We start from the raw sequence: 57671 nt of genomic DNA, 5'->3' as shown, positions 1-57671 counted from the left end.
GCGCGCCCGGAACCCTGTCGTGGTGCTTGGGAGATCAGACCTCGACCAGCCTGCGGTTCGACGCGCCCGGCAGCGTGGCGAGACTCTTGCCCAGCGACGCCCGATAGTCGCGGGCATGCACCGTGTCGACGTACTGCCAGTCGGCGCGGATGCGTTCGGGCGTGACGGTCAGGACCATGTAGCCGCGCAGGCTGGTGTCGGCGTATTTCAGGCTGCCGGCCCACTTGTTGCCTGCGGCCAGGGTGGACAGGTTGGCCAGGCCGGTCAGCAGGGCCGCCAACTGGCCCGCAGGCACGCCGTCGCCCAGGTATTCCTCGAAGCCGGGAGAGGTCACCGACGACGCGGCGAACTCCACGCCCACGGCGTTCCCGTCCTTGTCGCGCAGGTCGCTGGCCCATGCGTTGTGGGTGTCCCCGGCCAGCACGACCAGGTTCTTGTCCAGTTGCCGCGCCATCCCCAGCACGGTCTCGCGCGCGGCCCAATAGCCGTCCCAGGAATCGAGGTTGTACGGGATGCAGGGCATGGCCAGGATGGCGCGTTCCTGCGGGGTCAGGGTCGGATCGCCGGCTTGCTGGCGAGCCACCAGCCGGGCGTAGGCGGCCGGGTCCATCGCGAACTGGGCGGGAATCTCGACGTCACCCAACTGGCCCGTCGAGGCCAGCAGGCCCAGCAGGACCGGCATGGGCAGGTGCACCGGCGCCATCAGCACCTGCTGGCCCAGGATTTGCCAGGTCGCCTTCGAGGCGGCCATGCGGTCGCGCAGCCAGGTGGTCTGCGCCTGCCCCATCAGTTGCCGGCCAGGCGCGGCGACGTCGGCGGTGAATGCGGCGGCGAACTGCGCGAGACCGGCGGCGGGGTCGGGATTGCCGAGCAGCGCGCCGAAGTAGCGGGTGTAGGACAGCTGCCTGGCGCGGGCCAGGACGCGCGTATCGAGCATGTGGAGCGACAGCAGGTCGCCGAAGTCGAAGCTGCGGTAGATGACGTTGGGCGCCGACTGCGGTCGCGTGGGCAGCCACTCGTGGTAGGCGCGCACGGCGGCCGCCTTGCGCAGCGCAAAATCGCCCTCGGTATCGGGCTGGTGGTTCTCGGCGCCGTTTTCCCAGGTGTCGTTGGCGATCTCGTGGTCGTCCCACACGGCGATGAAGGGCAGGGCGGCATGCACCGCCTGCAGGTCGGGGTCGCTGCGATACTGGGCATAGCGGCGTCGGTAGTCCGCCAGCGAGACGATCTCGTTGGCGGGTTCGGACGGCCGGCCCATGGCCTGCGCCTGTTCCGAGGCATAGCCGTCGCGGCCGTATTCGTAGATGTAGTCGCCCAGGTGGATGGCGGCGTCGAGGTCCCCGCGCCTGGCGGCCTCGGCGTAGACGTGGAAATAGCCGGCCGGGTAGTTGGAACAGGAGAAGACCACCAGCTTGGCCTGCTTGACCGGGCCGGTGGGCAGGGTACGGGTGCGGCCGATGGGCGAGACCTTGTCCTCGTGCTTGAAGCGGTACCAGTAGACCGTTCCCGCCGCGAGCCCGGCGACGTCGACCTTGACGGTGTGGTCCTGGTCGGCGCGGGCGCTGGCCGCTCCGCTCTTGGCGATGTTCTTGAAGGCCTCGTCGGTGGCCATTTCCCACTTGATGTCGACGTCGCCGCCGCCGGCCGGGACGGCGCGGGTCCAGATGACGACGCGGTCGGCCAGCGGATCGCCGCTGGCCACGCCATGGGTGAAGCCGACGTCGACGGGATGGTCATCGTCGCCGCCGCCGCAGGCGGCCAGGGCCAGGGAAGAGGCGGCGCCGGCGCCGCCCAGGGCGACGCCGCGCAGGAAGCGGCGGCGGGCAAGAGTATCGGTCATGTTCGTCGTGTTCGCGTGGGGAAGACGCCGGGCAGGCTACCCGCCGCGGGTGACAACGAAGTGAACGATCCGCGCCGCCGCGCGGCGGGTCAGACCACCGTGAGCGTGACGTCGATGTTGCCGCGGGTCGCGTTGGAGTAGGGGCACACGACGTGGGCCTTCTGCACCAGCGATTCGGCCGTGGCGCGCTCCAGGCCCGGCAGGGAGATCCTGAGTTCCACCTCGATCGCGAAACCGGTCGGAATGGGACCGATGCCCACCGCGCCTTCGATCTGCGTGTCCGCTGGCAGGCCGACCTTCTCCTTGGCGGCGACGAACTTCAGCGCACCCAGGAAGCATGCCGAGTAGCCGGCAGCGAACAGCTGTTCCGGATTCGTGCCGGGGCCGCCCGCGCCGCCCAGTTCCTTGGGCGTGGACAGGCGCACGTCCAGCGCGTTGTCGGAAGAGGCGGCCTTGCCGTCCCGGCCGCCGGTGGCCGTCGCGTGGGCAACATAGAGGACTTTTTCGATGGGCATGATGAAACTCCTGGAAGGGCTCGCAGAGCCATGGGTGGCGGTTGGGGATGCAGTCGGCCGCCACCCCGGCCGGCTACATGTGTATTTAGCGATTTAATCGTGTGCTATTTAAATGCCGTGACGCGCCATGCGGATCTCCGGTTGGGCCGCCATGTCTCAGCCGTTCTTCAACAGGCTGTCCCGCAGGGCCTCCAATTGCTGCTTGGTGGCGGCGAGCTGGGCAGGGGTGCATGCGCTGGCGCACAGGACGGCGGAAGGAACCGAAGCGGCCTTGGCCTTGAGCGCCCGGCCTTTCGGCGTCAGCGTGACGAGCACCTGGCGTTCGTCTTCCTTGCCGCGCGTGCGGGCGATCAATTCCATGGCCTGGAGCCGCTTGAGCAGGGGCGTCAACGTGGCGGAATCCAGGAACAGCCGCTGGCCCAGCTCGGAAACCGTCAGGCCGTCCCGTTCCCATAGCACCAGCATGGCCAGGTACTGGGGATAGGTGAGCTCCAGCTTGCCCAGCAACTGACGGTAGAGCTTGTTCATCGCCAGGTTGGTGGAGTACAGCGCGAAGCAGAGCTGGTTGTCCAGCGACAGCGGCGCGGACCTGGCGGCGGCTTGGGGTTTCGCATTCATGCCGGCAGTATAGATAGCGAAAAATTAAATCGCAAGCGATTTAATTGATGGAAACATGCCGCATGCCGGTGCCGTCACGGCATGGCCGGCGCCGGTTCTCCCAGGACGCCCTGGATGAGCGTGCGCAGCCAGATACTCTTGGGGTCGTCGTGGAAGCGCCGGTGCCAGTACTGCTTGAGGTCGTAGCGGCGGATGGGGAAGGGCGGTTCGACGATGCGCGCGTTGGCGCTGCGCACGTGCAGTTCGGCCACCGCGCGCGGCAGCACGACGATGAGGTCGCTGTCGTTGATCAGCGTGCCCAGGCTCATGTAGTGCGAGGTGCGCAGCGCGATCTTGCGCTCGATGCCGCGGGCGGCCAGTTCCTGCTCGAACATTTCCTGGCTGCGCCCGTCGTCGCGCACCAGCACGTGGTCCATGCCCAGGAATTCGTCCAGCGTCATGCGCGGGCCGGCCAGTGGATGGGCCTGGCGCACGAGGCAGGTCAGGTCGTGCGAATACAGCCGCTGCTGGAAGATGAAGTGGGATTGCAGGTCGGGGAAGTAGCCCAGCACCGAATCGACGCGGCCTTCGTACAGGGCGCCTTCCAGTTCGGCCGGCAGCAGGCCGATGGTGCGCAGGCGCGCGCCGGGTGCCTCGGCGCGGATGCGCCGGTAGAGGGCGGGCAGGAAGACCGCCTCGCCGATCTCGCTCATGCACAGCGTGAGTTCGCCGTCGAAGCGGGACGGCGAGAACTCGGGGTTGGGCAGGATCTCGTGGTCGATGACCTGGATGACCTCGCGCGTGCGGGCAATGATGTGCTGCGCGCGCGGCGTGGCTTCCATGCGGGATCCGCGCCGCACGAACAACTGGTCGCCCAGGGATGCGCGCAGGCGCGACAGCGCGGCGCTGGCGGCCGGCTGGCTCATGGCGAGGCGCTGCGCCGCGGCGCTGACGCTGCCGGTGTCGTAGATGGCGACCAGCACGCGCAGCAGGTTCAAGTCGGTCTTCATGTCGCGGATATTATCTGAATATCAAATAGTCGATATTAGAAATATTTGCTATTGGAATTCTGTTGGCGCCGTTAGATTGCTGGCTGGGCCCCCGACCGGGGGGCCAGCCAAGAACGAGGCGCCAGGCGCCGACAGGAGACGATGCATGCAAGCAAGATATCCGCTGGCCGCGGCGCTGGCCTGGGCGTGCCTGGCTTCGGGGGCGCAGGCCCAGGTCAGGATCGGTTTCATGGGAGAACTGTCCGGTCCGCAGGCCATGCTGGGCCAGGACATGTACGACGGCTTCATGCTGGCGGTGGAACAGGAAGGCGGGAGGCTGGGTGGCATTCCCGTGGCCATCGTGCGCCGGGACAGCCAGCTCAAGCCCGAGGTCGCGACGCAGATCGCCGACGAGTTGATCGAGCGCGAGAAAGTGGCGCTGGTGGCCGGCATGACGTTCTCGAACGTGGCGATGGCGGTGACCCGCAAATTCGCCGCGGCGCAGGTGTTCATGGTGTCCGGCAACGCCGGACCGTCGCCCACGGCCGGATCCGCCTGTTCGCCTTTCTTCTTTTCGGCGGCCAAGCAGAACGACCAGTTCGCCGAGGCCAGCGGCACCTATGCCAGGCAGCAGGGCTATGCGCGCGTGATCGCGCTCGCGCCCAACTACCAGGCCGGCAAGGATTTCGTGGCCGGTTTCAAGCGCAACTACGGCCAGCCGCTGGCCGACGAGATCTACACCCCGCTGGCCCAGCTGGATTTCTCGGCCGAGATCACCCGCATCGCGGCCGCGCGGCCGGACGCGGTCTATGCGTTCTACCCGGGCGCCAACGGCGTGGCCTTCGTGCGTGCCTATGGGCAGGCAGGCCTGCTGGGCAAGATCCCGCTGCTGACCAATGCGGCGGCCGACGGCACCAACCTGCCCGCCCTCAAGGAGGCCGCGCTGGGCGTGTTCAACAGCAGCAACTGGGGGCCCGACCTGCCCAATGCCGAGAACCGGCAGTTCGTCGCAGCCTTCGAGGCCAAGTACGGCCGCATTCCGTCCGAGTACGCGGCGCAGTCCTACGATTCCGCGCGGCTGATCGGCTCGGCGCTGAAGGCCACCGGCGGCAAGGTGGACGACAAGCAGGCCTTGGGCAAGGCCTTGCGGGCGGCGGATTTCAAGTCGGTGCGCGGCAATTTCCGCTTCAACACCAACAACTACCCGATCCAGGATTTCTACATGTTCGTGGCCGCGCGCGATGCTCAGGGGCGGGTCAGCCTGAAGACCGTGTCCAAGCCCTTGTCCGACGCCAAGGACAGTTTCCACGCGCAATGCCGCATGTCGTGAGGATGGCATGGAGTTCCTGAGAAATTGCTGGTACATGGCGGGCTGGAGCGAGGAGCTCCCCGCCGGGACGCTGCTGCCGCGCACCTTCCTGGAGCAGCCGGTGGTGCTGTTCCGCCGCGGGGACGGCGCGCCCGTCGCCCTGCTGGACCGCTGCCCGCATCGGGTGGCGCCGCTCAGCCGCGGCACGCTGGCCGGCGATACGCTGCGCTGCATCTATCACGGCCTGCGCTTCGATGCCGGCGGGCGCTGCGTGGAGAACCCGCACGGCGCCATCCCGGCCAAGGCCGGCGTACCGGCCTTTCCGATGGCCGAGCGCGACGGCGTGCTGTGGATCTGGATGGGAGTGCCTGAGGCCGCCGACGCCGCCCGCGTGCCCGACCTGGGCCACATGGCGCGCGTGCCTGCCACCGCGCAGTCGCGCGGCGCCATGCCCTCGGCCTGCCATTACCAATTGATCGTCGACAATGTCGCCGACCTCAGCCATGTCGAGTATCTGCATGCGACCACGCTGGGCGGCGGCGCCTTCGTCGAGAACCGTCCTGTCGTATCCGAGCAGGGCACCGAGGTGGTCATCGAACTGCGCAGCCAGGGACAGCCGGCGCCGCCGGTCTACGACCGTTTCCTGCCGCAGCCGGGCGTGCCCGTGGACTTCGTCAATCGCGTGACCTGGAGTCCCGCCGGACTGCTCAAGCTGGATATCAGCGTCACGCCCATGGGCGCGCCCGCCGAGCAGGGCCTGCGTACCTTCAATGCCCATATCGTCACGCCCGAGACGCGGACCTCGTCCCACTATTGGTACTGGTTGACGCGCGAGTACCGGCAGGACGACGAGGACATGACCCGGCTGCGGCATGCGCTGATGACGCGCGTCTTCGTCGAGGAGGACAAGCCGGTGATCGAGGCGCAGCAGCGGCTGCTGGGGGGCACCGACCTGTTCGACGCCCAGCCGGTGTTGCTGGCCACTGATACGGGCTCGATCCGCATACGCCGCGTCCTGAGGCAACTGCTCGAGCAGGAGCGCGGCCCGGCCTGAGCGGCGCGTGTCGCGGCGGCGGGACGGTCCGCCCGGCTTATTGCAACATCGCCCGGCCCGCGCCGCGCCTGGAGATTCCGTCCGCGGGGCCGCCGCGCGCACACGTTTGATTACGTATGTAGCAATGTATCAATATTGCCGCGGTGTACAGTCAGCTTGCCGAAAGCCAAGTGTGCTCGCCGCTGCGTACGCGGCGGCGCAGGCGGCGCCGGGTTAGAAGGAAACGACATCATGATCAAGAAGACGCTGGTGATTGCGATGGCCTGTGCCGGCCTCGCGCTGGGCGCTGCGGCCCAGGCCAAGGGAGACCGTTGGGATCGCGGCCACGGTCACGGCCATTACGACAAGCACGACCGGGGCGGCCATCGCCATTGGGACGACCGCCGCCGCGACCGCGACTACCGCCATGGCTACCGCGACGGTTATCGCGATGCGCCGCGCGTCGTCCATCGCGGCTGGGCGCCGCCTCCGCCGCACCGCTGGGCGCGCGGCGACCGCCTGCCCAACTACCATCGCGGCGGTTATTATGTCGTGAACGACTGGCATGCCCATCGGCTCTATCGGCCGCGTCCGGGCTACCAGTGGGTGCAGATGGGTTCCGAGTACCTGCTGGTCGCGATCGCTTCCGGCGTGATTGCCAGCATCATCCTCAACAACTGACGGCCCTTGTCCGCGAGGACATCGGAGCGGGAATCCATGTCCATGCGGCATACGCGCCTCGCGGCGCGCGTGGCGGTCCTGGCGCTGGCGGCGGCAACGCCGCTGTCGGCGCAGACCATTCTCCACAACGAAAAATCGGCCTTCGAGGACATCGTCGTCTACGAGTCCCGGGGCGAGCGCTGCATGAAGTTCGGCAGCGTGCATGCGCCCGGGCGCCAGACCTGCCAGTTGCCGGCGCGGCCCGAACAGCTGCTGTTCGACTACACCCGGATGATGATGGCCTCGCTGTACCTGCGCCCGGACCCGCAACGCATCCTGGTGATCGGCCTGGGCGGCGGCAGCCTGCCCATGGCGCTGGCCAGGGTCGTGCCCAAGGCCCGCATCGACGTGGTCGAGATCGATCCCGCCGTGGCCCGCGTGGCCGAACGCTTCTTCGGCTTCCGGACGGGGCCGTCCATGCGAGTGGAAGTGGCCGACGGACGTGCGTTCGTAGAGGCGGCGGCCCGTCGCGGCGACCGCTACGACATCGTCATGCTCGATGCCTTCGACGAGACCTACATTCCCCGGCACCTGTCGACCGTGGAGTTCATCCGCGAGGTGCGGTCCATCCTGCGGCCCGACGGCGTGCTGGCGGCCAACACGTTCGCGTCCAGCGGCTCGTACGCGAGCGAATCGGCGACGTATGCCGAGGTGTTCGGGCCGTTCTACAACCTGCGCGGCGCCAACCGGGTGGTCCTGGCCTCGGCCGGGGCGCTGCCCGGCCAGGAGGAGGTGGCGGCGCGCGCCCGTTCGTTGCAACCCGCCCTGGCCCCCATGGGCATCGATCCCGATCGCCTGCTGCCGATGTTCTCGACCCGCCCCGACTGGCCCCAGGACGCGCGGCCGCTGCGCGACTGAGGCGGCCTTACCGCTTGGTCAGCGCAGCAGCGATGCCGGATCCTCGCGATGCAGGCGCCGGACCGCGAACAGCCCGGAGATCAGCGCGATCGCCATGACGAGGATGGCGCACACCGTTGCCACCGCGGGCGTCATGCGCACCGGCACGTTCTGCCCGCGCGCGATCGTGAGCAGGACGACGCACAGGATGGCGGCCAGCGCGGTGCCGGTCACGCCCACGCCGAACGCCTGCTTGAGCACCACCGTGCGCAGCGACGAAGCGCTGACGCCCATGGCCTTGAGCGTGGCGTAGGCACGCATGGAGCCGGCGATGGCGGCGATCAGGGTCTGGCTGGTGATGGCTGCGCCCGCCAGGAACACCACGCCGGCCAGGAACAGCACGCCAGCGCCGGCGCCCGTCTGCAGCAGCCAGTACAGCTGCGTCTTCTTGGAAAACTCCTTGCTGCTCCAGACCTCGTAGGCGCCGAAGCTGCGCTGGTTCGCGATCCGTTCGCGCACCGCTTCGGCTTCCGACAGGTTGCGCACCTTGGCGACGAAGTAGGTGGGCAGGTCGCCTTCGTCCGGGGTGCTGATCAGCCGCGCCGTGTCGGACGAGGCCAGCACGTTGGCGCCGTCCAGGGCGCGCAGGCCGCTGATGACGCCGATGACACGCACCGGATGGCCGTTGAGCGTCGCCTGTCCGCCTTGCCGCGTACCCAGCTTGTGCAGGTCGGCGCGGTCCACGACGATGGTGCCGATCTCGGCCAGGCGTTCGCGCATCTCGGGCGACAGCAGGCGCGCGAAAAGCATGCTGCCCGGCCGGACGTCCACGCCCGAGACGGCCACGCTCATCCCGCCATGCACCTCGGGGCTGCGCCATTCGGCCGAGCGCAGGTAGAAGGGTTCCACGGCCGCGACGCCGCGGTCCATGCGCAGGGGCATCTCGATGTCGGGGTTCAGCGGCAGGCCCTGGTCGATGCTTTGCGTGCCGGGCGAGCCTATCCAGATGTCGGCGTCGGACGCGGTGATGTAGACCGCCGCGTTGCCGAAGATGCCCAGTACCAGGCTGGCCTGGGCCAGCAGCAGCAGGCCCGAGAAGGCCACCGCCACCACCGCCGGCAGGAAGCGCGGCCATTCGTGGATGAGAGTCTTGCGTGCGAGCATGTCAATGATCGTGGGGGGAAGCGGCGGCGGAGGATTGTTCCTCGCCGCGCCAGGCCGGGGCGCCGCCCACGGCCTTGTGCAGCGAGATGAACGCGAGGTCCCGCGCCAGCGTGGTGGCCGACAGCGCCAGCTGGGCCTGGATGCGGCGCGAGGCGAGGTCGGCGTTGTCGAATTCGCTCGACAGCTTCGAGGCCGTCAGCCGCCCGGCGTGGTCGGCGGCCCGGCCGATCGCTTGCAGCGCGCGTTCCTCGGCTTCGCGGCGTTGCCGGTAGTGGTCGAGTTCGATCAGCGCCGACTCGGCCTCGGACAATCCTTCTAGCACGGCCTGCCGGTAGGCCAGCAGGGCGGCATCGAGTTCGTCGCTGCGGGCGTGCGCGGCGGCCTGCCGCTGGCCCCAGTCGAACAGCGGGATGTCGATCAGCGGCCCCAGCGAGAAGATCGTCTGGGTATAGGTAGGCGTATTGCGCCGGTTGAAGTTGTTGGCGAAGTTGCTGGCCACCGTCAGCGAACCGCCTATGCCCAGCCGGGGGTAGAGGTCGGCCCGGGCGATGCCTAGCGCGCCCGCGGCATCCAGCACGCGCGCCTGGGCCATCTGGACGTCGGGACGGGTGCGCAGCATGTCGGCGGGCGTGCTGGCGATCGCGGCCAGCGTGGCAGGGGGCGTGGCGACGGCCGGCTCGCGGGTCCAGGCGGGGTCGGGCTCGTGGCGGCCCAGGAGCACGGCCAGCTTGAGCGCGCTTTGCCGCACGGCCATGCCGGGGTCGGCCAGCGAGGCCCGGGCCTGTTCCAGCGCGGCCTGGGTCCGCTCGACGTCCACGCGCGACGCGAGGCGCGTACGTTCCCGTAGCGAGACAAGTTCTACCTGGCGTTCCTGCAGAGTGACCGCTTCCTTCAGCAATCGCTGCCGGGCCTGGGCGCTGCGCAGCTCGCGCCAGGCGCGCACGACCTCGGCGGCGACGCTGACGCGCGCGCCCTGCAAGGTGGCGGCGGCCGCGTCCACGCTGGCGCGGGCCTGCCGTTCGGCGCTTTCGCCGCGCCCGAACAGGCCGAATTCCCAGGTGGCGTCGAATCCGGCCTGGAAGTACGAACTGCTGGCGTCGGCCGCGACCGCGTCGCGCGTGCGGAAATTCAGGTTGGGCAGGTAGGGCGCGTTGGCTGCGTCATGCAGTTTGCGCGCGGCCTGCAGGCGGGCATGGGCCTCGGCGATGGTCAGGTTGCCGGCCAGCGCCTGCTCCACCAGGCCGTCGAGCTGCGGGTCGCCGAACGCCTTCCACCATTCGGCGGGCGCGGGTGCGGCCGCGCCCGGTGCGGCATTGCTCCATTGCGCGGGGACGTCGGCATGCAGGTCCGGGGCCGGAACGCTCACGCAGCCGGCCAGGGCGGCGGCCGCCAGGACCAGCGCCCATCGGAGGCCGGGGCGAAAAGGAGGGCACTGCGGAATACGGGAAAAGGGCATGGCCAGGCGCGCAGAGGAGCTGTGGGGCGTGGAGGCGGTAAGCGGCCCCGGCGACGAGGGGCGAAATCGCGACAGGCGTGATCTTACTGTCTGTTGGGCATCGGGCGCGAGCGGCGCGATATATCGGGCGCCGGGCAGCTATAATTCCGCGGCAGGAGCGTCTTACTGAATGGTAATGGAAATGTCCACCATGGCCGTTTACCCTATGCGCCTCCTGCAACAGGCGCAGCCCACCGGCCGTGTCGACGATGGCAGTCCACGGCTTTTCTGCGATACTGCGCAACGGCGGAGGGTCGGGAAGGTCGCCGGGGACTTTCCCGTGTACTTCCCAGAACGATAAGCGGTGGGCGCCCAGCCCACAAGGCCCGCGGCCGCAACTGATCTCCCCCGAGGTTTCCCTTAATGAGCTCCGAATCCCAACTGCTTGCCGACGAAGCGCAATACTGCTCGTTCGGTGATACCGTCCATTACGTCAATCCGCCGAAGATCTTCGATCGCTGCGAAGGCAGCTACATGTACGATGCCCAGGGCACGCCGTACCTGGACCTGCAGATGTGGTATTCGGCCGTCAACTTCGGCTATGGCAACGAGCGCCTGAACAACGTGCTCAAGAAGCAGCTGGACGTGCTGCCCCAGGTCGCCAGCCAGTACCTGCATCCGACCAAGATCGAGCTGGCCAAGGTCATCGCGCAGGACGCCGAGCGCAAGTTCGGCTACAAGGGCCGCGTGCACTTCAACGTCGGCGGCTCGCAGTCCGTCGAGGACTCGCTCAAGCTGGTGCGCAACGCCACGGAAGGCAAGAGCCTGATGTTCGCCTTCGAGGGCGGCTACCACGGCCGTACCCTGGGCGCCTCGGCCATCACCTCCAGCTACCGCTACCGCCGCCGCTACGGCCACTTCGGCGAGCGCGCCCACTTCGTGCCGTTCCCGTATCCGTTCCGCCGCCCGCGCGGCATGACGCCCGAGGAATACAGCGAACATTGCGTGGCCGGTTTCGCCCGCCTGTTCGAGACCGAATACAACGGCGTCTGGGACCCGAAGGTGGGCCAGGCCGAATACGCCGCGTTCTACGTCGAGGCCATCCAGGGCACCGGCGGCTACGTCGTGCCCCCGCCCGATTTCTTCAAGGGCCTGAAGAAGGTGCTGGACCAATACGGCATCCTGCTGGTGGTCGATGAAATCCAGATGGGTTTCTACCGTACCGGCAAGCTCTGGGCCATCGAGCACTTCGGCGTCAAGCCCGACGTGCTGGTCTTCGGCAAGGCGCTCACGAACGGCCTGAACCCGCTGGCCGGCCTGTGGGCGCGCGAAGAGCTGATCAACCCCACGGTGTTCCCGCCGGGATCGACCCACTCCACCTTCGCTTCCAACCCGCTCGGCACCGCCGTCGGCCTGGAAACCATGAAGATGCTGGCCGAGGTCGACTACGAGGCCATGGTGATGGCCAGCGGCAAGCACTTCCTGGAGGGCCTGAAGGACCTGCAGAAGCGCCATCGCGAGATCGGCGACGTCGACGGCCTGGGCCTGGCCCTGCGCGCCGAGATCTGCACCGAGGACGGCTTCACGCCCAACAAGGCGCTGCTGGACCGGATGGTGGACATCGGCCTGTCCGGCGACCTGGACTACAAGGGCAAGAAGATGGGCCTGGTCCTGGACGTCGGCGGCTACTACAAGAACGTCATCACGTTCGCGCCTTCGCTGCACATCACGCCGGAAGAGATCGACCAGGGACTGGCGCTGCTCGACCAGTTGCTGACTCGTGCAAAGAACGGCGGTTGAGGTTGCCGGTCCGGGGGCGACCCCGGACTTCCTGCGGCCGTACCTGAACAGGTTGGAACCCGAGGGGCTGGTAGGCCATTTCCTGGCTTGCCCGCCCCAAGGCTTTTCTGCGTGGGTGACCGCCAGCGGCGGCCCGATGTTCCGCGCCCGCTTCGACCTGCTGACCACTGCCGACGACGGTGCCAAGCGCCTCGTGCGGCGCCTGCCGGGCTTCCGCTTCTGGAAGGGCCTGCTGCAGCCGCGCACCGCGTTCGTCGGCACGACCGTCTCGGAATACGCATTGCTGGCCGCGGGCACGGATCCCGTGCGCCTGGCCGCGCAACTGAAGGCCGAGCACGGCGGCCAGCAGCCGTTCCTGATCGTCAAGGACCTGCCGCAGGACTCGCCGCTGCTGAGCGCTGAGGAAAACGACTACGCGGCGGCGCTGGCCCAGGCCTGCCAGGCCGAGGGCTTCGTGCTGGTGGAAGGCCAGGCGCTGGCCTACGTACCCGTGGATTTCACCAGCCTGGACGCTTATCTGGAAAGGGTGTCCTATTCGCGGCGCAAGAACATCCGCCGCAAGCTGCGCTCGCGCGCGGGGCTGGACATCGAGCGGGTCATGGCGGGCGATGCCCGGTTCACGCGCCCCGAGGTGCTGCGCGAGTTCTATGCGCTGTACCGCAACGTCTACGACCAGAGCGAGATGCATTTCGACCTGCTGACGGAAGACTTCTTCCAGCGGGTCCTGCAGGATGGCGACAGCGGCGGGATCATTTTCGTGTACCGGCGCGAAGGCCGGATGATCGGCTACAACATCTGCTTCGAGTGCGACGGCAACCTGGTCGACAAGTACATCGGGTTCCGGTATCCCGAGGCGCGGGACAACAACCTGTATTTCGTCAGCTGGATGGTCAACCTCGAATACGCGCTGGAACGCGGCTTGCGCCATTACATCGCCGGCTGGACCGATCCCGAGGTGAAATCCTACCTGGGGGCGTCGTTCACCTTCACCCGGCACGCCGTCTACATCCGCAATCCCCTGCTGCGGGCCGTGCTCAAGCGCTTCGCCGGGCGTTTCGAGGGCGACCGTACGTGGAGCGAGGGCGACAAGTCATGAATGCGGCTCCGCTGGTGCTCGATTTCGACGATGCCTGCGGCCACGTGGCCGGCGCCACGGTGCTGCCGCTGCAGTCCTGGCAGGAGTCCGTGCGCTTCGGGTGCTCGCTGGCCACGTTCCGCGCCCTGCGGCGCGAGCTGGACGGCGCGATGCCCGCGCAGCATGGCACGGTGCTGATGGGCAGCGGCGATTTCCACCACCTGAGCTGGCCCCTGATCGAGCGCATGCGCGCGCGAGGGCCGTTCCGCGTGGTGGTGTTCGACAACCATCCGGACAACATGCGCTATCTGTTCGGCATCCACTGCGGGTCGTGGGTGCGCAGGGTGGCCGCGCTGCCCTTCGTGTCGCACGTCCATGTGATCGGCATCACGTCGGGCGACGTGGGCTGGTCGCACAGCTGGGAAAACTATCTGCGTCCGCTGGCGGGCGGCAAGCTCAGCTACTGGTGCATGAACGTGGATGCCGGCTGGGCCCGGCTGCTGGGCCTGGGCGGCGCCGTGCGCAGCTTCGACGGCCCGCAGGCGCTGATGGATGCGGTGCTGCCCGTCCTGGCGGCCTCGTCCGAGCCGACCTATGTCTCGATCGACAAGGACGTGTTCCACCCCGAGGTGGCGCGCACCAACTGGGACCAGGGCATCCTGCGCGAGGAGCACGTGGCCCGGGCGCTCGAGGCGCTGTCGGGCCGCGTGATCGGCAGCGACATCACGGGCGAGGTCTCGCACTACGAGTACCGCGCCTGGTGGAAGCGGTGGCTGAGCGCCGCCGACGGCCAGGAGGCGCCATCGGCGGAACTCCTGGCGCAATGGCAGGCCCAGCAGCACGCGCTCAATGCGCGATTGATTGGCCTGCTGGCTGCCGCATCGCCGCATTGATCGCGCAATCCGCGGCGATGCGCTGCTCGATGTGGGCCAGCGCTTCCTCCACCTGATCCACCAGGATCAGGCACAGATCGCCCGCCCCGAGTTCGTCCATGGCCGTGTCGATGGCCAGGAACTCCCCGCGGATCTCGCGTACGTCCTGCGCGCGGGTCGCGCCCGCCAGGCCCTCGCGCAGCAGGGCCAGCACTGCGCCATCCTCGCGGCCGCGCTGGCACTGGTCTTCGTACAGCACGACCTGGTCGAAGGCGGTGCCCAGGATTTCGGTCTGTCGCCGGATGTCCACGTCGCGGCGGTCGCCGGCGCCGCTGATCACCACCGAACGCCGCTTGGCGGGCATGCGCTCGATCGCGCGCACCAGCGCCTGGATGGCGTCCGGGTTGTGGCCGTAGTCGGCGAAGATCGTGGCACCGCGGAACTCGAAGCGATTGAAACGGCCGGGCGCGGTCTGGGCGTCGTTCACGAAGCTGGCCAGGCCGCGGCGGATGACCTGCCAGTCCAGGCCCAGCGCCCAGGCGGCGGCGATGGCCGCCATGGCGTTCTCGACCTGGAAGTCGATCGCGCCGTCGTAGGTCAGCGGGATGTCGGCCAGCGCGATGCGCTGTTCCTCGGCGCCGCGCGCCGCGACGATGGCTTGCCCGTCGCGATAGACCACGCGCTGGTTCTTGGCGCGCTGGGTGGTGATCAGCGTGTGCTGGCGGTCGCTGGAGAAGAAGATCACCGAACCGGGGCAGCTGTCGGCCATGTTGGCGACGTTGGGGTCGGTGGCGTTGAGCACGGCGGTGCCGGTGGGCGCCACGTTCTCGACGATCACCCGCTTGACCACCGCGAGATCCTCGACCGTGCTGATGAAGTTCAGGCCCAGGTGGTCGCCCATGCCGATGTTGGTCACCACCGCCACGTCGCAGCGATCGAAGCCCAGTCCCTCGCGCAGGATGCCGCCGCGCGCCGTCTCGAACACGGCCGCGTCGACGTCGGGGTGCAGCAGCACGTTGCGGGCGCTGCGCGGCCCGCTGCAGTCGCCCACGTCGATGCGCTGCTGGCCGATGTAGACGCCGTCCGAATTGGTCATGCCGACCAGATGGCCGTTGACGCCCTGCAGATGGGCGATCAGGCGCACGGTCGTGGTCTTGCCGTTGGTGCCGGCCACCGCGACCAGGGGGATGCGGCCGTCGTCCTCGGGCGCGAACATGTCGGCGATGACGGCCTCGCCCACGGCGCGCGGCTTGCCGTAGGACGGGGCGAGATGCATACGCAGGCCGGGAGCGGCATTGACTTCCACGATGGCCCCGCCCTGGCTTTCCAGCGGCTTGATCACGGTGCCGGCCACGACGTCCACGCCGCAGATGTCCAGGCCCACCGTGCGCGCCGCCGCGATGGCGTGGGCGGCGAACTCGGGGTGGACTTCGTCGGTGACGTCGGTGGCCGTGCCGCCCGTGCTCAGGTTGGCGTTGTTGCGCAGGATGACCAGCGCGCCCTTGGGCGGGACCGAGTCGGGAGTGTAGCCCGCCTTGGCCAGCGTCGCGATGGCGATGTCGTCCAGGCGGATCTTGGTCAGGCTGGTGGCGTGGCCCTCGCCGCGGCGAGGATCCTTGTTCACTTCTTCCACCAGTTCGCGGATGGTGTGCACCGCGTCGCCGAACACCTGCGGCGGATCCCGCCGCGAGGCCGCGACCAGGTTGTTGCCCACCACCAGCAGGCGGAAATCGTGGCCGGGAATGTAGCGTTCGACCAGGACCGCCGAACCGTACTTTTCGGCCACGGCATAGGCCGCCAGGACCTGCTCGCGCGTCGAGATGTTGACCGCGACGCCCTTGCCCTGGTTGCCGTCGCGTGGCTTGACGACCACGGGGGCGCCTATCTCCTGCGCCGCCGCCCAGGCGTCCTCGGCATCCTCGACGGGGCGGCCCTCGGGCACCGGGACGCCGGCGGCATGCAGCAGCGTCTTGGTCAGTTCCTTGTCCTGGGCGATCGATTCGGCGATGGCGCTGCTGCGGTCCATTTCGGCAGCCTGGATGCGCCGCTGCTTCTTGCCCCAGCCGAACTGGATCAGGCTGCCCTGGGTCAGGCGGCGGTACGGGATGCCGCGCTGGACCGCCGCCTGCACGATGGCGCCGGTGCTGGGACCGATGCGGACGTCCTCGTCCAGGTCGCGCAGCTTGGCCAGCGCGGCCTCCAGGTCGAAGGGCGTGTCCTGTTCGGCGGCCTGGCACAGTTCGAGCGCGAATTTCAGGGCCAGCCTGCCGACTTCTTCCTCGGTGTACTCGACCACGACCTGGTAGATGCCCGCGTCCAGCGTGGGGACGGTGCGCACGAAGGTGACCGGGCAGCCGGCCTGCGATTGCAGCCCCAGCGTGGCGAGCCCGAGCGCGCGTGCCATGGACACGGAGCGTTCCTGTCCCGCCGGCTGCAACAGGCCGATGGCGGGAAAGCGGGCGCGCAGGCGCGCCTCGAAGCCGGGGATGCCGGCGATGGCGCGCTCGGCTTCGGTGCACGAGACGATCGCCTCGAGCGCGGTGCGCCGGCTCCACAGGTTGGGGCCGCGCAGCGCGCGGATACGTGAGACTTCCATGATGTTCTTCCTGTGCGTTTCCCAGGCTTTCAGGCCGCGGCGGCCGCGGGGGCCGGCATGCCGTAGGTTTCGATCCCGGCGCGGATGCAGTCCCGCGGCAGGTCCAGCGCCCAGCCCGTGGCAACGGCGGCCAGGACGCTTTCGATCGGCAGGCCCGGCTGTCCGGCCAGGCAGGGCACGGAGGCAAGCGGGGCCAGGAGGGTTTCGTCCGCGCCGTGGGCGAGCACGATGGAGCCGGCGCGTACGAAGACCGCGCGCTTGCCGGCGGCCAGGTGCTCGGCGATGCGGGGCAGCTTGCCGTCGCGCGCGAAGAACATCACCTCGCCGTCGCACAGCCGGGCCATGTCGGCCACCAGTTCGTCGGCGGCGTTCAGCACGGCGCAGCCGGTGGGCAGCACGACGTCGACCTGGGTGCGCAGCACGTTGAAGATCTGCTGCGGCTCGACGATGGACAGGTCCGGATGCGTCTGCGCGGGGTCCAGGTTGGTCACCACGCCGACCTGGCAGCGGTCGTAGGCCAGGCCTTGCGTCAGGATGGCGCGCGCGCCGTTCTCGATCGCGGCCGCTTCCATCAGGGGGTTCATCAGCGCGCGCTGCACGGCGCTCCAGCCGGCGGGGGCGCGATCGACCTGGCGGTGGTCGAAGTACAGGCCCTGGCTGGACGCCGTGGCCACGCGGCGGCCCGACAGCCGCAGGAATTGCCCGACCAGGTGCACCACGCCGGTCATGCCGTGGCTGCCGGACACGCCCACCAGGGGGATGCGGCCTTCGGCGCCGTTGGGAAACAGGTGGTCGACGATGGCGCGGCCCACGGGACGGGGCTTGCCCTCGGCCGGCTTCAGGTGCATCAGCAGGCCGGGGCCGGCGTTGACCTCGACGATGGCGCCGCCCTGTTCCTCGAGCGGCCGCGAGATGTCCTCGGCCACCAGGTCCACGCCGGCGATGTCCAGGCCGACGATGCGCGCCGCCAGCCGCACGTGCGCCGCGACCGAGGGGTGGACTTCGTCGGTCACGTCGAAGGCGACGTTGCCGTTGCGCTGGATCAGGACTTCCTTGCCGGCGGGCGGGACGGAGTCGCCGTCATAGCCCTGGCGTTCGAGTTCGATGCGCGCGGCGGAGTCCAGCGCGACCAGGTTCAGCGGATGCTCTTCGGTGTTGCCGCGGCGCGGGTCCGAGTTGAGCTGGCTGCCGATCAGCTGCTGGATCGTGGAGCGGCCGTCGCCGATCACCGAGGCCGTCTTGCCGCGCGCCGCGGCCACCATGCGGTCGCCCACCACCAGCAGGCGATGTTCGTTGCCGGGCACGCAGCGCTCGACGATCACGCCGCTGCCTTCGCCGCTGGCCACGTCGAATGCGGTCTCGATGGCTTCGCGCGTGCGCAGGTCCAGGAACACGCCCCGGCCGTGGTTGCCGTCGCTGGGCTTGACCACCACCGGCAGGCCGATTTCCTGCGCGGCTTCCCACGCGTCGTCCTTGCTGTCCACGGCGCGTCCCTCGGGCACGGGGACGCCGCAGGCCTGCAGCAGGCTCTTGGTCAGGTCCTTGTCGCAGGCGATGCCTTCGGCCACGGCGCTGGTGCGGTCGGTCTCGGCGGTCCAGATGCGGTGCTGGGCGGCGCCGTAGCCGAACTGCACCAGGTTGCCCTGGTTGAGGCGGATGTAGGGAATGCGGCGGTCCTCGGCGGCCTGCACGATGCTGGCGGTGCTGGGGCCCAGCCAGTGTTCGTTGACGAGGTCGCGCAGGGCCTCGATGGCCGCCGGCACGTCGTAGGGGCGGTCCTCGATCGCGGCCATGACCAGATCGCGCGCCGTGTGGAGCGCGGCGCGCGTGACTTCTTCCTGGTAGGCGCTGACGATGACGCGGTAGACCCCGCGGGTGGACGTCTCGCGCGCCTTGCCGAAGCCGCCCGGCAGTCCGGCCAGGTTCTGCAGCTCCAGCGTGACGTGTTCCAGGATGTGGCCCGGCCAGGTGCCTTCGCGCACGCGGCGCAGGAAGCCGCCGCGTTCGTCGTAGCTGCAACGGTGCTCGATCAGCGTCGGCAGCCAGGCCTCCAGCCGCTCGTAGAAGCCCGGGATCAGGTTGGACGGAAAGTCCTCGAGCTCCCCGATGTCCACCCAGGCCTCGAGGACGGGCGGATAAGTCCACATGCTGGGTCCGCGCAGGGACAGCACATCGAGGAATTCAATGTGTTTGCGTTTCATGACGAAAATGGGTCTGGAGCGGGGCGCGCGGCGCGGAACGGAAAACCGGGGCGTGCAGGCGGCGCGGACAGGCTGAGAAGTTGGGACGAGGGTCCGGGTGGAACGATGCGAGCTGGGTGTACGCTCTCGGGGCGTACTCGAGTCAATCCGATGACAATCGTAGATGAGCGGAAATGTATTGCCCCCTTGCCTGGCAGGCAAGATGGAATACACGGTTTAGGGAATCCCCTAGATGCGACGCTACAACGCATCGGTTTCTCGAACAACGGAAGTTGGTGGGAACTATAATACTTACGTGAGGCTGACATATTTTCATGAATTATAAATAGTTACAAATACTATGTTGCTTATTTGGGGCACTGCCCGCCGATGACTGCCGCGTCTTATCCGTTGTCCTCCCTGCCCGATGCCTGGCGTGGCCAGGCCGCCCCGCCGCTGGCCGACGGCGAAACCGTCTGCGCCTGGCTGGAGCTGGATCTCGATACCGAACTGCGCTATGCCCGGGGCGCGCTGGTGCTGACCGAGACCCGGCTGCTGGCGGCCTCGGCCGATGCGCCGGGATGGCGCGACTGGCCACTGCGCGAGGGGATGCGGCTGGCGCTGTCGGACCACGCGGGCGTGGTCGCGGTCGAGCTGGTGGATGCGCAGGCCCGGCTGGCGCTCTGGCGCACGACCATGGCGCACCACGCCGGTGCCGTCCGGCTGGCCGACCAGTTCGACCGCCAGCTGGCCGCGCTGGCGCGGGGCGGCGTGGCGGCCCGGCTGGCCCCGGCCTGCCCGCGCTGCCATGCGCCGCTGCCGGAAGGCGAGCAGGACTGCCCGGCCTGCGAGGCGGAGGCACCGGTCGAGAACCGGGGCTGGGCCCTGCTGCGGCTGCGCCGTTTCGCCCGGCCCTATCGCGGCCGGCTGCTCCTGGGCTTCATCCTGACTGTCCTGTCCACCGCCGCGACGCTGGTTCCGCCCTACCTGACCATGCCCCTGATGGACGACGTGCTGATCCCGTTCCAGAACGGCAAGCCCATCGACTACGAGCTGGCCGCGCTGTACCTGTCCGGGCTGCTGGGCGCGGCGCTGGTGGCCTGGGTGCTGGGCTGGTCGCGCACCTACATCCTGGCGTGGGTCAGCGAGCGCATCGGCGCCGACCTGCGCACCAGCGCCTATGAACACCTGCAGCAACTGTCGCTGGAATACTTCGGCGGCAAGCGCACGGGCGATCTCATGGCGCGCATCGGCAACGAGACCGACCGCATCTGCGTCTTCCTGTCGCTGCACCTGCTGGACTTCGCCACCGACGTGCTGATGATCCTGATGACCGCCGGCATCCTGGTCTCCATCGATCCCTGGCTGGCGCTGGTCACGCTGCTGCCGCTGCCCTTCATCGCCTGGCTGATCCACCTGGTGCGCGACAAGCTGCGCCACGGGTTCGAGAAGGTGGACCGCAACTGGGCCGAGATCACCAACGTGCTGGCCGACACCATCCCGGGCATCCGGGTGGTCAAGGCCTTCGCCCAGGAAAAGCGCGAAGTGGCGCGCTTTCGCGAGGCCAACAACCACAACCTCGCGGTCAACGACAAGGTCAACACCACGTGGTCGATGTTCTCGCCCACGGTCATCCTGCTGACCGAGGTCGGCCTGCTGGTGGTCTGGATATTCGGCATCTGGCAGATCGCCAACCACCATATCTCGGTGGGTGTGCTGGCGGCGTTCCTGGCCTACATCAGCCGCTTCTACCTGCGGCTGGACTCCATGAGCCGCATCGTCTCGGTCACGCAAAAGGCGGCGGCGGGCGCCAAGCGCATCTTCGACATCCTGGACCGCGTCTCCAGCGTGCCCGAACCGGCCCATCCGGTGCCCATCGGCCGGGTGGAGGGGAGCATCCAGATCCGCGAGGCGACCTTCCGCTACGGCACGCGCGCCGTGCTGCGCGGCATAGACCTGGACATCCGGCCGGGCGAGATGATTGGCCTGGTGGGGCACAGCGGCTCGGGCAAGAGCACGCTGGTCAACCTGATCTGCCGTTTCTACGACGTCGCGCAGGGATCGATCAAGGTGGACGGCGTCGACATCCGCGCGTTGTCCATTCCCGAGTACCGGCGCAACATCGGCGTGGTGCTGCAGGAGCCCTTCCTGTTCTTCGGGACGGTGGCCGAGAACATCGCCTACGGCAAGCCCGACGCGACCCGCGAGGAGATCGTGGCCGCTGCGCGCGCGGCCCACGCGCACGAGTTCATCCTGCGCCTGCCGCACGGCTATGATTCGCTGGTGGGCGAACGCGGCCAGGCCCTGTCGGGAGGCGAGCGCCAGCGCATCTCCATCGCCCGCGCGCTGCTGATCGATCCGCGCATCCTGATCCTGGACGAGGCCACGTCGTCGGTCGACACCTCGACCGAACAGGAGATCCAGAAGGCGCTGGACAACCTGGTGCAGGGGCGCACCACCATCGCCGTGGCCCACCGGCTCAGCACCTTGCGGCGGGCCGACCGGCTGGTGGTGCTGGACCGTGGCCGCATCGTCGAGCAGGGCCGCCACGAGGACCTGATCGCCAAGGGCGGCGCCTACTACCGCCTGCACCAGGCACAGACCCGCCAGCTCGATCCTCCCGGCAGCGACAGCGACAACACCTGGGACGGCGACGACGAGGAACAAGCATGAGCCAGGCCTTTCCCTATACGCTGAGTCGCAACGCCTACGGCCGGCTGATCTGCACCCCCGCCGATGGCGGCGCGGCCGAGGAAGTGACGCCCGTGCGCGCCTTTCCCATCGATACCGAGTCCGAGGACATCTCGCTGGTCGGCCCGGGCGGGCACGAGGTCGCCTGGATCCCGCGCCTGGCGGACCTGCCGCCCGCGGCGCGGGATCTGGTGCGGGAAGAGCTCGGGCACCGCGAATTCATGCCCGAGATCCAGCGCATCGTGCAGGTGGCGAGCTACGTCACGCCCACGACCTGGACCGTCCGCACCAACCGCGGCGAAGCCCGGCTGTGGCTCAAGAGCGAACAGGACATCCGGCGCATCTCCCAGTCCAAGCTCCTGATCTCGGACGGCCACGGCATTCATTTCCTGATCCGCGACCTGGAGCGCCTGGACCGGGCCAGCCGCCGTATCCTGGACCGCTTTCTTTGACGCGCCGAAGCGCCGCGACGCTCAGGGCGAGGGGAGCGAGGCGGCAAGCGAGGCGCAAATCACCTCGAATCGTTCGTCGTCCAGCCAGTGGCTGTTGGTGATCGACAGCGTCCGCGCCGCGAAGTCGCGGGCGTGGGGCACCGGCGCATCGGCGACGATGGGGCGCAGGTAATCGTAGTCGGGCAGGGTGTGCACGAACAAGGGGCCCACGCCCAGTCCCGCGCCCCATAGCCGGTCCAGCGCGAGCCGCCGGGATTGCGCATCGGGCAGCAGCAGCATGAAGAACGGCCAGACGCCGTCGCCGCCCGCGGTGTCCTGCATCACTCGTACGCCGGGCAGGCCTTGCAGCCGCTCCAGGCGCCGCCGGGCGCGCGCCCGGGCATCGTCCAGGAACGCCGGCAGGCGGCGGGCCGCTCGCGCGCCCACGCCGCGGCGCCAGCGGCCGACCCGGTGGATGGGGATGTCGAGGGGGAAATCGTCGCCGGCGGCTCGTACGGGATCGCCGGCCCGCAAGGCCGCGCGCTGCGGGTTGCCGTAGGCCAGGCGCATGCCGCGTGGCCCGTACAGCAGCGCGTAGGCCAGGAGTTCCAGGCTGCGGCGCGCCTCCCATCCCGGGCGGCGGCCGACGGTGCGCGCGCTGGTGGCGCGCAGCTCGTCGCGCAGCGCGGGATCGCGCGCCAGCAGCAGGCCGCCCTCGTAGATGCTCAGGCCCTTGCCCGCGGCCAGGCTGAAGAAGCCGATGTCGCCGTCCAGGCCCACGCTGCGTCCGTTGCGGCGGGCGCCCAGCGCCTGCGCCGCGTCCTCGATGACGGCCGCGCCGCAGCGGGCGGCGCAGCGCAGCGCGGCATCGGTGTCGGCCACGCGTCCGGCCAGGTGGGTGACCACGATGGCCAGCGTATCGCCGTCGCAGGCCGCCTCGAGCGCGTCCGGGTCGAGATCGAAATGGCCGGGGGCGAGGTCGCACAGCTTCAGCCGCAGCCCGCAGTGGTGGACTGCCAGCGCGACCAGCGGGCAGGTGTAGGCGGGCAGGACGACGGTCTTGCGCGAGCTGCGCCGGGCCAGCGTCAACAGCGAGACGACCAGGCTGGAGGTGCCGGAGCATTCCAGCTGCAAGGCGTCGACGCCCAGCCAGGCTGCCAGGCTGGTCTCCAGGTCCGCGGGACCGCCCGGCAACAGGTCGCTCCACCGCAGCGGCAGGCCCGCCGTGGGGGGGATGTCGCGCCCGTGGGCGCCGGCCGCGAGCCTAGGCGTCGGCACGGCCGGACTCCGGGTGGAGGCGCCGCGATTCGCTGGCCTCGCCGAAGGCCAGGCAGACGATGCCGCCGATGATCAGCAGCGCGCCCAGCATCTGGTTGGTGGTGATGTGTTCGTCGAACAGCCAGACCGACACCAGCATGACCGTCACGACTTCGAGGTGGGAGGCGGCGAAGGCGGGCCCGATGGGCGCGCGCTTGAGCAGCGACATCCAGGTGAAGAAGGCGCCGATGTAGCCGACGAAGGCGCCGTAGATCCACGGCTGGCCGAATACCCGCAGCAGCCAGTCCAGGTCGGCGGCCAGCGGCATCGCATGGTTGGCGGCGTACTTGAAGCTGATCTGCGCCAGCGTGTCGAAGGCCATCAGCAGGCCGAAGCCGATCAGGTAGAAGCGGCGCATCACGGTATCCCCACGACCGCCACGCCGGCGGCGATCAGCGCGATGCCGGCCACCCGCAGCGGCGTCAGGTGTTCGTTGAACAGGAAGCGGCCGGCGATCATGATGGCGACGATGTTGATCGAGCCCAGCAGCACGCCCTCGGACAGCGGCACCAGCGACAGGAAGGCCAGCCAGACGACGAACTCCAGGATATAGCAGGCGATGCCTATCCAGATCCAGGGGCGGCGCGCCAGCTCGCGCCAGTAGCGCAGGCCGCTGCCCTCGGCCGGCGTGGTGGCGGCCGCCTTGAAGGCGAGCTGGCCGCCGGTATCGACCAGCACGTTCAGCGTCCACAGCAGGGCGACGAGCGGAGTCATCGCGCCGCCGCCCGCGGCGTGGCGCCTTCGCGCTGCGCGGCGATTTCCGAGAAGAACTCGGCCGACTCGCGGATGACCTCGCGGCGCTCGCGATCCACCGTGATCATATGGTAGCTGTCGTGCAGCAGCACCAGCTTGGCCGGGCCGCCGACGCGCTCCATCACCAGCTGCGCGTTGCCGACGCTGGCCATGTCGTCCTCGGCGGCGTGCATGACCAGGCAGGGCGCGCGCACCTGGTGCAGCTGGCGGCGTACCGTGGCCGACAGGTCGATGAGTTCGGCCAGCGAGGGCCAGGGGTTCCCGGGCAGTCCCGCGTCCGCGCTGTCGCCGCCCAGCATGCTGGACGATACCGCGGCGCGCAGCCGTTCGTCCTTCAGGCCGTAGGGGGGCTCTTCGTCGAAGACCTTGTCCTGGAACAGGTTGAAGCGCTTGAACCAGGGCAGCAGGAACGACAGGCGCGAGTACCAGGGAATGTTCCAGCCGTCGTAGCGGAAGGTGGCGCCGTAGACGCCGACGCCGGCGATGTCGTCGGGCCGGTCGGCCGCCGCCTTCAGCGCCAGCACCGCGCCCATCGACAGGCCGGCGACGAAGCAGTGGTCGACATCGCGGCGCAGGCGGTCCACGCCCTCCAGCACGCTGGCGTACCAGTCCTTCCAGCCGGTGCGGATGAGATCGTCGACGTCGCCGCAGTGGCCCGCCAACTGCATGCCGTAGACCGTGAAGCCGGCCCGGTGCAGGCCCTTGCCCACGGTGCGCATTTCGTTGGGAGTGCCGGTCAGGCCATGGATGAGCAGCACGCCCGCGCGGCCGCCTTCGAAATAGAAATCCGCGGATTTGATCATGAGGTGAAGAATGGGGCCGCGCGGGGCTCAGGCGGTGCTGGCTGCCGCCGGCGCGGCGGTGAAGCCGCGCGGAGGTTGCGCGATGGCTTGCAACTGGCCTTTCAGGATGAAGTCGAGCGCATTGCGGGCCTCGTCGAAGCCGGCAATGGGAATGTGCACCAGGCCATGGTCGCGGCAGTAGTCGATCAGGCGGTGCTTGGCCAGCACGAAGTCGACCGTGCCGGACACGCAGAAGTCCGAGGCGCCGTCGCCCACGTACAGGATTTTCTCGTGGAGACCGCGCACGCCCGACCCGTAGGAGCACTTGCAGGTACCGCTGGCCTTGCGGCAGGCGGCATCGGCGTAGGGGAAGGTCAGCCGCCAGTCGCGCGGGCCGGCCTGTTCGAAGCGGTTAGCCACCACGGGCAGGTCCGCCAGTCCGTGGCGGTCCATGATGGCGGTGATCACGCCGGCCAGCCCGTCGCTGACGATGTGCACCGGCGTGCCGAGGCTGCGCGCCTGGGCCACGAACCCCGGGAAGGCCGGATCGATCTCGATGCTCGCCACCAGGTCGTCCAGCTCTTCCTTGCTGGCGTCCAGCAGCGCGATCTGCTTGGCCATGCATTCGCGCGAGCCGATCTCTCCCCGTTCCCACGCGGCTTCCAGTTCCTGCCATCCCGGCCGGCCGAAGTGTTCAAGCAGGGTATCGGTGACATCCTGCTTGGAAATGGTGCCGTCGAAGTCGCACAACACGATCCACTCGGAGCCGGGGCGTTCGTCGACGGTGTACTGACTGAGCAACATGGCAAGCCTTTAGGGAAGGAAACGGACCAGCACGCGCTGGCCGACACGCAGCTTTTCGGGGTTTTCGATCGACAGCAGGCTTTCGACGCTGCGGCGGCTGATCCGCTCCTGGGGATCGTCGCTGGGAGACATGACCTGGAACACGCTGCCTATGCGTTCCAGGCGGGCAGGGATCGGGGTGCCGCCGGGGGCGGATTCTTCCACGATCTCGGCCTGCATGCCGGGTTTCAGCGCCCCGACGTAGGCTTCGTTCACCTCGGCCCGGACGATCAGGCGCCGCTTGGGCAGCACCCGCAGCATTTCCGTCTGGGCGGTGACCGCGTTGCCGACCTGCACCTCCAGGCCCACGACCTCGCCGTCCACGGGCGAGCGGACCTGCTGGCGCTCCAGCGTCCATTGCGCAGCACGCAATTTCTGGCGCGCGACGTCCACCGTCGCCTGGGCCGCCAGGACCTCGGCCTCGGCCTGCGCCACGGCGCTGCGCGCGTCGTCGGCGGCCTGCCCGTCGATGGCCCCGCCGGCCGCGGCTTCGGCCAGCCGCTGGGCGCGCTGCTTCAGCCCCGGCAGGCGGCTGCGCAGTACGCGTTCCTGGGCTTGCGCCTGGCGCAGTTCGGCGTCGGCCGCATCGACGGCCAGCTGGGCCGCCGAAGGATTGAATTCGATCAGCGCCTGGCCCTTCCTGACCTGGTCGCCGTCGCGCACCGCCACGCGTGCGACGGTGCCGTCCACGGCCGCGCCCACGCGCACCAGGCCGCCTTCGACGTCGACGCGCCCGCGCGCGACGGCGGCGTAGGGCGGCTGGTCGGCCACCGGGGCTTCGGCCTGCTGTTGGCGGGAACACGCGGCCAGCACCAGGCTGCCGGTCAGCGCGGCCACGATTCCAAGGCGAAAAGAGGTGAAAAGCTTAGGCACGAGCTGGGAAATTCCTAGGTTTCGGCGACCAGCGCATCGGTGCGCCTGTCGTCCAGGATGCGTCCATCCTCCATGGTCAGGACGCGGTCGGCATGGCTGATCAGGCGCGGATCGTGGCTGACGCACAGCACCGTGGCGCCGTGGCGCTTGGCGATGCGGTGCAGGATGTCGATGACTTTCATGCCGTTGCCGGCGTCCAGCGCACTGGTGGGCTCGTCCGCAAAGAGCAGTTCGGGTTCCTTGGCGAGCGCACGGGCGATGGCCACGCGCTGCTGTTCGCCGCCCGACAGGCCCGAGGGCCGCTGGCGCGCTCGTCCGCTCATGCCCACTTCCTCGAGGGCGGCCCAGGCCTGTTCTTCGGCCCGCGACCTGGACAGGCCCACGTAGCGCAGGGGCAGGACGACCTGTTCGACAGCCGTCAGCGCGGGAAACAGGTTGAAGCCCTGGAATACGAAGCCGGTATGCATCAGCCGGAAACGTTCAAGCTCTTGCAGCTGCAACAGGCCAAGATCCTGGCCCAGGGCGCGCACCATGCCGGCATCCGGACGTAGCATGCCGCTGAGTATGGCCAGCAGGGTGCTCTTGCCGCAGCCCGATGGTCCGGAAATCAAAGTCAGTTCGCCGGGCATGATGCTAACCGACAAATCTCGCAAAATGCGCTCGCGAACATTACCGGATAGAAAGGATTTGCTGAGAGACTCGGCGACGAGACTCGGTGTGCTCCCAGGGGGATTCCCCGATGTGCGGCCTGTGGCCTGGGGCTCGGTCGCCCGCATGGCAAGGTCTCCAACTGGCTGAAAAAACAAAACCCGGCAAGGCCGGGATTGTAACGCTTGGTACGATAACCCAAGACTTGCGACGGTGGGAAGCCTTGGCACGCTCCGTTCTGGGGCGGATTGTTGCATGCGCGCCGCATAAGCGAAGGGGCACGGCATGGCCGCGCCCCTGCCGGGATCAGTCCTCCAGGCGGTTGTCCTTGGTTTCCTTGATGAACAGGGTGCCGATGACCAGGCTCATCACGGCGACGATGATGGGATACCACAACCCGTTATAGATATTGCCGGTGGCCGCCACGATGGCGAAGGCGGTGGTGGGCAGGAAGCCGCCGAACCAGCCGTTGCCGATGTGGTAGGGCAGGCTCATCGAGGTGTAGCGGATGCGGGTGGGGAACATTTCCACCAGCATGGCCGCGATCGGGCCGTAGACCATGGTGACCAGGATCACCAGCAGCGTCAGCAGCAGTACCAGCATGGGCTTGTTGACCTGGGCCGGGTCGGCCTTGGCGGGGTAGCCGTGGTTGCGGATTTCCGACGTCAGCCGGGCCTTGAGCTCGTCGCCGCGGGTCTTGAGCTCGGCCGCCGGCAGGCCCGCGCCTTCGAAGGACTCGATGACGGTGTCGCCCACCTTGACCTTGGCCACGGACCCGGCCGGGGCCGCCTCGTTGCTGTAGTTGACCGAGTTCGAGGCCAGGAAGGACTTGACCTGGTCGCAGGAACTGACGAACTTGGCGGTGCCCACGGGGTTGAACTGGAACGAGCAGGTCTTGGGATCGGCCACGACGACCACCGGCGCCTTGGCCTGCGCCGCCTCCAGCGCCGGATTGGCGTAGTGCGTGATGGCCTTGAACAGCGGGAAGTAGGCGATGGCGGCGATCAGGCAGCCGGCCATGATGATGGGCTTGCGGCCTATCCTGTCCGACAGCGAGCCGAAGACCAGGAAGAAGGGCGTGCCGATCAGCAGGGCCAGGGCGATCAGGATGTTGGCCGTGGTGGCGTCCACCTTCAGGGTCTGGGTCAGGAAGAACAGCGAATAGAACTGCCCCGTGTACCAGACCACGGCCTGGCCGGCGGTCAGGCCCAGCAGCGCCAGCAGGACGACCTTCAGGTTGCTCCACTGGCCGAAGGACTCGGTCAGCGGCGCCTTCGATCCCTTGCCCTCGGCCTTCATGCGCTGGAAGGTGGGCGACTCGTTCAGCTTGAGCCGGATCCAGACCGAGATGGCCAGCAGGAAGATGGAGACCAGGAACGGGATGCGCCATCCCCAGGAAGCGAAGGCTTCCTCGCCGGTGGCGTTGCGCACGCCCAGGATCACCAGCAGCGACAGGAACAGGCCCAGGGTGGCCGTGGTCTGGATCCAGGCGGTGTAGGCGCCGCGCTTGCCCTGCGGCGCATGCTCGGCCACGTAGGTGGCCGCGCCGCCGTACTCGCCGCCCAGCGCCAGGCCTTGCGCCAGCCGCAGGATGATGAGGATGACGGGTGCCGCGATGCCGATGGAGGCGTAGGAGGGCAGTATCCCGACGATGAAGGTCGACAGGCCCATGATCAGGATGGTGATCAGGAAGGTGTACTTGCGTCCGACCAGGTCTCCCAGCCGGCCGAACACCAGGGCCCCGAACGGCCGGACCGCGAAGCCTGCCGCGAACGCCAGCAGCGCGAAGATGAAGGCCGCCGTGTCGTTGACCCCCGAGAAGAACTGCTTGGCGATGATGGCGGCCAGGGAGCCGTAAAGATAGAAGTCGTACCACTCGAATACCGTGCCTAGCGACGAGGCGAAGATCACGCGCCGCTCTTCCTTGGTCATGGGGCGCGCGGCCGGAGTCGGCGCCCCTGAACTGCTGACGGTGGTGCTCATGAAGGAATGTCTCCTGGGTGGGCCTGCTGTAAAGGAGTAATAGTTGGAACGGCAGACTGGCCCTCAGCCACGGGAGCCTCGGGCTTGAAATCAGAGTAGAAACAGTTACTGACGCGGCACTGACAAGTTGCTGACAAAAAACTGAATTTTCACGAACTGGTGATATGCCCACGCCCGGGACGCGCCGGCCGCCCGCGCGGCGCCTGGAGGCGGGGCGGGAGCGGCCGTGACTGGGGGTTTCCCGCAGGCGCGCGGGCGGCGTCCAGGCGTGGCGGCGGCGAGACGCCGCGGGGCGGGGATCAGCGGGCGGGCGGGACGTCCGGCCGCAGGTGGGCGACCAGCCAGTCGACCAGGGCGGAGACACGGGCGACGTGCTGCCTGCGCCGGGGGACATAGGCCTTGAACCAGGTTTCCTGCAGCGGGAAATCGTCCAGTACCGTCTCCAGCGTGCCCGCCTCCAGCGCCGGGCGGGCGACGTAGGCGGGCAGGGCGGCGATGCCCAGTTCCGACAGGGCGGCGTCCCGCAGCGTGAGGTTGTCGTCGGCCACCAGCCGTGGGGGGATGTCCAGGCTGATGTCGCCGCGGGCGCTGCGGAAATGCCAGGCGCGGCCGGACGGCTTGAAGACCAGGCAGGCGTGTTCGGTCAGGGCCTGGGGATGGCGGGGCCGGCCGTGGCGCGCCAGATAGCCGGGCGCCGCGCACAGCATGGTGTCCACCGGGCACAGGGGGATCTCGGCCACGCCTTCGTAGCTGGCGGGCCTGCCGCTGATGGCCAGGTCGTAGTCCCGCTCGGCGGGGTTGGTGGAATGGTCGACCAGCGAGATCTCCATCGTGATGCCATCGTGCCGCGCCAGGAAGGCATTGAAGAGCGGCCCCAGCCGGACCGTGGTCAGCGTGGTCGGCGTCGCGATCCGCAGGTGTCCCACCAGCTTGGAGGCATCCCGCTCCACGCTTTGCACCAGGTCCTCGAAGCTGGCCACCAGCACGCCGGCGCGGGCGTGCAGTTTCTCGCCCGCTTCGGTCAGGCGCACCGTGCGGGTGGTGCGGTCGAACAGCCGGGCGCCCACGGTGGCTTCCAGCTGGCGGATGCGCTTGGCCACCACCGAGGGGACGACGTCCATCTGCCGGGCCGCCTCGGAAAAGCCGCCGCAGGCGACGACGGTGGTGAAGGTGCGCAGTTGCGTGATGGCGTCCAATTTATTCCAGTTCGAGATTACTGATAGCTATTTTTTGAACAAATATTCGCCATTATTCCTTAATAAAATGCCTTCCAACAATGGGGGCGCAAGCGACGTCCTCGTATCCATCAAGAGGAGACTCTCATGCCAAAATCGCCGATCCTGCGCATGCTGGCCACCGCCGTCCTGGCCGGGGCATCGGCCGCCGCCGGGGCCGCCGGACCGGGCTACCCGGCACGGCCGGTCAAGATCGTGACGCCGTTCGCCGTGGGCCAGGGGCCCGACGTGCTGCTGCGCATCGTCGCCGAGAAGCTGACCGCCACGCTGGGGCAGCAGGTGATCGTGGAGAACCGGCCCGGCGCAAGCGGCTTCCTCGCCTTCGAGGCCGGCCGGCGCGCCGCGCCCGATGGCTACACGCTGGTCCACATGGACAGCTACCACGTGGGCACCCAGCCCTACCTGTTCGCCAGGCTGCCCTACGACGTGCGCAAGGATTTCGATCCGGTCACGCCGCTGGTCCGCAACTACTTCTTCATCGTGGTACCCGCCGGTTCGACATGGCGGACGATGGGCGATCTCGTCGCCGCGGCCAAGGCCAGGCCCGGCGGTGTCTCGTACGGATCCTGGGGCGTGGCCAGTCCGGCGCACCTGGGCGGGCTGCTGCTGGAGGCGGCCACCGGCACGAGCATGATGCACGTGCCCTACAAGGAATCGGCCCAGCTGTTCCAGTCGGTGGCCGTGGGAGACGTGAACTGGACACTGGGAACGCCCGTGTCGGCCGGGCCCGTCTACCAGTCCGGGAAGGTGCGCTTCCTGGCCGTGGCGGCGCCGCAGCGCCTGCCGGGCTATGCCGAGGTGCCGACCGTGGCGCAGGCCGGCGGACCGGCCGGCTTCGAGGTCGGCGGCTGGAACGGCCTGTTCGTTCCCAAGGGCACGCCGGCCGGGATCGTGCAGCGGCTGAACGAAGGCATCGCCGCCGCGCTGAAGGCGCCCGACGTGCAGGAGAAACTGGCCACCTTCACCTACGAGGCCTATGCCATGCCGCCGCGCGACATGGCGCGGCTGGTGGACGAGGAAATCGCCAAGTGGGGACCGATCATCAAGGGCGCCGATATCCACCTGGATTGACGCCGCACGGGAGCACAGTCGTGGCAAGCAAGCACTTCGAGGTGGTGGTGGCCGGGGCCCGGCCGCTGACGCCGCGCATCAAGGAATATCTGCTGGCCTCGGCCGATGGCCGGCCGCTGCCGCGCTACGAGCCGGGGGCGCACGTGGCGCTGCACATGGTGTCGCGCGAGCGGGGGCCCATCGTGCGGCACTATTCGCTGATAGGCGGACTGGCCGGCCCGGACGATCCGCGGCACGTCTATCGCATCGCCGTGCAAAGGGAGGACCGGGCGCGCGGCTCGGCCTTCATCCACGATACCTTCGCGCCGGGCACGCGCCTGCGCGTCGCCGCGCCGGTCAACGATTTCCCGCTGGACCGGCGCGACGCCCGCACCCTGCTCATCGCCGGCGGCATAGGCGTGACGCCCATCGTGTCCATGGCGCGCAGCCTGGCCCGCCGGGGCTGTCGCTACAGCGTCGTGTATGCCGGACGCGATCCGTCGGCCATGGCCTATCGCGACGTGCTGGAACAGGTGGCCGGCGACCGCGTGCGCTTCCACTACAGCGACGAGGCGGGCGTGCTCGACCTGCGCGGCCTGCTCGCCTCGCAGCCGGACGGGGTGCGCGTGTATGTGTGCGGCCCCGCGTCCATGATCGCCGCTACCCACCAGGCAGGCGCCGCGCTGGGGTGGGAGCCCGGCCGCGTGCGCAGCGAAGTGTTCACCGCCGGACCCACGGGCGACGAGACGGCCTTCGAGGTCGAACTGCGCCGCACGGGCAGGACCGTCCAGGTCGGCCCCGACGCCAGCATCCTGGATGCGCTGCGCCTGGCCGACGTGCCGGTGCTGTGGGACTGCGCGCGTGGCGAATGCGGCCTGTGCCCGCTGCCCGTCGTCTCCGCCGACGGCCCCATCGATCATCGCGATCGCTATCTGGGCGAAGAAGAGCGTGCCGCGGGCCAGACCTTGTGCATCTGCGTGTCGCGCATCCGCGGCACGCGCCTGGTGCTGGACGCCTGACCATTCCGAGCCATTCCTTCAGGAGCGCGCCATCATGAACCGCATCGCCGACCCCATTCCCGAACTCCGCAGCGACTTTTCCTTCGAGCCCGGCGGCTTCGCCGACCACGCCACGCCGCTGGTGCGCAACTGCTGGTACGTGGCGGGCCTGTCCAGCGAGATCACCCGCGAGCTGAGCAGCCGCCGTTTCCTGGGCGTGGACGTCGCCCTGTACCGCACCCAAGCCGGCGAGCCGGTGGCAGTGCGCAACCGCTGTCCGCACCGTTCCTTTCCGCTGGCCAGGGGCCGCCTGGACGGCGACGAGTTGATTTGCGGCTATCACGGCATGCGCTTCGATCCCTCCGGCCGCTGCGTGAAGATGCCGTCCATGCCGCTGGTCCCCACCCATGCCCAGGTGCGCAGCTTTCCGATCGTCGAACGGGCGCCGCTGGTGTGGATATGGATGGGCGATCCCGACCATGCCGACCCGGCCCTGATCCCGGACACGAGCTGGCTGGCCAGCCCGGCATGGAAGAGCGTGGGCGGGTCCTTCCACATGAAGGCGGACTACGTTTCCATGCACGAGAACCTGCTGGACCAGACCCACTTCCCCTTCCTGCATCCCGGCGCCATCGGCACGCCGGAGTACGCGCGCAGCAAGCTGGACGTGCGCCAGGAGGGCGACGTGGTCATCATCGACCGTGCGCTGAAGCATTCGCCGCCGCCCGACGTCTACGGCGTGCCCACCGGCCTGACCGGCAAGCCGGTGGACCGCTATTCCGAGGCCCGCTTCGCCTCGCCCGGCCTGCACGTCGCCTTCGCCCGCATCGTCGACAACCACGATGCCGGCGGCGCGCCGCGCACCTATCGCTTCAACATCACCCACGCCTTCACGCCCGAGACCAACGGCAGCATCCACTACTGGTGGTTCAACAGCCGCGACTCCAACCTCGACGATCCGGCCGCCGACGCCTACCTGCACGAGGCCTCGTCCAAGGCCTATCTCGAGGACGTGGATGCGCTGGAGTGGATACTGGACGTGGTGACGCGCGACACCGAACCGCAGTTCGACCTCAATTTCGCGCCCGACAAGCCCGGCCTGCTGATGCGCCGCGCGTTGTATGACATGGCGGCGCGGGAGGCGGGACTGGACTTCTGAGTGGCCGCGGGCTTCAGGCCGGCGGGAAGCTCACGCTGATGCGCGTGCCGGGCATGCCGGAGGCGGTGTCCTGGGAGTTGTCCGATATCGCCAGGGTGGCACCGTGCCGCTGGGCGATCTCGCGCACGATGGCCAGCCCCAGCCCGCTGCCTTCGGCGTTGGATCCCAGGATCCGGTAGAAGCGGTCGAACACCAATTCGCGTTCCTCGGGCGGGATGCCAGGGCCGGAGTCTTCGACGTCCAGCGTCGCGCCCGTGGCGGCTGCCGCCACGCGCACGGTGACGGTGCCGCCGCCCGGGGTGTAGCGCAGCGCGTTGTCGATCAGGTTGTTGACGAGCTCGGCCAGGAGCAGGGCGTTGCCGGCCACCAGGACCGGCGTTTCCGGGCCTTCCAGGCCCAGGTCTATCCCGCGCTCCATCGCCTCGTGCACCCAGTTCTGCGTCTGGTCGCTGGCGATGGCCAGCAGGTCGACCCGGGCGGAGACGTCCACGGGACTGCCCTTGTCCTCGGCGCGCGCCAGCGCCAGCAACTGGTTCACCAGGCGCGTGGCCCGTTCGGCGCCCGAGATCAGGTGCCGCAGGCTGGCCTCCATGTCTTCCGGACTCGCATTGCGCAGCGCCAGCTCGGCCTGCGTGCGTATGCCGGCTAGCGGGGTCTTCAACTGGTGCGCCGCGTCGGCGACGAAGCGCTTCTGCGCGTCGACGTTGGCCGACAGGCGCTGCAGCAGCTCGTTCATGGCGCCGACCAGCGGCGCGATCTCCTGCGGCACCTCGCGATCGTCGATCGGCGACAGGTCGTCCGGCCGCCGTGCGCGCAGCCGCGCCTGCAGCCGGCCCAGCGGGGCGATGCCGCGCGACAGGCCGAACCACACCAGCACCACCGCCAGCGGCAGCACCACGAACTGAGGCAGCACCACGCCCTTGATGATCTCGTTGGCCAGTTGCGATCGTTTCTCCAGCGTCTCGGCCACCTGCACCAGCGCCGGCTGCGCGCCCGGGATCGTGGGCAGCGACACCCAGGTATAGGCCACGCGCACCGCGAAGCCGCGCATCACGTCGTCGCGATACTGGACGATGCCGGGCAGCGGGCGCTCGAGCGACGGCAGCGGCAGTTCACGGTCGCCGCCCAGGTATTCGCCGCGGCTGCCCAGCACGAGGTAGAACACGCTGTCGGTTTCGTCGGCGCGCAGCATCTCGCGCGCCGAGACCGGCAGTTGCAGCCGGGCCCGGCCGTTGACGTCCTTGATCTGCTGGGCCAGGGCCAGCACGTTGTTGGCCAGGCTGCGGTCGTAGGGAGCGACGGAGATGGACTGTGCGACCACGTAGGTGATGGCGACGCTGACCGGCCACAGCAGGAACAGCGGTACCAGCATCCAGTCCAGGATCTCGCCGAACAGCGAGCGCGCCGGCCGTTCGACGGCGGGGATGGGCTGCGGCCCCTTGTGGTCGTCGTCCATGCTCCCGGAACAGGTCCTAAGCCGCGCCGTGCTGGGCGCCGGGCTCGCGTTCCAGGCAGTATCCCAGCCCGCGCACGGTGGCGATCTTGACGCCGCCCGGTTCCAGCTTCTTGCGCAGCCGGTGCACGTAGACCTCGATGGCGTTGGTGCTGACTTCCTCGCCCCATTCGCACAGGTGGTCCACCAGCTGTTTCTTGCTGACCATGCGGCCGCTGCGGGACAGCAGGACTTCCAGCAGGCTGACTTCGCGCGCGGACAACTCGACGATCTGCTCGTCTATGGTCACCACGCGGCCGACCTGGTCGAAGGCCAGGCGGCCATGGCGCAGCACCGCCGGGCCGCCGCCCGCGCCGCGCCGCGTCAGCGCCCGGACCCTGGCCTCGAGCTCGGACAGCGCGAACGGCTTGGCCATGTAGTCGTCGGCGCCCAGGTCCAGCCCCTTGACGCGCTGCTCCACGCTGTCGGCGGCGGTCAGGATCAGGACCGGCATGTGCGAGTTGCGCGCCCGCAGGCGGCGCAGGACTTCGGTGCCCGAGAGCCGGGGCAGGCCGATGTCCAGGATCAGCAGGTCGAAGGGTTGCGCCGCCAGCGCGGAGTCCGCCTCGAGTCCGTCGTGGACGGCATCGACTGCGTAGCCGTTCTGGCGCAGGGAGCGGGACAGGCCGTCGGCAAGGATGTTGTCGTCTTCGGCGATGAGGATGCGCATGGGGGAATTGTAGCTTCGGGGGGAATGCGTCGAGGGGCCCCGATGCATTGTCCCCCAGGCGCGCGTCCCCGTCACTATCGCTATTCGATCTGATACATCCCCGTGCGGCGCGTCGCGTCGGCCCAGTAGGCGGTTTCCTTGTCCACGAAGCGGCCGAATTCCTGGGGCGTCATGGGTTCCACGGCCTCCAGGCCGAGCTGGGGCAGCTTGGCAACGATATCGGGCGTCTGCAGCACCGCCCGCACGTCGGCGACGATGCGCGCCATGGTGGCGGGGGGCGTGGCCTTGGGCGCGAACATGCCGTACCAGGCGCGTCCCGGCAGGCCGGTCAGGCCTGCCCTGCTGGCCAGCGGCACGTCCGGCATGAGGGTGGAGGGCGTGTCGCTGCTGGTGATGGCGATGGCCCGGACCCGGCCCGATTTCACCTGGGGCATGGCGCTGGGCAGGGCGTCGATCATCAGCTTGATCGAGCCGCCGATCAGGTCGGTGAACGCCGGCGGGCTGCCCTTGTAGGGCACGTGCACGATGTCCACGCCCGCCAGTTGCTTGAAGACTTCCATGCTGAGATGGCTGGTGGAGCCCGTGCCCGGCGATCCGTAGCTGAACTTGCCGGGATTGGCCTTCAGCTGGGCGATGACCTCGGATAGCGTGGTGGCCGGGAACTGCGCGTTCACCACCATGAGCATGTCGGTGCCGGCCAGCAGCGCGACGGGCTGGAAGTCGCGTCCCACGTCGTAGGGCAGGTGCTTGTACAGGTTGGGGTTGATCACGACCGGAGAGTTGGAGGTGACCAGCAGCGTGTACCCGTCGCCCTCGGCCCGCGCCACTTCCTGCAGCGCGATGGAGCCGTTGGCGCCGGCGCGGTTCTCCACCACCACGGGCTGCCCCCATTTCTGCGCCAGCTTGTCGCCGATGGCGCGGGCCAGGATGTCCGACCCCTGTCCGGGCGGGAAGGGGATGACCACGCGTACCCGCTTGCTGGGGAACGCCTGGTCGGCTTGGGCGGGTTGGCTGGCCAGGCCCAAGGCCAGGCAGAGCAGCAAGAGCAGTTTGTTCATGGGAAGGGTCTCCTCGGGAATAGTGCCATCGGTCGGCTTTTCTGTTTCCGGATTTTGATATATTGTTATAACAAACTCAAGATGTCCTTGTCCCACATCGTCCGGGGAGCTTCATGTCGCTACTTCACGGGTTCCGTATTCTTGCCGTCGAGCAGTACGGCGCGGCGCCTTTCGGCACCCAGTTGCTGGCCGCGCTGGGGGCCGAAATCATCAAGATCGAGCAGGCCGCGCAGGGCGGCGACGTGTCGCGGCAGGTCGGGCCGCATTTCCTGGCCGGCCTGCCCGACAGCGCGCAAAGCCTGTTCTTCCAGAGCCTGAACCAGGGCAAGAAAAGCATCACGCTGAACCTCGCCCACCCCGAGGGGCGGGCGGTGTTCCGCAAGCTGGCGGCCACGGCCCATGGCGTGGTCGACAACCTGCGCGGCGACGTCGCGGGCAAGCTGGGCCTGACCTACGAAGACCTGAAGGACGTCAATCCGGCCGTGGTCTGCGCCCACATATCGGCCTATGGCCGCACCGGCGAGCGCGCGGCCTGGCCGGGCTACGACTATCTGATGCAGGCCGAGGCGGGCTATTTCTCGCTGACCGGCGAGCCGGACACGGCGCCCTCGCGCATGGGCTTGTCGCTGGTCGACTACATGACCGGCGTGATGATGTCGGTGGGGCTGCTCAGCGGCATGCTGGAGGCCACGCGCAGCGGCAAGGGATGCGACGTGGACACCAGCCTGTACGACGTCGCGCTGTTCAACCTCAACTACGTGGCGGCGTGGTACCTGAACGGCGCGGCCGAGACCGACCGCCAGCCCCGGTCCGGCCATCCCTCGCTCACGCCGTGCCAGCTCTATCGCACCGGCGACGGCTGGATCTACCTGATGTGCAACAAGGAAAAATTCTGGCGCAACCTGTGCGAGCGGATCGGGCGGCAGGAGTGGATCGCGGACGCGCGTTTCGTCGACTTCGGCGCCCGGGGCCGGCATCGCGAGGAGCTGACCCGCCTGCTGGACGAGGCGCTGTCGGCCCGCACCACGGCCGAGTGGATGCGGCATTTCGCCGGCACGGTGCCCGCCGCGCCCGTGTGGTCCGTGGGGCAGGCGCTGGACGCGCCCCTGGCGCAGGCCGACGGCCGCATCCGCCGCGTCGACCTGGCGGGCGGCGGCGCGCTGCGGGTACTGGACAGTCCGCTGCGCACGTCGCGGCCGGCGGCCGCCGTCGGACCGGCGCCGGCCATGGGCGCCGATACCCGCGAGCTGCTGGCCGGCATCGGGATCGGCGAAGAGGAGCAAGGTAGACTAAGGACCCTTGGTGTTCTCTGACGTGTCGCCTCATGTTCCAGCGCAGTGCCGGCTCGCAGTACAAGCTGTTGGCCCAGACCTTGATCCGGCGGATCCGCGATGGCGAGTATCCGCCCGGCAGCCTGCTGCCCACCGAGAACGAACTAGGACAGCAGTTCAACGTCAGCCGCATCACCGTGCGCGGGGCCTTGCGCGAGCTGGAGGTGCAGGGGCTGGTCAGCCGCCGGCCCGGCATCGGGACCCGCGTGGAGTCGGCGCAGCCCTCGGGCAATTTCGTGCACGTGGGCAACACGGTGGACGACATCCTGCGCTTCACCCGCGGCTTTCGCTTCCACATCCTGGACATTCGCGAGGTCGACGGCGACGAGGGGGCGGCGCGCGCGCTGCGGCTGCCCGCCGGCCAGCGCTTCGTCCGGGTGACCGGCCTGCGGCAGGCCGAGGGCGCGCCGCCGGTCGTCTACAGCGAACACCACGTCCCGCCGCTGTACGCGGACGCGCTCGAGCAACTGGACGGCTACCGGGCCTCGGTGGCCGAATGGCTGGCCGAGCGGCGCGGCGACCGGGTATGCGAAATCCGCCAGGAAATCGATGCCGTGCGGCTGACCCGGGCGCAGGCCGGGCTGCTGCAGACGCGCTTCAGCACGCCGACGCTGCGCACGCGCACCTGGTACTACGGCGCCAAGAAAGACCTGATCGTCGCTTCGGTGGGGCTCTTCCCCGAAGGGCGGCACCTGTTCAGCACCGTGATGCGGCGAGAGCCGATCGGCTGATCCGATCGCGCGGGCCGCGACCTTGTCCCGGAGAGCCCGCGTGACCCATCCCGTCGTTCCTTCCACCTTCCTGTTCTGTCCCGGCAACCGGCCCGACCGTTACGACAAGGCGCTGCGCGGCGGCGCGCCGGGCGTCATCATCGACCTCGAGGACGCCGTGCCGGCGGCCGACAAGGCCACCGCCCGGCGCGACGCCCTGGCCTGGCTGGCGGCGCTGCCCCCGGCCGGTCCGGGCGCGCCCATGGTGGCGCTGCGGGTGTCTTCCCCGCAGACGCCCGCGGGCCTGGAGGACCTTTATGCGCTGGCCCATGCGGGCGCCTTGCCCGCCCTGGATCTCGTGGCCGTTCCCAAGGCCGAGGACGCCTCCGAATTGCGCATGGTCCGCACGCACGCGGCCGCGGCCAATCCCGCGCTGCGGCTGATGGCGCTGGTGGAGTCGCCGCAGGGCGTGCGCCGCGCGGCCGGCATCGCGCAGGCCGGACCGTGGCTGGCGGCGATGGCCTTCGGCGCCGCGGACTTCAGCGCCGAGACCGGCGCGGACAACGCCTGGGACGCGCTGGCCTACGTACGCGGGCGCCTGGTGTTCGAGAGCGCCGGCAGCGGCGTGCCCATGCTGGACGTGCCGCACATCGCCATCGACGACGACGCCGGCCTGCGCGCCGATTGCGAGCGGGCGCGCGCCATGGGCTTCTCCGGCAAGCTCGCCATCCATCCGCGCCAGTGGCCCATCATCGTGCAGGCCTTCGCGCCCGATCCGCGCCGGCTGGCGTGGGCGAGCGAAGTGGCCGCCGCCTACGAACGCGCGGGCCGCCGCGCCTGCGCGGTGGGCGCCACCATGGTGGACGAGCCCGTCTACCAGAGCGCCCTGCGCATCCTGCGGCGTGCCGCCGCGCCGAACCCATCCGCCGCTGGAGACCATCATGCATAGTTCCTACTACCACCTGGGAGACGGCCTGTATGCCGAGCGTTTCGGCCTGGGCTTCGAGCACCTGTCCGCCGGGCAGCGTTTCGTCCATCGGCCGGGCATCACGTTCTCGCAACAGGACAACGTGGCCGAGGCCCTGGATTCCATCAACGCCGCCATGGTCCACTACGACGATTGCTACGCCGGGCTGACCGACTGGAAGCGGCCCCTGATGGTCAGCACGCTGACCCTGCAGCGGCTGATCGGCATGACCTCCAAGACCTTCGGCCGGCGGCGCCGCATCGTGTCCATGTCCAATATCGCGCTGACCCGGCCGATGTTCGGCGGCGACACCCTGTATGTCGAGACCGAGGTGCTGGCCACCGAGCCGGTGGATGCGCACCTGGGGCGCGCCAGCCTGCTCACGCGCGGCTACAACCAGCGCGGCGAGCAGGTGGCCGAGCTGCGCTACGTGGCCGAGCTGTGGCACGGCGCGGCCGGGCCCGACGTGATCGCCGGCGCTTCGGCCTCGGACGAGGCCCGCTTCCTGTCGCATGCCGCGCGCGAGGACGGCGCCTGGGTCGAGCAGACCGGCCTGTTCTTCGAGGACCTGCGGCAGGGGGAAACCTTCATTCACAGCCCCCGCAAGACCCTGCTGGCCGAGGAATCCACGCTGCACGCGCTGCGCGCCATGGAGTGGCAGCCGCAAAGCCACGACCACGCCTGCGCGCAGGCGCTGGGGCTGGCGGCGCCGGTCGTGCCGCAGACCTGGGGGATAGGCGTGGCCGTGGCGCTGTCCACGCGCACCTTCGGCCGGGTCACCGTCAACCTGGGATGGACCGACGTGGAGTTCGGCGCCGACCTGATGCCGGGAGACACGCTGGAGGCCCGGTCCACGGTCGAGGGCACGCGGCTGTCGGGTTCGCGGCCCGACCAGGGCGTGGTGACGGTGCTGACCGAGGCGCGCAACCAGCGGGGGGAGATGATCAACCGCTACCGGCGCGCGCTGATGGTGTACCGGCGGGGGAGCAACCCCTACGCCAGGGCGGGGTACTGAGCGGACGCCTCCGCGTCCGTTTTTCCAGAATTCCGTTGTTAATTTGGCCTGGGAGCTTGCAGTCCCATACTGTTTTTTTATACAGTGTCGGGCAGTGCCATAATTCGCCCATCAACCCAAGGATCCCAGAATGGACGACACCAAAGCTTCCAAGGCCGCAGCCGCTGCCCAGAACGAAAAGACCAAGGCCCTGGCCGCCGCGCTGTCCCAGATCGAAAAGCAGTTCGGCAAGGGCTCGGTCATGCGCTATGGCGACAACGAGGTCGAGCACGACATCCAGGTCGTCTCCACCGGCTCGCTCGGCCTGGACATCGCCCTGGGCGTGGGCGGCCTGCCGCGCGGCCGGGTCATCGAGATCTACGGCCCGGAATCGTCGGGCAAGACCACGCTCACGCTGCAGGTCGTCGCCGAAATGCAGAAGCTGGGCGGCGCCTGCGCCTTCATCGACGCCGAGCACGCGCTCGATGTCCAGTACGCCTCCAAGCTCGGCGTGAACCTGACCGACCTGCTGATCTCGCAGCCCGACACCGGCGAGCAGGCCCTGGAAATCACCGACGCGCTGGTGCGCTCGGGCGCGGTCGACCTGATCGTCATCGATTCGGTCGCGGCGCTGGTGCCCAAGGCCGAAATCGAAGGCGAGATGGGCGATTCCCTGCCCGGCCTGCAGGCCCGCCTGATGAGCCAGGCGCTGCGCAAGCTGACCGCCTCGATCAAGCGCACCAACTGCATGGTCATCTTCATCAACCAGATCCGGATGAAGATCGGCGTCATGTTCGGCAACCCCGAAACCACCACCGGCGGCAACGCGCTGAAGTTCTACGCCTCGGTCCGCCTCGACATCCGGCGCACCGGCTCCATCAAGAAGGGCGACGAGGTCATCGGCAACGAGACCCGCGTCAAGGTCGTCAAGAACAAGGTGTCGCCGCCGTTCAAGAGCGCCGAGTTCGACATCATGTACGGCGCCGGCATCTCGCGCGAAGGCGAGATCCTGGACCTGGGCGTGCAGGCGGGCATCGTCGAGAAGTCCGGTTCGTGGTTCAGCTATAACGGCGAGCGCATCGGCCAGGGCAAGGACAACGCCCGCGAGTTCCTGAAGGAACGCCCGGAAATGGCCATCGAGATCGAGAACCGCGTGCGCGACAGCCTGGGCGTGGCAGCCCGGGTGGCCGGCGCCGGCAAAGTGACCGAAGCCGAGCTTGAAGACGAGTGATGACGGCAAGCCCGCCTCCGGCCCTTCGCTGAAGGCCCGGGCGGTGGGTTATCTGTCCCGGCGCGAACACAGCCGCCTAGAACTGGGCCGCAAGCTGGCCCGTTTCGGGGAAGAGGATGAGGTTCGCGCCGTGCTCGACAGCCTGGAGAAGGAAGGCTGGCTGTCTACCCAGCGCTATGCGCAAAGCGTGGTGCACCGGCTGGCGGCCAAGCAGGGCACCCTGCGCATCATGCATGAGCTGCGCCAGCACGGCGTGGCGGACACGCAGATCGCCGAACTGCGGGACACGCTGGAAGCCACCGAACTGGCCCGGGCGCGCGAGGTGTGGCGCAAGCGCTTCGGCACGCTGCCGGCCGATGCCAGCCAGCGTGCCAAGCAGGTGCGTTTCCTGATGTCCCGGGGCTTCGGCCAGGCCACCATCAGGCAGGTGCTGCGAGGCGTGGACCTCGATGACCTGGACGACGGCCAGGGCTAGGCCGCTTGCCGGAACGCCCGTACACTTTCCGCATCCCCTTTCGCCGCGAGGCTGCCATGCGTGCATTGTTGCTGGCCCTGTGCCTGAGTGTGTCCAGCCTGTGGGCCTGTGCCCAGCCCGCCCCCCGGGCGGGCGACGTGATCACGCTGGAAGGACGCATCGTGCTCAAGGGCAACGAGCCCTTCGTCGTCGCCGTGCTCGAGTCGGGCGACCGGCAATGGGACCTGCGCGGCCTGACCCGTCAGCAGATGCAGGACCTGCAATCGCGCACCGTCACGGTCACCGGCACGGTGGCCCGCGCCGCCGGCGAGGCGGGCGGCGGGATGCCCGCCCAGTTGCAGGTGCAGTCCATCCGATAGGGCCTGTGAACAGGCCCTGGTCCGCGCGCCATGGTATGTTGCGCGTAAGCTTCTTCTGCGGGGGCAAGATGAATCGCGATACCGTGGGTACCATCCGGACACTGGCCGGGATTGCGTTGGCGGCGCTGCTGGCTTCCTGTGGTGGCGGCGGGGGCGGCGAGGTCTCCGGATCGGGGGCATTGTCCGTGGCATGCAGCGGCGCGCAATGCGGCGCCGCCGATGCGCAGACCTACCGCGGCAGCGGCGTGGGCATCTGGCGCTACGACAATAGCGGTTCGAGCTCGGGCACGTCGGTGCCGATCGCTCTCAATGGCGTCAATGGCCGTACCGTCACGCTGGTCTTCACCAACGTTTCCGACCGCGATGCGGGCATGGCCTCGATCAGCGCCTCGGTGGCGGATCGTCCCGCGGCCTCATCGAAAATCGAAGCCCCGGCCGATCCGGATCACCTGCCGGGCGTCAACCAGATTCCCGCGCACATCCGCGACTACCAGCCGCCGGTCGATCGCGCGTCCCAGCCCCGGGCATCGACGCGGCAGGGCCCTGCCACCGCCGTGCGGGCGGCGGTCGAAGGCGATACGCGGGAATGGCAGGACAGCAGCGGCACGCGGTTCCAGGCCACCCTGGCCCGCCGCTGGGCAGCCACCGACGGGCGCATGCTGAACATCTGGGTGCAGGACGGCGAGCGGTCCGCCGCGAAGGTGAGCGAGGCCCTGCTGGACAGCCTGAAGAGCCGGTTCTCGTCGAACCAGGACTCCGTCTATCCCATCGTGACCGATCTCGCGGGCGCGCCTTGGGGCGCCACCGTCGGCAGCGGCTACATCGGTCCCGACCAGGACCTGCACATCGTGCTGTCCAACATCACGCCCGACGGCAAGCCCTGGGGCGTGATCGGCTATTTCTTCAGCGCCAATGCCTTCCTGAAAAGCTACGAGGCGCTCAGCAATGAAGCGGTGGTGCTGTTCCTGGACACCGAAACCATGTACCTGGGCGGCCAGGCGGGCCGGAATACCGGCTATACGACGCTGGCGCACGAGATGACCCACATGGTCAACTTCTACCAGCGGGCCGCGCGCACGGGCGTGAGTCCGGACAACCGCTTCGCGGTCTGGCTGGAAGAGACCTCGGCCCTGATGATGGAGGACCTGGCCTCGGGCCGGGTGGTGCCGGGCTTCAACCCGCTGCGCGACGGGGACTACGGCAACTGGCTGCACCAGAGCCAGAACTGCGACTACATCCGTGGCTGGGACGCCAGCGTGTCCTCCAGCTGCTTCTCGTATCCCATCGCCGCCAACTTCGGCGGCTACCTGCTGCGGCAATACGGCACGGATTTCTATCGCAGCCTGTTGCGCGGCACCTCGTCCACCGATTCGTTCACCCTGCTGGACCAGGCCGTCAGGCAGGCGGGCGGAGCGGGCGCGCGGCCCGCCTTGCGGGACTGGGGCGCGGCGCTGGCCCTGCTGCCCGCATCGCCGCCGGCCGGGTTCGGCTATCCGCGCCGCACGCAGGGCGGCTACGACCTGCCCGCCATCAACGGCCCCGATTACACATCGCTGCGCACGCTACCGTCCAGTTCGCCGTCCACGCTCAAGGCCTCGGGCCATTTCCCCGTGGTGCGCCGGCCGTCGGGCGCGTCGTACTCGGAAACCGTGGCGGTGCCGGCAGGCTCGGCCCTGACCGTCGTCGTCCAGTAGCCCAAGGGGCCGGGCGCGCCTGGCGTCCGGCGCGCGTGCCGGAGGGCGTTCCCGCCGGGGGCTGAAGGAAGCCGGGGGCAGGGGTGCTATACTCTCCGGGTTTTATCGCCCGCCCATTGCCTCCCGGCCACGCCCGGAATCTGCCGGCGCCCCCGATGCAATCGGCACCTTAGCGCATGCCCGTAACCGCCAATCGCCTCGCTATGCGACAGCCCGCGACTTTGCTCGTCCCGAGCACAGGTCCGTGGGCTTTTGTTTGCCCGGCCGCGGCTACGCCTGGGCTATCCCCATCCGTATCCAGGCGCATGACCCGTCATGGCGCTGGTCTTTTCCAACCGAACATTCAACGTCTACCCGACAGCGAAGGCTCCGCATGAAAATCCACGAGTATCAGGGCAAAGAGCTTCTGAAGAAATTTGGCGTCACCGTTCCGCGCGGCATCCCCGTGTTCTCGGTGGACGAGGCCGTCAAGGCCGCTGAACAACTGGGCGGCCCGGTGTGGGTCGTCAAGGCCCAGATCCATGCGGGCGGCCGCGGCAAGGGCGGCGGCGTCAAGCTGGGCCGCTCCATCGAGGAAGTGCGTACGCTGGCCGGCCAGATCCTGGGCATGCAGCTGGTCACGCACCAGACCGGCCCGGAAGGCCAGAAGGTCCGCCGCCTGCTGATCGAAGAAGGCGCCGACATCAAGAAGGAACTGTACGTCGGCATCGTGACCGACCGCAGCTCGCAGCGCGTCTGCGTGATGGCCTCGAGCGAAGGCGGCATGGAGATCGAAGAGGTCGCCCACGCCACGCCCGAGAAGATCCTGAAGGTGTTCGTCGATCCCGCCAAGGGCCTGACCACCGAGGAAGCCTCGCAACTGGCCCGCGGCATCGGCGTTCCCGAAGGCTCGATCGCCGACGCGGCCGACCAGATCCAGAAGCTGTACACCTGCTACGTCGAGACCGACGCCGACCTGGCCGAGATCAACCCCCTGATCGTCACCGGCTCGGGCAAGATCATCGCCCTGGACGCCAAGTTCAACTTCGATTCGAACGCGCTGTTCCGCCACCCCGAGATCGTGGCCTACCGCGACACCGACGAAGAAGACCCCGCCGAAATCGAAGCCAGCAAGTTCGGCCTGGCCTACATCCAGCTCGACGGCAACATCGGCTGCCTGGTGAACGGCGCCGGCCTGGCCATGGCGACCATGGACACCATCAAGCTGTTCGGCGGCGAGCCGGCCAACTTCCTGGACGTCGGCGGTGGCGCCACGGCCGAGAAGGTGACCGAAGCCTTCAAGATCATGCTGAAGAACCCGGGCCTGAAGGCCATCCTGGTCAACATCTTCGGCGGCATCATGCGCTGCGACGTCATCGCCGAAGGCGTGATCGCCGCGTGCAAGGCCGTCAGCCTGAGCGTGCCGCTGGTGGTGCGCATGAAGGGCACCAACGAAGAGCTCGGCAAGAAGATGCTGGCCGACTCCGGACTGCCCATCATCAGCGCCGACACGATGGCCGAAGCCGCCACCGCCGTCGTGGCCGCCGCCAAGAAGTAATCGTTGCGCCCAGCACAGGATATTAAGGACTCGAAATGTCGATTCTGATCAACAAAGATACCAAGGTCGTCACGCAGGGGATCACCGGCAAGACCGGCCAGTTCCACACCCGCATGTGCCGCGAGTACGCCAACGGCAAGAACTGCTTCGTGGCCGGCGTGAACCCCAAGAAGGCCGGTGAGGACTTCGAAGGCGTGCCCATCTACGCCAACGTCGCCGAAGCCAAGGCCGCCACCGGCGCCAACGTGTCGGTCATCTACGTGCCGCCCGCCGGCGCCGCCGCCGCCATCTGGGAAGCCGTCGAGGCCGACCTGGATCTGGCCATCTGCATCACCGAGGGCATTCCCGTCCGCGACATGCTGGAAGTCCGCAACCGCATGCGCGCCGAGAACAAGCGCACGCTGCTGCTCGGACCCAACTGCCCCGGCCTGATCACCCCCGACGAAATCAAGATCGGCATCATGCCCGGCCACATCCACCGCAAGGGCCGCATCGGCATCGTCAGCCGCTCGGGCACCCTGACCTATGAAGCCGTGGCGCAGGTCACGGAACTGGGCCTGGGCCAGTCGAGCGCCGTCGGCATCGGTGGCGACCCCATCAACGGCCTGAAGCACATCGACGTGCTGAAGATGTTCAACGACGATCCCGACACCGACGCCGTCATCATGATCGGCGAAATCGGCGGTCCGGACGAAGTGAACGCCGCCCAGTGGGCCAAGGACAACATGAAGAAGCCGGTGGTCGGCTTCATCGCGGGCGTGACGGCTCCGGCCGGCAAGCGCATGGGCCACGCCGGCGCGCTGATTTCCGGCGGCGCCGACACGGCCCAGGCCAAGCTCGACATCATGGAAGCTTGCGGCATCAAGACGACCAAGAACCCGTCCGAGATGGGCAAACTGCTCAAGTCCGTGCTGTAAAACAGAAGAGAGACGGGCGCGGTTGATCACCGCGCCCGTCGCCATTTCAGGAGAGAAGCGTGGAATTTGGTTCAGCGGCCTTCGTACTGGCTCTCATTCAAATCATCTGGGTGAACATCCTGTTGTCGGGGGACAACGCGGTGGTCATCGCGCTGGCGGCTCGTTCGCTGCCGGCCCATCAACAAAAGAAAGCAATCGTGATCGGCTCTGCGGCCGCCATCGTGATGCGTATCATCCTGACGCTGGTTGCGGCCCAGTTGCTGCAACTGCCCTGGTTGAAACTGATCGGCTCGCTGCTGTTGCTGTACATCGGTGTTTCGCTGTTGCTGCCGGAAGGTGAAGAGGACGAAGGCAAGCTGGCCAAGGACGGCCTGATGGCCGCCATCCGCACCATCCTGATCGCCGACCTGGTCATGAGCCTGGACAACGTGATTGCCGTGGCGGCCGCCGCCATGGGCAATACCGTGCTCCTGGTCCTGGGCCTGGCCATCAGCATCCCGCTGGTGATCTTCGGCAGCACGCTGCTGCTGAAGGTCATCGAGCGCTTCCCGCTGATCGTCTGGCTGGGTGCCGCGCTGCTGGGGTTCATCGCCGGCGAACTGTTCGTCAACGATCCCGCGCTGCATACCGAGGCCGTCGAGGCGTCCATGGGGTTGAGCCATCATGGCGCCGAGATTGCCGCGGGCGTGGTCGGGGCCCTGATCGTGCTGGTCGTGGGCAAGGTGCTGATGTCGCGGCGCCGCTCCGGCGACCAGCCCGCTTGACGGCCGGCAACGCTTCATCATCGTAGTACGCCGGCCTGGCATGGGATGCCGGGCCGGTTTCGCCTTCGGGGCGGGAAGTCTTCCAGCATGCGGGTGTGTGGGAGCTTCCTCCGAAAGGTGTCGTGAATTCAAAAAAAGGGAAGAGCCAATCTTCCGCACAGGAAGATTCGCTCGTCCGGATCTGGCTTAGGGAGCTACACGTGCTTGAATTTCTCCAGACGCTCAGCTGGGCGGCCGTATTTCAAATCATTCTGATCGACATCCTGCTGGGCGGGGACAACGCGGTGGTCATCGCGCTGGCCTGCCGCAATCTGCCGGCCAAGCGGCGGATGCAGGGGATCCTGTGGGGGACGGCGGGCGCGATCGTGCTGCGCGTCGTGCTCATCGCCTTCGCGGTCACGATGCTGCAGATCCCCTTCCTGAAGGTCGTGGGCGGCGTGCTGCTGTTCTGGATCGGCATCAAGCTGCTGGTGCCCGAGGACGAGTCGCACGACAACATCGAAGGGGGCGCCACGCTGCTGGGGGCGATCAAGACCATCATCGTCGCCGACTTCGTCATGAGCCTGGACAACGTCATCGCCATCGCGGGCGCGGCCCAGCAGGCGGATGAGTCCCACCAGATCGGGCTGGTCATCTTCGGCCTGCTGGTCAGCGTGCCCATCATCATCTGGGGCAGCACGCTGGTCCTGAAGCTGATCGACCGCTTCCCCATCGTGGTGACGCTGGGCGGCGCGCTGCTGGGATGGATTGCCGGCGGCATGCTGGCGACCGACGTCGCGGTCCAGTCGCACGTGATCCAGCCGACCTCGCTGGCGGCCTACAACACGCAGATCACCTATGCCGCGGAAATCATAGGCGCGCTGGTCGTCGTCGGCGTGGGGATGTGGTTGGCTCGCCGGAAGAAGGCGGCGCAGGCCAGCCACGCCTGATCGGAGCGCGGGGCCGCCAGGCCCGGTGCGCGGCACGCCCTGCCTCGGCAGGGCGTTGTCGTTCTGGAGCGCATCATGCGTCGAAAGGGCGCTTGCCCAGCGCCTGGACGACGTGGTCCACGAAAGCCGTGATGCGCGAGGCCAGGGCGGTATTGCGGTAGTAGACCGCGTTGATCGGCTGGCGCACGTCCAGCGTCCGCCCGGGAAACAATTGCACCAGGCGTCCTTGCCGGCGGTCGTCGCCGGTCATGAAATCCGACAGGCAGGCGATGCCCTGGCCCGCCAGGGCCATGTGCCGCAGCGTTTCCCCGCTGGACGAGGCGATCGTGGGCCGGATGCGCAAGGTGTTTCCGTCCGCGTCGCGCACCGGCCAGTCGTTCAGCGTCTCGGGCTGGGTGAAACCCAGCAGCGTGTGCGATTCGAACTGTTCCGGATCGGCCGGCGAACCGTGGCGCGCCAGGTAGCCGGGACTGGCAAGCACGCGTATGCGGCTGGTGCCGACGGGGCGGGCGTGCAGGGTGGAATCCTTCAAGGCCCCGATGCGGAAGGCCACGTCGGTGCGCTTTTCGATCAGGTCGACGATGCCTTCGTTCGAATCGAGCTCCAGTTCAACCTTGGGGTAGCGGGCGCGGAAACCGTCCAGCAGCGGCACCAGGACGTGCAGCATGAAAGGCGTGGAGGCATCGACCCGCAACCGCCCTGCCGGGTGCAGGCGCCGGGCCGCCATCTGTTCCTCGGCTTCGTCGACCGAAGCCAGGATGGCGCGCGCATGGCGCAGGAAGGTCGAGCCTTCCTCGGTCAGCTCCAGCCGCCTGGTCGTGCGGCGCAGCAGGGTGGTCTGGAGCTTCTCCTCCAGCCGTCCCAGGGTGCGGCTGGTGGCGGAAATGGTCAGCCCGAGCACTTCCGAGGCCGCCGTGATCGAGCCCGTGTCCACGACGGCCACGAAGGCCTGCAACTCGTCCAGGGTGGTCTTCATTGTTGAATTCGACGCAAGCGATATGGGTGGATACTGGGCTCAATCTGCAAATATAGACCCGCCACACCGGAGGCTGGTCGCTCGGTGGGCGACCATGTTCATTCCGGGGGCGCCCGCGCCATCGGGCGGCGTGAAACAGGCTAACCTAATGCCCCGTCGGATTTCGACGCGTGTTTTCTTATTGCCGCCCCGCGGGGCGGCGCCAGAGGATGGAATGAAGAGCTTGCAGAAAGGATTGACGCTGATGCAGATGCTGGTGCTGATCGGCGCCGTCGGCGTGGTGATCGCGGTCGCGGTGTCGTACCTGCGCTGAATCGCCCGGGGCTACCGCTCGCGGTAGCCCAGTGCCAGCGACAATTCCCGCGCCGCTCGCACGACGGCCGGGATCACGGTCCCGGCCACGACCTCGTCCGTGAAGGTGTAGATCATCGAGGTCGCGTTCAGTCCCGCCACCACTTCCCCCTGTGCGTTCAGCACGGGCGCGGCGATCGACCGCACGCCGCGGTGGAATTCCTCGTCGTTGTAGACGTAGCCGCGTTCGCGCGCGGTATCCAGCAACGCGCGGAACGCGGCGGGGTCCACCGTGGATTTTTCGGTCAGCGCGGGAATCGGCGCGCCGTCCAGGATGCGGGCGATGTCCGCCTGGGGCTTGTAGGCCAGCAGGATACGTCCGATCGAGGACGAGTGCGGCGGCATGCGGGACCCGACGTGGATGTCGATCGACGTGGGCAGCGGGATGCGGGCCTGCGCCACGTAGACCAGCTCGTCGCGGTCCAGGATGGCCATGTGCACCGAGGCGCCGACCTCGGTGCGCAGCCGGTTCATGATCGGCTGCGCCAGCTCGACCAGCGGCAGGCGGTTCAGGTAGGCGAAGCCGAGCTTCATGGCATGCGCGGTCAGGCGGTAGCGCCGGCCGACTTCCTCGCGTTCGAGGAAACCCAGTTTCTCCAGCGTGTGCACGAAGCGATACGGCTTGCTGCGGCTCCAGCCCAGCCGCTGCGCGAGTTCGGTCAGGGTGAGCGAGGGCTGTTCGCAATCGAAGGCTTCGAGCACGGACAGGCCCTGGGCGAGCGCATCGACCCAGTACGGGTCCTTGCGGGGAGCGGAAGCATGGTCGGGCGCGTCGTCGCCGTCGTCGGTAGCCGGCAGCTGGGGTTCGGTCATAGGGGCCAGATGGGACGGGTCGCAAGGCGGAGCGCCTTGCGCCCGGTCATTTTATAGTCTGCGCAGCCCTATCCGGTCGATCAACAGCTTTTCCTTCTGCATGGTGTCCGCCGCGAAGCGGGTGAACTGTTCGCTGCTCAGGTAGGCGGGCTCGAGGTCGTACTGCTTGAGCGCGGCGCGGTAGTTGTCCATGTCCATGGATTGCTTGAAGGCGTCGTGCAGGATGCGGACCACGCCCGGATCGGTGTCGCGCGGGGCCGCCAGCCCGAAAGGGGCGTTCTGCACGATGTCGTAGCCCAGTTCCTTGAGCGTGGGCGCCGCCGAGAAGCGCGCGCTGCGCGTTTCGCCGCCGGTGGCGAGCAGGCGCAGTTGCCCCGACTCGACGTACTGCGCCCAGCTTGGGCCGTCGGCAAGCGACATGATGTGGCCGCCCAGGAGCGCGGCCAGCGCTTCGGCGCCGCCCTTGTAGGGCACGTGGTTGAATTTCACGCCGGCCTGGAAGGCCAGGTCTTCCATCGTCAGGTGGGGCGAGGACAGGGTGCCCGGCGTGCCGTAGGTCATCGTGCCGGGGTTGGCCTTGGCGTAGGCGATGTAGTCGGCCACCGTCTTGATGGGCGAGGAAGCTGGCACCACGAGACCGAAGGGGTAGGCCGCCAGGCCGATGATGTATTTCAGGTCCTTGAGCGGATCCCAGGCGGTCTTGACCAGGTAGGGCGTGCGGAACACCGATACGGCGATCTGCGCGATCGTGTAGCCGTCGGGGGCGGTGGTCTGCATCATCTGGGCGGGGATCACCATCCCGGCGCCCGGTTTGTTCTCGACCACGACCGGCTGCTTCAGGATGGCGGCCGCGTTCTGCGCCAGGACGCGGAACGCGACGTCGGTGGCGCCGCCGGGCGCGAAGCCCACCAGCATGCGGATGGGGCGCGAGGGGAAGCCGGACTGGGCGCGCGTGGCCGGGGCCGCGCCGGCGCCCGCCGCCGCGATCATGGTGCCGAGGAAATGTCGTCTGTGCATGGCAAGGACTCCGCTGGAAAGGGAAGGGTTCAGTGCGCCCGCTCGGGCAGGGGTTCGGTCCAGGCGTCGTAGCCATAGACCCAGTCGGCGTTCGTGTCCGAGCGCAGCCAGTCGTTCTGCAGCGAGCCGCGCTGGATCCGGCTGGCGCGTTCCAGCCGGGCCTGTTCGTAGCGCAGCAGGGCGGCGGGCACGTCGTTCCCGGCTTCGCCCAGGCAGCGGCTCAGCACCGCGGCGTCCTCCAGGCCCATGGCGGCGCCCTGGGCCATGAAGGGCAGCATGGCATGGCAGGCGTCGCCCAGCAGAGTGACGCGGCCATGGGTCCAGCGCACCATGGGGTCGCGCGCGTAGAGCGCCGTCTTGAGGACGACGTCGCAGCCTTCCAGGATGGCGAGCGCTTCCTCGTGAAAGCCTGCGTACGCGCGCAGCAGTTCGTCCTTGTGTCCCTGGATCGACCAGGACTCGTGCGTCCATTCGGTCTCGGGCACGGTGGCGAACACGAACAGCTCGCGCTGGCCTCGGTCGATCAGGAAGGTGAAGATCTGGCTGGAGGCATCCGGACCCCACCACTTGGTGGTGGGAGTCAGGTCGTAGCGCGCGAGCGGCGCGGTGGGCACGATGGAGCGGAACGCGACCTTGCCGGTGAAGCGGGGGGCTTCGGGGCCGGCGATGGCTTCGCGGACCACCGAATGGATGCCGTCGCAGCCGACCACGGCGCGCGCCGATACCCGCGTTCCATCGGCCAGTTCCAGCCATGCATGGCGCTCGTCCTGGCCGACGCCGGCCACCTTGGCGCCCAGGCGGACCGAGCCGGCCGGCAGGGCGGCCTCCAGCGCCGACAGCAGGTCGGCGCGATGGATGGTGAGTTGGGGCGCCCCGTAGCGCCGTGCCCCCTGGGCGTGCAATTCCAGTCGCGAGGTTTCCCGGCCGCTGTCCCAGAGCCGGCTGATGCGGCAGGTGGGTTCGTAGGCCGTGGCGCGCAGCACCGTGCCCACGCCCAGTCCGTCCAGCACCTTGACCGCGTTGGGCGTAAGGTTGATGCCCGCGCCCACGCGCCCGAACCTGGGCGCCTGTTCGTAGACCCCCACCTTGAATCCCGCGCGATGCAGGGCGATGGCCGCGGCCATGCCGCCTATGCCCGCCCCGACGATCGCGATGTCGACTTCCGTCATGCTTTCCTTCCTGGATGTTTTGTATGGGAAAACTTTTTTTGAATATAAAACCTACCGGAGGATGGAGGCAATAGGGGGAAGCCACGAAAGCGACAGCGCGCGCACCGGAAGCGGCGCACGTCGGAAAGGGGGGGAGCGGGGGAGGCGCCGAGCGAAGGCCGGCGCAGTAGGGGAGGGAAGCAGGCGGGCCGGCAGGCGGCCCGCCTGGGCCCGGCGTCAGCCGGTGTTGCGCAGGCCCGCGGCGATGCCGTTGATGGTCAGGTGGATGCCGTTCTGGGTGCGGCCGGCCGGATCCGCCTTGGCGCGGCCCGCCTTGCCACGGGTGGCGCGATAGCGGCGGATCAGTTCGATCTGCACGTGGTTGAGCGGATCGATGTAGGCGATGCGGTCGCGGATCGAGCGCGCCAGCGACGGATTGTCGGCCAGCAACTGGCGCTGGCCGGTGATCAGCTTCAGCGCGCTCATGGTGCGCTTCCATTCGTCGCTGATCGCGCCGAAGATGCGTTTGCGCAGCGCGGTGTCCGGCACCAGCTGCGCATAGCGCGAGGCGATGACCAGGTCGGTCTTGGCCAGCACCATTTCCATGTTGGACAGCAGCGTGCGGAAGAACGGCCAGTCGCGCGCCATGGCCTGCAGGTGCTCGATGCGCTCGCGCCGGGTGCCTTCGCCATGGCGCAGGTAGTCGTCGATGGCCGCGCCCATGCCGTACCAGCCAGGCAGCAGCAGCCGGCACTGGCCCCACGAGAAGCCCCAGGGAATGGCCCGCAGGTCCTCGATGCGCCCGGTGGATTTGCGCGAGGCCGGACGCGAACCGATGTTCAGGCCGGCGATCTCGGAAATGGGCGTCGAGGCGAAGAAGTAGTCGGCGAACCCGGGCGTCTCGTAGACCAGGGCGCGGTAACTGCGCATGGCGGTGGCCGACAGGCGGTCCATGGTCTGCCCGTAGCTGGCGAACAGCGCGTCCTCGGCGGAGGCGCTTTCGGTGTGGTCGGCCAGGCTGGCCTCCAGCGTGGCGGCGGTCAGCAGTTCGAGATGCCAGCGGCCGATGTCGGCGTCCTTGTACTTGCTCTGGATGACCTCGCCCTGTTCGGTCAGGCGGATCTGGCCGGCCACCGTGCCGGGCGGCTGGGCGAGGATGGCATCGAAGCTCGAGCCGCCGCCCCGGCCCACGGTGCCGCCGCGGCCATGGAACAGGCGCAGCCTGACCTTGCGGGCGCGGAAGACCTCGACCAGCGCGCGTTCGGCCTGGTACAGGGACCAGTTCGACGTCAGGAAGCCGCCGTCCTTGTTGCTGTCGGAATAGCCCAGCATGACTTCCTGCACCCCGCGCTGGGCATGGCGCACGCGGGCCTTGACCTCGGGCAGGTCGAGGAACTGCGCCATGATGCCGGGGCCGTTGGCCAGGTCGGGAATGGTCTCGAACAGCGGCACCACCATCAGCCCTTCGCCGTCGGCCGGAACGTGTCCGTTCGCCGAGCCGCCTCCGGGCGCGATGAGCCCGGTTTCCTGCTGGAGCACCAGGACTTCCAGCAGGTCGCTCACGGTTTCCGTGTGCGACACGATGGCGTGGTGCACGGCCTGCGCGCCGAAGCGCTGGCGGGCGCTGGCGGCCGCCCGGAAGATGTCCAGTTCGCGGGTGGTTTCCTCGCTGTAGCGCAGCCAGGGCGAGACCAGCGGGCGGACTTCCTGCAACTCGCGCCGCAGCAACTCGATGCGGGCGGCTTCGTCCAGGCTGGCGTAGTCGGCTTGCACCCCGGCGCGCGCGAACAGCTCGGCCACCGTGCGTTCGTGCACGTCGGAACTCTGGCGCAGGTCGATGGTGGCCAGGTGGAAGCCGAACACGTCCACCGCCTGGCGCAGCGCCGACAGGCGCAGCCGGGCGATGGGCGAGGCGTGGTGGCCGTTGAGCGAGTCGGCGATCACCGCCAGGTCGGCGGCGAATTCGGCCGGCTCGGCATAGGGCTGGGCGGGCGGGGCCTCGCGGCGGGCCAGGTCGCGGCCGGTCAGCGCTCGCGCCGATGCCGCCAGGCGGGCATAGATGCCGACCAGCGCGCGCCGGTAGGGTTCGTCGCGGCGGTGCTCGGAAAGGTCGCCGCCCTGCTCGGCCAGCGCGGCCAGCGCGTGCGAGGCGGGCGTCAGCAGCGCGCTCAGGGACAGCTCGGCGCCGAGCGCGTGGGTTTCGTCCAGGTAGTACTCGAAGGCCGTGGTGCTTTGGCGCAGCAGCGCCAGGTTCAGCGTCTCGGCGTCGACGTTGGGATTGCCGTCGCGGTCGCCGCCTATCCAGCTGCCCATGCGCAGGAAGGACTTGAGCGGCGCCGGGTGGGGGCCGAACGGATCGGCCGGTTCGCGGCCGAGCAGGCGCGAAAGATGGCCGTACAACTGCGGGATGACGGACAGGAAGGTGCTGCGGTAATAGGACAGCGCGTTCTCGATCTCGTCGGCCACCGTCAGCCGGGAATTGCGCAGCATGCGCGTCTGCCACAGCGTGGTGATGCGCCCCAGCAGGGCCAGGGTCTGTTCGAAGGATTCGTCCGTGGTGCGCGGGTCGTCGCGCTCCTGCAGCAGATGGGCGATTTCCTTGTGCACGTCCAGCGTGCTCTTGCGCTGCACCTCGGTGGGGTGGGCCGTCAGGACCGGCGAGATCAGCGTTTCGTCCAGCAACTGGCGCATGCGCGCGTTGCCGATGCCTGCCGCCCGCAGCCTGGCGACGGCGTCCTGCAGGCTGCCGCGCGCGGGGGCGTCCTGCTGGAGCAGGGTGGCGCGGCGGCGCCGGTTCTGGTCGCGGTCCTCGGCGATGTTGGCCAGGTGCAGATAGTAGGTGAAGGCGCGGACCACGGAGTTGGTCTCGTCGGGCGCCAGCAGCTTTAGGCGCTTCTCCAGCGCGCGGCCGTCGGTGGCGTTGCCGTCGCGGCGGAAGCGCACCGCGGTGCGGCGCACGGTCTCGATGGTGTCGAAGACGCCCGCGCCTTCGCTGGCGCGGATCACGTCGCCCAGGAGGCGGCCCAGCAGTCGGATGTCGTTGCGAAGAGGTAGGTCGGGATCTTGAAGCGATGGGGTCATGGAGCGTCGCGCGTGTTGTCGTTGGAGTCGGCTGCTGCAAATGCTTGGAGACGGGCCCGAAAGGCAAAAGAACGCGGTGCGGGCGCCCCGAAAGCATGCCATGAAAAAAGAGCCCATATCGAATACTTCTATAATCCCGAAGGGGGGCGCCGCGAGAGCGGAAGCCTGTTCGCATCGCAATCGAGATCCCCGCATTTGAAAAACGATCGTTTGATCATCGCCACGCGCGAAAGCCAGTTGGCGCTCTGGCAGGCCGAGCATGTACAGGCGCGGCTGCGCGCGCTGTATCCGCAGTGCTCCGTCGAGCTGCTGGGCATGACCACCCGCGGCGACCGCATCCTGGACCGCACGCTGTCGAAGGTCGGCGGCAAGGGCCTGTTCGTCAAGGAACTGGAAACCGCCCTGCAGGACGGCCGCGCCGACCTGGCCGTGCATTCGCTCAAGGACGTGCCGGTGGACCTGGCGCCGGAGTTCCTGCTGTCCACCATCATGGAGCGCGAGGATCCGCGCGACGCCCTGGTGTCGGCGCGCTACGCGGAACTGGCCGAGATGCCCGCCGGCGCCGTCATCGGCACCTCCAGCCTGCGGCGCGAGTCGCAGATCCGGGCGCGCCATCCGCACCTGCAGGTGCGGCCCCTGCGCGGGAACCTGCAGACTCGCCTGGGCAAGCTCGATCGCGGCGAATACGATGCCATCGTGCTGGCCGCGGCCGGCCTGCGCCGGCTGGGCCTGGGCGAGCGCATCCGGACCCTGCTGGCGCCCGAGGACAGCCTGCCGGCCGCGGGGCAGGGCGCCCTGGGCATCGAGATCCGCGCCGATCGCGACGACCTGCGCGCGGTGCTGGCGCCGCTGGCCCATGCCGCCACCACCGCCGAGGCCCTGGCCGAACGCGCCGTATCGCGGCGCCTGGGCGGCTCCTGCCAGGTGCCGCTGGCCGCCTACGCGCAGGCGCAAGGCGAATCGCTGCGCCTGCGTGCCCTGGTGGCGACGCCCGACGGCGGGCGCATCGTCCGCGCCGAGCGCACCGGCACCGCGAAGGACGCCGAGGCCCTGGGCCTGGCCGTGGCCGAAGAACTCCTGGCGGCCGGCGCGGCGGACATTCTCGATACGCTGGGCTGAGCCGCGATGCCGGCCCAGCCATCCGCGCCGGCTTGCGCGCGAGCCGTCGTCCTGACCCGTCCCGCCGGCCAGAACGGGGGCCTGGCGCGGGCGCTCGAGGCGCGGGGGTGGCGGGCGCTGGACCTGCCGGCGCTGCGGCTGACCCCCGAGGCCGGCCCGGTGCCCGATCCCGCCGATTTCGATCTCGTCGTGTTCGTCAGCGGCAACGCCGTGAGGATGTTCCTGGACACATGGCGCGAGGCCGCCGGCCGGGGCCGCGCCTGGCCCGATGCCACGGCCGCCGCGGTCGTCGGGCCGGCCAGCGCACGGGCGC

General features: G+C 68.7%; 50 protein-coding genes and 1 pseudogene. 26 read left to right on the top strand and 25 right to left on the bottom strand.

What is annotated here, in order from left to right:
* Positions 1-34: 34 nt before the first annotated feature.
* The 4 genes from CDO46_RS04345 to CDO46_RS04330 form a co-directional block, all read right to left on the bottom strand.
* Entirely contained in the window at positions 35-1840 is a 1806-nt protein-coding gene (locus CDO46_RS04345; protein WP_087837339.1) for an alkaline phosphatase, read from the bottom strand.
* Positions 1841-1929: 89 nt separating this feature from the next.
* Positions 1930-2355, bottom strand: coding sequence for an organic hydroperoxide resistance protein (locus CDO46_RS04340; RefSeq protein WP_087837338.1), 426 nt, complete (start codon positions 2353-2355; stop codon positions 1930-1932).
* A 156-nt stretch (positions 2356-2511) separates the two neighbouring features.
* Entirely contained in the window at positions 2512-2973 is a 462-nt protein-coding gene (locus CDO46_RS04335) for a MarR family winged helix-turn-helix transcriptional regulator (RefSeq protein WP_087837337.1), read from the bottom strand.
* A gap of 74 nt (positions 2974-3047) precedes the next feature.
* A complete protein-coding gene (locus CDO46_RS04330) occupies positions 3048-3962 on the bottom strand; it encodes a LysR family transcriptional regulator (protein WP_087837336.1) in 915 nt (304 codons plus the stop codon).
* Between the two features lie 145 nt (positions 3963-4107).
* On the opposite strand from CDO46_RS04330, the gene CDO46_RS04325 reads away from it, so the two are divergent.
* From CDO46_RS04325 to CDO46_RS04310, 4 genes are all read left to right on the top strand, one after another.
* Complete coding sequence (locus tag CDO46_RS04325) at positions 4108-5271, top strand: ABC transporter substrate-binding protein (RefSeq protein ID WP_087837335.1); 1164 nt, start codon at positions 4108-4110, stop codon at positions 5269-5271.
* Positions 5272-5278: 7 nt separating this feature from the next.
* On the top strand, positions 5279-6304 hold the full coding sequence (locus tag CDO46_RS04320) for an aromatic ring-hydroxylating dioxygenase subunit alpha (RefSeq protein WP_087837334.1): 1026 nt from the start codon (positions 5279-5281) through the stop codon (positions 6302-6304).
* Between the two features lie 231 nt (positions 6305-6535).
* On the top strand, positions 6536-6964 hold the full coding sequence (locus tag CDO46_RS04315) for an RcnB family protein (protein ID WP_207958613.1): 429 nt from the start codon (positions 6536-6538) through the stop codon (positions 6962-6964).
* Positions 6965-7000: 36 nt separating this feature from the next.
* On the top strand, positions 7001-7861 hold the full coding sequence (locus CDO46_RS04310; RefSeq protein WP_243724457.1) for a spermidine synthase: 861 nt from the start codon (positions 7001-7003) through the stop codon (positions 7859-7861).
* A gap of 18 nt (positions 7862-7879) precedes the next feature.
* Here CDO46_RS04310 and CDO46_RS04305 read toward each other — a convergent pair whose 3' ends face one another.
* Together CDO46_RS04305 and CDO46_RS04300 are read right to left on the bottom strand one after the other, a co-directional pair.
* Positions 7880-9004: an ABC transporter permease gene (locus tag CDO46_RS04305; protein ID WP_243724456.1), complete on the bottom strand. Its 1125-nt coding sequence runs from the start codon at positions 9002-9004 to the stop codon at positions 7880-7882.
* A 1-nt stretch (position 9005) separates the two neighbouring features.
* Positions 9006-10370 (bottom strand): TolC family protein, encoded by a 1365-nt coding sequence (locus CDO46_RS04300; protein WP_165963099.1) that lies wholly within the window; start codon positions 10368-10370, stop codon positions 9006-9008.
* 492 nt (positions 10371-10862) lie between these two features.
* Between CDO46_RS04300 and CDO46_RS04295 the strand changes: the two genes are divergently transcribed.
* The 3 genes from CDO46_RS04295 (at position 10863) to CDO46_RS04285 (ending at position 14207) form a co-directional block, all read left to right on the top strand.
* The gene (locus CDO46_RS04295; RefSeq protein ID WP_087837331.1) at positions 10863-12239 is read left to right on the top strand and encodes an aspartate aminotransferase family protein; all 1377 of its coding nucleotides are present in this window, start codon (positions 10863-10865) and stop codon (positions 12237-12239) included.
* Between the two features lie 136 nt (positions 12240-12375).
* Entirely contained in the window at positions 12376-13335 is a 960-nt protein-coding gene (locus CDO46_RS04290; protein WP_207958612.1) for a GNAT family N-acetyltransferase, read from the top strand.
* A complete protein-coding gene (locus tag CDO46_RS04285) occupies positions 13332-14207 on the top strand; it encodes an arginase family protein (RefSeq protein ID WP_087837330.1) in 876 nt (291 codons plus the stop codon). Before CDO46_RS04290 ends, CDO46_RS04285 begins: the two co-directional genes overlap by 4 nt.
* Here the strand turns inward: CDO46_RS04285 and cphA (CDO46_RS04280) are convergent.
* Entirely contained in the window at positions 14161-16782 is a 2622-nt protein-coding gene (cphA, locus tag CDO46_RS04280; protein WP_087837329.1) for a cyanophycin synthetase, read from the bottom strand. The genes CDO46_RS04285 and cphA (CDO46_RS04280) overlap by 47 nt on opposite strands.
* 56 nt (positions 16783-16838) lie before the next feature.
* Positions 16839-18983: pseudogene (gene cphA / locus CDO46_RS04275) on the bottom strand (cyanophycin synthetase); the annotation flags it as partial.
* A 369-nt stretch (positions 18984-19352) separates the two neighbouring features.
* Between cphA (CDO46_RS04275) and CDO46_RS04270 the strand changes: the two are divergent.
* Together CDO46_RS04270 and CDO46_RS04265 are read left to right on the top strand one after the other, a co-directional pair.
* A complete protein-coding gene (locus CDO46_RS04270; protein WP_087837327.1) occupies positions 19353-21635 on the top strand; it encodes an ABC transporter ATP-binding protein in 2283 nt (760 codons plus the stop codon).
* A complete protein-coding gene (locus CDO46_RS04265; RefSeq protein WP_087837326.1) occupies positions 21632-22105 on the top strand; it encodes a DUF1854 domain-containing protein in 474 nt (157 codons plus the stop codon). Before CDO46_RS04270 ends, CDO46_RS04265 begins: the two co-directional genes overlap by 4 nt.
* 21 nt (positions 22106-22126) lie before the next feature.
* Here CDO46_RS04265 and CDO46_RS04260 read toward each other — a convergent pair whose 3' ends face one another.
* The 9 genes from CDO46_RS04260 to CDO46_RS04220 form a co-directional block, all read right to left on the bottom strand.
* On the bottom strand, positions 22127-23362 hold the full coding sequence (locus CDO46_RS04260) for a DegT/DnrJ/EryC1/StrS family aminotransferase (protein WP_087837325.1): 1236 nt from the start codon (positions 23360-23362) through the stop codon (positions 22127-22129).
* Positions 23349-23759, bottom strand: a complete 411-nt coding sequence (locus tag CDO46_RS04255; RefSeq protein ID WP_087837324.1) for a multidrug efflux SMR transporter — start codon at positions 23757-23759, stop codon at positions 23349-23351. The genes CDO46_RS04260 and CDO46_RS04255 overlap by 14 nt, the downstream gene beginning before the upstream one ends.
* A complete protein-coding gene (locus CDO46_RS04250; RefSeq protein ID WP_087837323.1) occupies positions 23759-24115 on the bottom strand; it encodes an EamA family transporter in 357 nt (118 codons plus the stop codon). The genes CDO46_RS04255 and CDO46_RS04250 overlap by 1 nt, the downstream gene beginning before the upstream one ends.
* A complete protein-coding gene (locus CDO46_RS04245) occupies positions 24112-24957 on the bottom strand; it encodes a carboxylesterase (RefSeq protein ID WP_087837322.1) in 846 nt (281 codons plus the stop codon). Before CDO46_RS04245 ends, CDO46_RS04250 begins: the two co-directional genes overlap by 4 nt.
* A 27-nt stretch (positions 24958-24984) precedes the next feature.
* A complete protein-coding gene (locus CDO46_RS04240; RefSeq protein ID WP_087837321.1) occupies positions 24985-25740 on the bottom strand; it encodes an MtnX-like HAD-IB family phosphatase in 756 nt (251 codons plus the stop codon).
* A gap of 9 nt (positions 25741-25749) precedes the next feature.
* On the bottom strand, positions 25750-26652 hold the full coding sequence (locus CDO46_RS04235) for an HlyD family secretion protein (RefSeq protein ID WP_176400656.1): 903 nt from the start codon (positions 26650-26652) through the stop codon (positions 25750-25752).
* A gap of 14 nt (positions 26653-26666) precedes the next feature.
* Positions 26667-27428 carry an ABC transporter ATP-binding protein gene (locus tag CDO46_RS04230; protein ID WP_087837319.1) on the bottom strand — a complete coding sequence of 254 codons (762 nt, stop codon included), beginning with the start codon at positions 27426-27428 and terminating at the stop codon, positions 26667-26669.
* Positions 27429-27606: 178 nt separating this feature from the next.
* Positions 27607-29232: an MFS transporter gene (locus tag CDO46_RS04225; RefSeq protein WP_165963107.1), complete on the bottom strand. Its 1626-nt coding sequence runs from the start codon at positions 29230-29232 to the stop codon at positions 27607-27609.
* A gap of 350 nt (positions 29233-29582) precedes the next feature.
* Complete coding sequence (locus CDO46_RS04220) at positions 29583-30479, bottom strand: LysR family transcriptional regulator (protein WP_087837317.1); 897 nt, start codon at positions 30477-30479, stop codon at positions 29583-29585.
* Positions 30480-30605: 126 nt separating this feature from the next.
* On the opposite strand from CDO46_RS04220, the gene CDO46_RS04215 reads away from it, so the two are divergent.
* From CDO46_RS04215 to CDO46_RS04205, 3 genes are read left to right on the top strand one after another with little or no spacing between them, the layout of a single operon-like run.
* Positions 30606-31589, top strand: coding sequence for a tripartite tricarboxylate transporter substrate binding protein (locus CDO46_RS04215; protein WP_087837316.1), 984 nt, complete (start codon positions 30606-30608; stop codon positions 31587-31589).
* A gap of 20 nt (positions 31590-31609) precedes the next feature.
* Positions 31610-32587 (top strand): PDR/VanB family oxidoreductase, encoded by a 978-nt coding sequence (locus CDO46_RS04210; protein ID WP_087837315.1) that lies wholly within the window; start codon positions 31610-31612, stop codon positions 32585-32587.
* A 34-nt stretch (positions 32588-32621) separates the two neighbouring features.
* On the top strand, positions 32622-33725 hold the full coding sequence (locus CDO46_RS04205) for an aromatic ring-hydroxylating dioxygenase subunit alpha (RefSeq protein WP_087837314.1): 1104 nt from the start codon (positions 32622-32624) through the stop codon (positions 33723-33725).
* Between the two features lie 13 nt (positions 33726-33738).
* Here CDO46_RS04205 and CDO46_RS04200 read toward each other — a convergent pair whose 3' ends face one another.
* From CDO46_RS04200 to CDO46_RS04190, 3 genes are all read right to left on the bottom strand, one after another.
* Positions 33739-35181, bottom strand: coding sequence for a sensor histidine kinase (locus tag CDO46_RS04200; RefSeq protein ID WP_243724454.1), 1443 nt, complete (start codon positions 35179-35181; stop codon positions 33739-33741).
* 16 nt (positions 35182-35197) lie between these two features.
* Positions 35198-35887, bottom strand: a complete 690-nt coding sequence (locus CDO46_RS04195) for a response regulator transcription factor (protein WP_087837313.1) — start codon at positions 35885-35887, stop codon at positions 35198-35200.
* 80 nt (positions 35888-35967) lie between these two features.
* Positions 35968-36945, bottom strand: coding sequence for a tripartite tricarboxylate transporter substrate binding protein (locus CDO46_RS04190; protein WP_087837312.1), 978 nt, complete (start codon positions 36943-36945; stop codon positions 35968-35970).
* Between the two features lie 113 nt (positions 36946-37058).
* On the opposite strand from CDO46_RS04190, the gene CDO46_RS04185 reads away from it, so the two are divergent.
* The 12 genes from CDO46_RS04185 (at position 37059) to CDO46_RS04135 (ending at position 48853) form a co-directional block, all read left to right on the top strand.
* Entirely contained in the window at positions 37059-38258 is a 1200-nt protein-coding gene (locus CDO46_RS04185) for a CaiB/BaiF CoA-transferase family protein (protein WP_087837311.1), read from the top strand.
* Between the two features lie 11 nt (positions 38259-38269).
* Positions 38270-39007 carry a GntR family transcriptional regulator gene (locus CDO46_RS04180; RefSeq protein WP_087837310.1) on the top strand — a complete coding sequence of 246 codons (738 nt, stop codon included), beginning with the start codon at positions 38270-38272 and terminating at the stop codon, positions 39005-39007.
* Positions 39008-39047: 40 nt separating this feature from the next.
* A complete protein-coding gene (locus CDO46_RS04175; protein WP_176400655.1) occupies positions 39048-39935 on the top strand; it encodes a CoA ester lyase in 888 nt (295 codons plus the stop codon).
* Entirely contained in the window at positions 39928-40968 is a 1041-nt protein-coding gene (locus CDO46_RS04170; protein ID WP_087837308.1) for a MaoC/PaaZ C-terminal domain-containing protein, read from the top strand. Before CDO46_RS04175 ends, CDO46_RS04170 begins: the two co-directional genes overlap by 8 nt.
* A gap of 130 nt (positions 40969-41098) precedes the next feature.
* Positions 41099-42178, top strand: a complete 1080-nt coding sequence (gene recA, locus CDO46_RS04165; RefSeq protein WP_087837307.1) for a recombinase RecA — start codon at positions 41099-41101, stop codon at positions 42176-42178.
* The gene (recX, locus tag CDO46_RS04160) at positions 42165-42653 is read left to right on the top strand and encodes a recombination regulator RecX (protein WP_087837306.1); all 489 of its coding nucleotides are present in this window, start codon (positions 42165-42167) and stop codon (positions 42651-42653) included. The genes recA and recX overlap by 14 nt, the downstream gene beginning before the upstream one ends.
* Positions 42654-42709: 56 nt before the next feature.
* Positions 42710-43012 carry a hypothetical protein gene (locus CDO46_RS28275; RefSeq protein ID WP_165963096.1) on the top strand — a complete coding sequence of 101 codons (303 nt, stop codon included), beginning with the start codon at positions 42710-42712 and terminating at the stop codon, positions 43010-43012.
* A 68-nt stretch (positions 43013-43080) separates the two neighbouring features.
* Positions 43081-44706 (top strand): hemagglutinin, encoded by a 1626-nt coding sequence (locus tag CDO46_RS04155; protein ID WP_165963095.1) that lies wholly within the window; start codon positions 43081-43083, stop codon positions 44704-44706.
* Between the two features lie 373 nt (positions 44707-45079).
* A complete protein-coding gene (gene sucC, locus CDO46_RS04150; protein ID WP_087837304.1) occupies positions 45080-46243 on the top strand; it encodes an ADP-forming succinate--CoA ligase subunit beta in 1164 nt (387 codons plus the stop codon).
* Between the two features lie 35 nt (positions 46244-46278).
* On the top strand, positions 46279-47160 hold the full coding sequence (gene sucD / locus CDO46_RS04145) for a succinate--CoA ligase subunit alpha (protein WP_087837303.1): 882 nt from the start codon (positions 46279-46281) through the stop codon (positions 47158-47160).
* A gap of 59 nt (positions 47161-47219) precedes the next feature.
* On the top strand, positions 47220-47924 hold the full coding sequence (locus CDO46_RS04140; RefSeq protein ID WP_087837302.1) for a TerC family protein: 705 nt from the start codon (positions 47220-47222) through the stop codon (positions 47922-47924).
* Positions 47925-48124: 200 nt separating this feature from the next.
* A complete protein-coding gene (locus tag CDO46_RS04135) occupies positions 48125-48853 on the top strand; it encodes a TerC family protein (RefSeq protein ID WP_087837301.1) in 729 nt (242 codons plus the stop codon).
* 73 nt (positions 48854-48926) lie between these two features.
* Here the strand turns inward: CDO46_RS04135 and CDO46_RS04130 are convergent, their stop codons facing one another.
* From CDO46_RS04130 to ppc, 5 genes are all read right to left on the bottom strand, one after another.
* Positions 48927-49829 (bottom strand): LysR family transcriptional regulator, encoded by a 903-nt coding sequence (locus CDO46_RS04130; protein ID WP_087837300.1) that lies wholly within the window; start codon positions 49827-49829, stop codon positions 48927-48929.
* A gap of 324 nt (positions 49830-50153) precedes the next feature.
* Complete coding sequence (locus CDO46_RS04125) at positions 50154-50993, bottom strand: IclR family transcriptional regulator (RefSeq protein WP_087837299.1); 840 nt, start codon at positions 50991-50993, stop codon at positions 50154-50156.
* 51 nt (positions 50994-51044) lie between these two features.
* Positions 51045-51983: a tripartite tricarboxylate transporter substrate binding protein gene (locus CDO46_RS04120; RefSeq protein ID WP_243724470.1), complete on the bottom strand. Its 939-nt coding sequence runs from the start codon at positions 51981-51983 to the stop codon at positions 51045-51047.
* Between the two features lie 56 nt (positions 51984-52039).
* The gene (locus tag CDO46_RS04115) at positions 52040-53179 is read right to left on the bottom strand and encodes an FAD-dependent monooxygenase (RefSeq protein ID WP_087837297.1); all 1140 of its coding nucleotides are present in this window, start codon (positions 53177-53179) and stop codon (positions 52040-52042) included.
* A 216-nt stretch (positions 53180-53395) separates the two neighbouring features.
* On the bottom strand, positions 53396-56239 hold the full coding sequence (gene ppc, locus CDO46_RS04110; protein ID WP_165963094.1) for a phosphoenolpyruvate carboxylase: 2844 nt from the start codon (positions 56237-56239) through the stop codon (positions 53396-53398).
* 195 nt (positions 56240-56434) lie between these two features.
* Here ppc and hemC point away from each other — a divergent pair, with 195 nt between their 5' ends.
* Positions 56435-57358 (top strand): hydroxymethylbilane synthase, encoded by a 924-nt coding sequence (gene hemC / locus CDO46_RS04105; RefSeq protein WP_243724453.1) that lies wholly within the window; start codon positions 56435-56437, stop codon positions 57356-57358.
* A gap of 6 nt (positions 57359-57364) precedes the next feature.
* The coding region (locus tag CDO46_RS04100) for a uroporphyrinogen-III synthase (protein ID WP_176400654.1) at positions 57365-57671 on the top strand (307 nt) is incomplete at its 3' end.

This window comes from Pigmentiphaga sp. NML030171, assembly GCF_002188635.1.
In the GTDB taxonomy this organism is placed as follows: domain Bacteria; phylum Pseudomonadota; class Gammaproteobacteria; order Burkholderiales; family Burkholderiaceae_B; genus Pigmentiphaga; species Pigmentiphaga daeguensis.
Note: the sequence above shows the minus strand (reverse complement) of the source record. Positions and strands in the feature narration are given on the sequence as shown.

What these genes read in the sequence shown, in the direction of transcription:
- CDO46_RS04185 (WP_087837311.1), top strand. Translation starts at nt 37,059, where the DNA reads ATGTCGCTACTTCACGGGTTCCGTATTCTTGCCGTCGAGCAGTACGGC.
- CDO46_RS28275 (WP_165963096.1), top strand. Translation starts at nt 42,710, where the DNA reads ATGCGTGCATTGTTGCTGGCCCTGTGCCTGAGTGTGTCCAGCCTGTGG.
- CDO46_RS04265 (WP_087837326.1), top strand. Translation starts at nt 21,632, where the DNA reads ATGAGCCAGGCCTTTCCCTATACGCTGAGTCGCAACGCCTACGGCCGG.
- CDO46_RS04195 (WP_087837313.1), bottom strand. Translation starts at nt 35,887, where the DNA reads ATGCGCATCCTCATCGCCGAAGACGACAACATCCTTGCCGACGGCCTG.
- CDO46_RS04170 (WP_087837308.1), top strand. Translation starts at nt 39,928, where the DNA reads ATGCATAGTTCCTACTACCACCTGGGAGACGGCCTGTATGCCGAGCGT.
- CDO46_RS04285 (WP_087837330.1), top strand. Translation starts at nt 13,332, where the DNA reads ATGAATGCGGCTCCGCTGGTGCTCGATTTCGACGATGCCTGCGGCCAC.
- sucD (WP_087837303.1), top strand. Translation starts at nt 46,279, where the DNA reads ATGTCGATTCTGATCAACAAAGATACCAAGGTCGTCACGCAGGGGATC.
- CDO46_RS04320 (WP_087837334.1), top strand. Translation starts at nt 5,279, where the DNA reads ATGGAGTTCCTGAGAAATTGCTGGTACATGGCGGGCTGGAGCGAGGAG.
- cphA (WP_087837329.1), bottom strand. Translation starts at nt 16,782, where the DNA reads ATGGAAGTCTCACGTATCCGCGCGCTGCGCGGCCCCAACCTGTGGAGC.
- CDO46_RS04205 (WP_087837314.1), top strand. Translation starts at nt 32,622, where the DNA reads ATGAACCGCATCGCCGACCCCATTCCCGAACTCCGCAGCGACTTTTCC.
- CDO46_RS04190 (WP_087837312.1), bottom strand. Translation starts at nt 36,945, where the DNA reads ATGAACAAACTGCTCTTGCTGCTCTGCCTGGCCTTGGGCCTGGCCAGC.
- CDO46_RS04125 (WP_087837299.1), bottom strand. Translation starts at nt 50,993, where the DNA reads ATGACCGAACCCCAGCTGCCGGCTACCGACGACGGCGACGACGCGCCC.
- CDO46_RS04290 (WP_207958612.1), top strand. Translation starts at nt 12,376, where the DNA reads ATGTTCCGCGCCCGCTTCGACCTGCTGACCACTGCCGACGACGGTGCC.
- CDO46_RS04335 (WP_087837337.1), bottom strand. Translation starts at nt 2,973, where the DNA reads ATGAATGCGAAACCCCAAGCCGCCGCCAGGTCCGCGCCGCTGTCGCTG.
- CDO46_RS04215 (WP_087837316.1), top strand. Translation starts at nt 30,606, where the DNA reads ATGCCAAAATCGCCGATCCTGCGCATGCTGGCCACCGCCGTCCTGGCC.
- CDO46_RS04130 (WP_087837300.1), bottom strand. Translation starts at nt 49,829, where the DNA reads ATGAAGACCACCCTGGACGAGTTGCAGGCCTTCGTGGCCGTCGTGGAC.
- CDO46_RS04180 (WP_087837310.1), top strand. Translation starts at nt 38,270, where the DNA reads ATGTTCCAGCGCAGTGCCGGCTCGCAGTACAAGCTGTTGGCCCAGACC.
- CDO46_RS04250 (WP_087837323.1), bottom strand. Translation starts at nt 24,115, where the DNA reads ATGACTCCGCTCGTCGCCCTGCTGTGGACGCTGAACGTGCTGGTCGAT.
- recA (WP_087837307.1), top strand. Translation starts at nt 41,099, where the DNA reads ATGGACGACACCAAAGCTTCCAAGGCCGCAGCCGCTGCCCAGAACGAA.
- CDO46_RS04315 (WP_207958613.1), top strand. Translation starts at nt 6,536, where the DNA reads ATGATCAAGAAGACGCTGGTGATTGCGATGGCCTGTGCCGGCCTCGCG.
- CDO46_RS04245 (WP_087837322.1), bottom strand. Translation starts at nt 24,957, where the DNA reads ATGATCAAATCCGCGGATTTCTATTTCGAAGGCGGCCGCGCGGGCGTG.
- CDO46_RS04225 (WP_165963107.1), bottom strand. Translation starts at nt 29,232, where the DNA reads ATGACCAAGGAAGAGCGGCGCGTGATCTTCGCCTCGTCGCTAGGCACG.
- CDO46_RS04270 (WP_087837327.1), top strand. Translation starts at nt 19,353, where the DNA reads ATGACTGCCGCGTCTTATCCGTTGTCCTCCCTGCCCGATGCCTGGCGT.
- CDO46_RS04295 (WP_087837331.1), top strand. Translation starts at nt 10,863, where the DNA reads ATGAGCTCCGAATCCCAACTGCTTGCCGACGAAGCGCAATACTGCTCG.
- ppc (WP_165963094.1), bottom strand. Translation starts at nt 56,239, where the DNA reads ATGACCCCATCGCTTCAAGATCCCGACCTACCTCTTCGCAACGACATC.
- CDO46_RS04200 (WP_243724454.1), bottom strand. Translation starts at nt 35,181, where the DNA reads ATGGACGACGACCACAAGGGGCCGCAGCCCATCCCCGCCGTCGAACGG.
- CDO46_RS04255 (WP_087837324.1), bottom strand. Translation starts at nt 23,759, where the DNA reads ATGCGCCGCTTCTACCTGATCGGCTTCGGCCTGCTGATGGCCTTCGAC.
- CDO46_RS04310 (WP_243724457.1), top strand. Translation starts at nt 7,001, where the DNA reads ATGTCCATGCGGCATACGCGCCTCGCGGCGCGCGTGGCGGTCCTGGCG.
- CDO46_RS04345 (WP_087837339.1), bottom strand. Translation starts at nt 1,840, where the DNA reads ATGACCGATACTCTTGCCCGCCGCCGCTTCCTGCGCGGCGTCGCCCTG.
- CDO46_RS04340 (WP_087837338.1), bottom strand. Translation starts at nt 2,355, where the DNA reads ATGCCCATCGAAAAAGTCCTCTATGTTGCCCACGCGACGGCCACCGGC.
- CDO46_RS04305 (WP_243724456.1), bottom strand. Translation starts at nt 9,004, where the DNA reads ATGCTCGCACGCAAGACTCTCATCCACGAATGGCCGCGCTTCCTGCCG.
- CDO46_RS04240 (WP_087837321.1), bottom strand. Translation starts at nt 25,740, where the DNA reads ATGTTGCTCAGTCAGTACACCGTCGACGAACGCCCCGGCTCCGAGTGG.
- CDO46_RS04155 (WP_165963095.1), top strand. Translation starts at nt 43,081, where the DNA reads ATGAATCGCGATACCGTGGGTACCATCCGGACACTGGCCGGGATTGCG.
- CDO46_RS04115 (WP_087837297.1), bottom strand. Translation starts at nt 53,179, where the DNA reads ATGACGGAAGTCGACATCGCGATCGTCGGGGCGGGCATAGGCGGCATG.
- CDO46_RS04330 (WP_087837336.1), bottom strand. Translation starts at nt 3,962, where the DNA reads ATGAAGACCGACTTGAACCTGCTGCGCGTGCTGGTCGCCATCTACGAC.
- CDO46_RS04325 (WP_087837335.1), top strand. Translation starts at nt 4,108, where the DNA reads ATGCAAGCAAGATATCCGCTGGCCGCGGCGCTGGCCTGGGCGTGCCTG.
- sucC (WP_087837304.1), top strand. Translation starts at nt 45,080, where the DNA reads ATGAAAATCCACGAGTATCAGGGCAAAGAGCTTCTGAAGAAATTTGGC.
- CDO46_RS04120 (WP_243724470.1), bottom strand. Translation starts at nt 51,983, where the DNA reads ATGATCGCGGCGGCGGGCGCCGGCGCGGCCCCGGCCACGCGCGCCCAG.
- CDO46_RS04230 (WP_087837319.1), bottom strand. Translation starts at nt 27,428, where the DNA reads ATGCGGGCGACCGAGCCCCAGGCCACAGGCCGCACATCGGGGAATCCC.